Raw genomic sequence first — 57,136 nt, 5'->3', positions numbered from 1 at the left:
CGGGCCGGCCGCCGCCGCACGGCTGCTGCGGGCGGCCGGACTGGACGTCAGCAGCCTGTGCCGGGGCGGGTTCCTGACGGCCCCCGGCCCGGCGGCGCGGACCGAGGCGCTGGCCGACAACAGGGCGGCCGTCGACGAGGCGGCCCTCCTGGGCGCCGGCACCCTCGTGCTGGTCTCCGGCGGCCTGCCGCCCGGCAGCCGGGACCTGGCCGGGGCCCGGGAACGGGTGGCCGACGCCCTCGCCGAACTCGGCCCGTACGCCGCCGCGCACGGCGTACGGCTGGCGATCGAGCCGCTGCACCCGATGTACGCCTCGGACCGCTGTGTGGTCTCCACCCTGCGCCAGGCCCTCGACCTCGCGGAACGCTTCCCGGCCGAGGAGGTGGGGGTGGTGGTGGACACCTACCACCTGTGGTGGGACGACACCGTCGCCGGGCAGCTGGAGCGGGCCGGGCGCGGGGGCCGGATCGCGGCCTTCCAGCTCGCCGACTGGGTCACGCCGCTGCCCGAGGGCGTCCTGCTGGGCCGGGGCCAGCTGGGGGACGGGTGCGTGGACCTGCGCTGGTTCCACGAGCGCGTGCGGGCCGCCGGGTTCACCGGCCCCGCCGAGGTGGAGATCTTCAGCGAGCGGCTGTGGCGGCGGGCGGGCGCGGAGGTCCTGGCCGAGGTGCTGGAGCGGTACCGGGCACACGTCCTGTGAACGCCAGTTCTACCGTCCGTAACGGAACGATAACAGTCGGAAATCGCTGCAACCCCGTGGAGCCGTAGCGAGTCGTAGCCGGCGTCGGGCTTCCTCGGGGGTGATCCGGGGGGATGAGGAGGAAGTCCGCCAGGGGGAGCACGAGGGGCCCGGCCGTCGGACCGGGCCCCTCGCAGCGTCCCCGGGCCGTGCGGCGACCGCGCCGGGCGCCAAGCGGAAGCGGGGATATCCACAGGCCCGAACGGGCTGTCGGGCCCCGGCTGTACCGTCGGGGCATGGTGCAACTGGCAGTGGTCGAAGGGGTCCTCGAACGGATCACCTACGCCAACGAGGAGACGGGATACACCGTCGCCCGTGTGGACACCGGCCGCGGCGGCGGCGACCTCCTCACGGTGGTCGGCTCGCTGCTCGGTGCGCAGCCCGGCGAGTCACTGCGCCTGGAGGGCCGCTGGGGCTCCCACCCGCAGTACGGGCGGCAGTTCACCGTGGAGAACTACACCACCGTCCTGCCCGCCACCATCCAGGGCATCCGCCGCTACCTGGGCTCCGGGCTGATCAAGGGCATCGGCCCGCGCATCGCCGACCGCATCGTCACCCACTTCGGCACCGACACCCTCGACATCATCGAGAAGGAGCCGGCCCGGCTGATCGAGGTCCCCGGGTTGGGCCCCAAGCGCACCCGTTCGATCGGCGCGGCGTGGGAGGAGCAGAAGGCCATCAAGGAGGTCATGGTCTTCCTGCAGGGCGTCGGCGTCTCCACCTCCATCGCCGTGCGCATCTACAAGAAGTACGGCGACGCCTCCATCTCCGTCACCCGCAACCAGCCCTACCGGCTGGCGGCCGACGTGTGGGGCATCGGCTTCCTGACCGCCGACCGCATCGCGCAGGCCGTCGGCATCCCGCACGACAGCCCCGACCGGGTCAAGGCCGGCCTGCAGTACGCCCTGTCCCAGTCCACCGACCAGGGGCACTGCTTCCTGCCGGAGGAGCGGCTGATCGCCGACGCGGTCAAGCTGCTGCAGGTCGACGTGGGCCTGGTCATCGAGTGCCTGGCCGAACTCGCCACGGACGAGGAGGGCGTGGTGCGCGAGCAGGTGCCCGCCCCGGACGGCGGGGAGCCGGTCACCGGCGTCTACCTCGTCCCCTTCCACCGCGCCGAGCTGTCCCTGGCCGGGCAACTGGCACGGCTGCTGCGCACCCCGGAGGACCGGCTGGCCGCCTTCCACGACGTCCGGTGGGACAAGGCCCTGACCTGGCTCGCCGGGCGCACGGGCGCGGAGCTCGCCCCCGAGCAGCAGGAGGCCGTCAAGCTCGCGTTGACCAGCAAGGTGGCCGTCCTGACCGGCGGGCCGGGCTGCGGCAAGTCCTTCACCGTGCGGTCCGTGGTGGAGCTGGCCCGTGCCAAGAAGGCCAAGGTGGTGCTGGCCGCGCCCACCGGGCGGGCCGCCAAGCGGCTGGCCGAGCTCACCGGCGCGGACGCCTCCACCGTGCACCGGCTCCTGGAGCTCAAGCCGGGCGGCGACGCCGCCTACGACAAGGACCGGCCGCTGGACGCCGACCTGGTGGTGGTCGACGAGGCGTCGATGCTCGACCTGCTGCTGGCCAACAAGCTGGTCAAGGCGGTCGCGCCGGGGGCGCACCTGCTGCTCGTCGGGGACGTCGACCAGCTGCCGTCCGTCGGCGCCGGCGAGGTGTTGCGCGACCTGCTGGCCCCGGGCGGCCCCGTCCCGGCCGTGCGGCTCACCCGCATCTTCCGCCAGGCCCAGCAGTCCGGTGTGGTGACCAATGCGCACCGCATCAACTCCGGTGTGCAGCCCATCACCCAGGGCCTGAAGGATTTCTTCCTCTTCGTCGAGGAGGACACCGAGGAGGCGGGCCGCCTCACCGTCGACGTGGCGGCCCGGCGCCTCCCCGCGAAGTTCGGCCTCGACCCCCGCCGGGACGTCCAGGTGCTCGCCCCGATGCACCGCGGCCCGGCGGGCGCGGGCACCCTCAACGGCCTGTTGCAGCAGGCCATCACGCCCGCCCGGCCCGACCTGCCCGAACGCCGCTTCGGCGGCCGGGTCTTCCGCGTCGGGGACAAGGTCACGCAAATCCGCAACAACTACGAAAAAGGGAAGAACGGCGTCTTCAACGGCACGGTGGGGGTGGTCACGGGCTTGGACGTCGTCGAGCAGCGGCTGACCGTCCTCACCGACGAGGACGAGGAGGTCGGCTACGACTTCGACGAGCTGGACGAACTCGCCCACGCGTACGCCGTCACCATCCACCGCTCGCAGGGCAGCGAGTACCCCGCGGTGGTGATCCCGGTCACCACCGGTGCATGGATGATGCTGCAGCGCAATCTGCTCTATACCGCCGTTACCCGGGCAAAACGTCTCGTCGTCCTGGTCGGCTCGCGGCGAGCCCTCGGCCAGGCGGTACGCACCGTCTCGGCGGGCCGGCGCTGCACGGCCCTGGATTTCCGGCTCGCGGCCGCGGGCGGAGGTGGTGTTCGTCTCTGAACGGTTTACCAATCCGGGCGAAGGGGGCAGGATGGGCAGGCTGGACGGCACTGAGTGCCGTCCACGGGCCCTACGGCCGACCCCGAGTGCACGTCCAGCGTCCAAATGGGGGAAGGTAGGGGTAGTCAGGGCACCTCGAAGAAGAGGCACAACGTCGGTGAGGGATGACGTGAGCGACAACTCTGTAGTACTGCGGTACGGGGACGGCGAATACAGCTACCCGGTGGTCGACAGCACCGTGGGCGACAAGGGCTTCGACATCGGCAAGCTGCGTGCCCAGACCGGTCTGGTGACCCTGGACTCCGGCTACGGCAACACCGCCGCCTATAAATCCGCGATCACCTACCTCGACGGCGAGCAGGGCATCCTGCGCTACCGCGGCTACCCGATCGAGCAGCTGGCCGAGCGCAGCACGTTCCTGGAGACCGCCTTCCTGCTGATCAACGGCGAGCTGCCGACGGTCGACGAGCTGGCGTCCTTCCGCAACGAGATCACCCAGCACACCCTGCTGCACGAGGACGTCAAGCGGTTCTACGACGGCTTCCCGCGTGACGCCCACCCCATGGCCATGCTGTCCTCGGTGGTCAGCGCGCTGTCCACCTTCTACCAGGACAGTCACAACCCGTTCGACGACAACCAGCGCCACCTGTCGACGATCCGGCTGCTCGCCAAGCTGCCGACGATCGCGGCCTACGCGTACAAGAAGTCGATCGGCCACCCGGTGGTCTACCCGCGTAACGACCTCGGCTACGTCGAGAACTTCCTGCGCATGACCTTCTCGGTGCCCGCCGCCGAGTACGAGCTGGACCCGGTCGTCGTCAGCGCCCTGGACAAGCTGCTGATCCTGCACGCCGACCACGAGCAGAACTGCTCCACCTCGACCGTGCGCCTGGTGGGCTCCTCGCAGGCCAACCTGTTCGCGTCGATCTCCGCGGGCATCAACGCCCTGTGGGGCCCCCTGCACGGTGGCGCCAACCAGGCCGTCCTGGAGATGCTGGAGTCCATCAAGAACTCCGGCGGCGACGTCGACGCCTTCATCCGCAAGGTGAAGAACAAGGAGGACGGCGTCCGCCTGATGGGCTTCGGGCACCGCGTCTACAAGAGCTTCGACCCCCGGGCGAAGATCATCAAGGCGGCGGCGCACGACGTCCTCTCCTCGCTCGGCAAGAGCGACGAGCTGCTGGACATCGCGCTCAAGCTGGAGGAGCACGCGCTCAGCGACGACTACTTCGTCTCGCGCAACCTCTACCCGAACGTGGACTTCTACACCGGTCTGATCTACCGGGCCATGGGCTTCCCGTCCGAGATGTTCACCGTGCTCTTCGCGCTCGGCCGGCTCCCCGGCTGGATCGCCCAGTGGCACGAGATGATCAAGGAGCCGGGTTCCCGCATCGGTCGCCCGCGCCAGATCTACACGGGCGTCGTCCAGCGCGACTTCGTCCCGGTGGAGCAGCGCTGACGCGAAGGCGTCGAGCCGTAAGGCCGTAAAGCCATAAGGTTGTAAGGCCGCAAGGCTGTAAGACTGCAAGGTCGTAAGCGACAGGGCCCCCGCACCGTGACGGTGCGGGGGCCCTGTCGCTGTGCTGCTGCGAAAAGCGCCCCGCCCCCGATCCCCCCACGGGTCGGAGCGAGGCGCTTTCCTTGCCCCGGTCGGATTCCCCCCACGGGATCCGACCGGGAGCCGACGGACGCGATCTGCCGGGACGCGTACGTACGGGAGGGCCGCTCAAAGCTCCCCGGGTACGTGCCCCGGCCACGCGTTGCGCCGGGCCGTCCCCCAAGACGTCCAGCACTGCACGGTTAGACCCACAACCCCCGGCGATGGTTACCTCCCAATCGCTGTGATCTAGGTCTCCTGCCATATCGGGCACACGAGGGCAAGGGGTCACTTGTGGTGATTCTGTGAGGATCGCGTACCTGATTTCGGTCAGGCGGGGCCGGCGAGCTCGTAGCCGGCCTCGTCCACCGCGGCGCGCACGGCGGCCTCGTCCAGCGGGGCGGCCGAGTCCACGGTGACCAGGCCCGTGGCGGCGACGGCCTGCACCGAGGTGACGCCCTCCAGGGCGGACAGCTCGCTGGTGACCGCGGACTCGCAGTGGCCGCAGGTCATGCCGGTCACCTTGTAGACGGTGGTGGTCATGGGCGTACTCCTCGCACGTGTTCGTCCGGCGTCGGCGACGGCCGGGATAACGATCGACAGCTTACCCCCTGGGGGTATGTCGGGGGTGGGGAATCGGAGGTTTCAACGTTTCTTCGCCGCGCCCGGGCGCTGTGTCACCCAGTGCCGGATGGTGTCGGCGTACCAGTGCGGCCTGCCGCCTTCGCTGGCGTCGGGCGGCGGCAGCAGCCCGTGCTTGCGGTACGAGCGCACGGTGTCGGGCCGCACACCGATGTGTGCGGCGATCTCGCGGTAGGACCAGAGTCGGCGGTCGGTCATCTCTCGCCTTCCCGCCGCGCCGCGGTCACGGAAGGGGGGATCCGTGGGGGAGCCGGGCGCGGCTTCTTCCGCGGCGAGCCTCGCCCCAGGGCACGACGCCGCGTGATCACGCGCGACGGCTGTCGGGGCTCTGTGACGGAAAGACGGCCCGTTCGTGACGGCCGTGACCCCGGGGTGACCTGGTAACAACCCGGCCGGGGTTGCTACCGGCGTCAGCCGACGTCCGCCAGCCGCACCGGGCGGTCCTCCCGGCGCGAGACCTCGCAGGCCTCCGCGACGTGCAGGGCCCGCAGCCCCTCCGCCCCGGGGCACGGGTTGGCGCCGAGCCCCCGGGCGGCGTGGACGAACGCCGCGAGCTCGGCCCGGTAGGCGTCCGCGAAGCGCTCCCGGAAGTCGGCCCAGGGGTGCGGCGGGGCACCGGGGCCGTCCGGCTCGGCCGAGGTCAGCGGGGTCCGTTCGGCGAGCCCGACGACCCACTGGTCGCGTTCGCCGGACAGCTCCGTGCGCACGTCGTAGCCCGCGCCGTTGTACCGGGTGGCGGTCGCCGTGACCAGCGTGCCGTCGTCGAGGGTCAGGACGGCGGCCGCGGTGTCCACGTCGCCGGCCTGCCGGAAGAAGTCGGCGCCGCCGTTCGCGCCGCGCGCGTAGACCTCGGTGACCTCGCGGCCCGTCAGCCAGCGCACCGCGTCGAAGTCGTGCACCAGGCAGTCGCGGAACAGTCCGCCGGACAGCGGCAGGAAGTCCGCCGGCGGTGGCGTCGCGTCGGAGGTCACGCACCGGATCGTGTGCACCCGCCCCAGCAGTCCCGAGCGCAGCGCCTGTCGTGCCGCCAGGTAGCCGGCGTCGAAGCGGCGCTGGAAGCCGATCTGCAGCAGGGTGCCCGCCGCCTCCACCTCGCGCAGCGCGGCTATCGTGCCCGCCAGGTCCAGCGCGATGGGCTTCTCGCAGAAGGCGGGCAGCCCGGCGCGGGCCGCCCGGGTGATCAGGCCCGGGTGGGAGGCGCTGGCGGTGGCGATCACCACGGCGTCCACGCCGGCGGAGGTGAAGATCTCGCCGGTGCTGCGGGCGGGGCGGGCGCCCACGGCCTCGGCGAGGACCGCCGCCCGGCCCGGGTCGGCGTCGGCGATCACCAGCTCGCCGACCCCGTCGGCCGCCGTGAGCGCCGCGGCGTGCAGGGAACCCATGCGTCCAGCGCCGAGCAGTCCGATCCGCATGTCACGTGCTCCGTTCCTGGTGGTGCAGAGGTGGGGGGTGCTTGCGTCAGCCGGTCTCGTCGTACAGCGCGGGCCGCTTCGCCAGGGCGACCTCGACGCGCTCGCCGCTCTCCTGGGCCCGGACGGCCGCCTCGCACACCGCGGCGGCGGCGTAGCCGTCCCAGCTGCTCGGGCCCGTGCACACCCCGCGCCGCGTGGCGTCCACCCACTCCTGCACCTCGCGGTCGTAGGCGGCGCGGAAGCGGGTGAGGAAGTCCTGGGGGACCGGCCCGCCCCATCGCCCGTCCGCGGCGACGAGCGGCCCGCGTTCCTCGCCGATGCGCACGCTGCCGCGTTCGCAGACCGCCTCGCAGCGCACCTGGTAGCCGAAGCCGCAGTTGACGAAGACCTCGACGTCGACGACCGCGCCCGCGGCCGTCTCCAGCAGCACCAGCTGGGGGTCGCCGAGTCCTGCGGGCGCGGTCGGGGAGGGCGCGGGCCGCAGCACGCGCACGGCCGTGATCTCCTGACCGAGCAGCCAGCGGGTCGCGTCGATCTCGTGCACGGCGGAGTCCTCGACGAGCATCCGGTCGGTGAACCCCGGTGGCGTCGAGGCGTTGCGGTGGACGCAGTGCAGCAGGAGCGGCCGCCCGAGCCCGCCGGCGTCCAGCAGCGCCTTCAGCTGCCGGTACTCCTCGTCGTACCGCCGCATGAACCCCACCTGCACCCGGCGCCGGCCCAGGCGCACCTCCGCCTCGACGACCCGCAGCGCGGCGGCCGCGTCCGGCGTCAGCGGCTTCTCGCACAGGACGGGCAGGTCGTGGGCGAGCGCCTGCAGCAGGGCCGCCTCGTGGGCCGGGCCGGGGGAGGCGATGAGGACGGCGTCGACGTCACCGCAGGCCATGGCGGCGGCCGCGTCCGTGAAGGGGGTGCAGCCGGGGGCGAGGGCGGCGGCCGCCCGCGCGCGCCCGGCGTCGACGTCGACGACCGCGGTCACCCGTGCGCCGCGGGTCGCCTCCGCCAGGCGCCGGACGTGGTCCGCGCCCATCCGTCCGGTGCCGATGACGGCCACGCCGAGGGGGGTGTCGTGGGCACGGGTCTGTTGCGTCATGGTGGTCGTTCCTCGGTCGGCGTTGCTCTCGGTCGGCCGTGGGTCAGGCCCCGCAGGTGCGCAGGAAGGCGCGGGTGCGGCGGGCGATGGGCAGCGGCCGGTCGGGCGGGCAGGGGTACATGTCCTGCTCGACGATGGCGAAGAGGTCCACGCCCAGCCCTTGGGCCGCGGCCAGGACGGGCTCCAGGGCCGGTACGCCCCGCGGCGGTTCGCACATCACGCCCTGGCGCACGGCCGGCCCGAAGGGCGTGCCGCGCTCGACCACGTCGGCGAGGACGGCGGGGTCCACCTGCTTGAGGTGCAGGTAGGCGATGCGCTCGCCGTAGGTCTTGATGAGCTCGACGCTGTCGCCGCCGCAGTAGGCGTAGTGTCCGGTGTCCAGGCAGAGGCCGACCCGCGCGGGGTCGGTGGCGTCCAGGAAGCGCGCGACGTTCGCCTCGGTGTCGATGTGGGTGTCGGCGTGCGGGTGCACGGCGATCGTCAATCCGTAGGCGTCGCGCACCCGGTCGGCCAGCCGCTCGGTACCGCGCGCGAGGTGCCGCCACTGCTCGGCCGTCAACTCGGGGCTCTCCAGCTGCTCGGCCGTCTTGTCGTCGCGCCAGAAGGCGGGGATGGCCACCAGGTGCGTGCCGCCGACGGCCCTGGTCAGCTCGGCCACGCGGGCCACCTGCTCCCAGGTCTCCTCCCACACGCCGGGGCCCCGGTGCAGGGCGGTGAAGACCGTGCCGGCGGACACGTGCAGGCCCCGGCTGCCGGTCTCCTCGCGCAGGCGGTCGGGCTCGGTGGGCAGGTAGCCGTAGGGGCCGAGCTCGATCCACTCGTAGCCCGCCTCGGCCACCTCGTCCAGGAACCGCCGCCAGGGCACCTGCGCCGGGTCGTCCGCGAACCACACGCCCCACGAGTCCGGGGCGGAGCCGACGCGGATCCGGTCGAGCGGCGCGGGAGCGGCGGGGGCGGTGGGGTCCATACGGCGGCTCTCCTCTCGCCGGTCCTCGTCGACCGGGCAAGGGCTGGGACGTTCGGTAGCTTCCCGACTGGCCGGAAGGGTGTCAAGGGTACGTCCGGACATACGGACGTAACGTCAATACAAGCCTCCGCACGTCTGCACGTCCGTATGTAAGGACAAATGCTTGACAGGTCCCGGCGCCCCCCGCTAGACCTGAGCCGCAGCCAGAGCGCCTGGCCGGTCAGGGGAGACGAGGGGAAGCGATGCCCGGTCCGTACGACCTCATCACCATGGGCCGGCTGGGGGTGGACCTCTACCCGCTGCAGAGCGGGGTACCGCTCTCCCGCGTCGAGACCTTCGGCAAGTTCCTCGGCGGCTCCGCCGCCAACGTCGCGGTCGCCGCCGCCCGCCTCGGCCGCCGCACCGCACTGATCAGCCGCACCGGCGACGACCCCTTCGGCGCCTACCTCCACGACGCCCTGCACGACTTCGGCGTCGACGACCGCTGGGTCACTCCCGTCGCCGCCTACCCCACCCCCCTGACCTTCTGCGAGATCCACCCGCCGGACGACTTCCCGCTGTACTTCTACCGCCACCCCAAGGCCCCCGACCTGGAGATCCACCCCGCCGAGCTGGACCTGGCCGCCATCGGTGCCGCCCGCATCTTCTGGATGACCGGCACCGGCCTGAGCGAGGAACCCAGCCGCAGCGCCACCCTCGCCGCACTCGAAGCCCGCGCCGCGGGCGCCACCACCGTCTTCGACCTCGACTGGCGCCCGATGTTCTGGAACGGCGGCGCGGACGCCGCCCGCCCCTGGTACGCCCGGGCCCTCGCCCACGCCACCGTCGCCGTCGGCAACACCGCCGAATGCGAGGTCGCCACCGGCGAGTGCGACCCGCACGCCGCCGCCCGCGCCCTGCTGGCCGCCGGCGTCGAACTCGCCGTCGTCAAACAGGGCCCCCGGGGCGTGCTCGCCGTCCACCGCGACGGCACCGTCGCCGAAGTACCGCCCGTCCCCGTCGACGTCGTCAACGGACTCGGCGCCGGCGACGCCTTCGGCGGCGCGCTGTGCCACGGACTCCTCGCCGGATGGGACCTCGACCGCACCGTCCGCTACGCCAATGCCGCCGGCGCCGTCGTCGCCTCCCGGCTCGCCTGCTCCTCCGCCATGCCCACCCGCGACGAGGTCACCGCCCTGCTGGACGGCACCCCATGACCGCCGTGACCATCGCCGACCTGCCCCGGGTGCGCAGCCGGCACCCCGAAGCCGTCGCCGAGGCCGCCGCCCGCCGTGCCCGCCGGCCCCTGCTCGGCGACCGCGGCCGGCTGCTCGTCGTCGCCGCCGACCACACCGCGCGCGGCGCCCTCGACGCCGGCGACCGCACCCTGGCCATGGCCAACCGCGCCGACCTCCTCGAACGCCTGTGCCTCGCACTCTCCCGCCCCGGCGTGGACGGCGTCCTGGCCACCGCCGACATCCTCGACGACCTGCTGCTGCTCGGCGCCCTCGAGAACAAGGTCGTCATGGGCTCCATGAACCGCGGCGGCCTGCACGGCGCCGCCTTCGAAATGGACGACCGCTTCACCGGCCCCCGCGCCGACGACCTCGTCCGCCGCGGCTTCGACGCCGGCAAACTGCTGCTGCGCATCGACTACGACGACCCCGGCTCCCTCGACACCCTCGAATCGGCGGCGCGCACGATCGACGCGATGGCCGAGCGGCGACTGCCGGTCTTCGTCGAGCCGTTCCTCTCCCGGCGCGTCGACGGCACCGTCCGCAACGACCTCGGCGCCGAGGCCGTCACCAAGTCCATCGCCATCGCCTCGGGCCTCGGCGCGACGTCCGCGTACACGTGGTTGAAGGTGCCGGTGACGGACGATGCGGCCGACATGGCGCGGGTGATGCAGACCTCCACGCTGCCGGCCGTCGTCCTGGGCGGGGACGTGGGACCCGACCAGGACGCGACGTACGACCGCTGGCGCACGGCACTGCGCCTGCCGACCGTCCACGGCCTGGTGGTGGGCCGCACCTTGCTGTACCCACCGGACGACGACGTGACGACGGCCGTCGACACGGCGGTGAGCCTGCTGTGACACACCGGTCGTCGGCAGGCGTCCCGCCGGGGGAGGAACTCCTGCCCACAAACCCGCTGGAGGGAACCGTATGACCACGCGCCACCACCTCCCCGCCGGCAGCGCCGGCAGCGGCCCGTACGCGCTGGACGTCAGTCCGAAGAGCGCCGGCTGGGGCTACTCCGCCCTGCGCGTGCTCACCCTCGCCGCCGGCGGCAGCCACGCCTTCGACACCGGCGACAGCGAGTGGATCGTGCTGCCGCTCGCCGCCACCGGCGTCACCGTCGCAACGGACGCGGGCGCGGCGTTCGAGCTGCAGGGCCGCACCGGCGTCTTCGCCGCCGTCACCGACTTCGCGTACGTCCCCCGCGACGCGCACGTCACCGTCACCGCCCCCACCGGCGGGCGGATCGCCTTGGCGGGCGCGCGGTGCGGGCGGGCGCTGCCCGCCCGTTACGGGCCGGCCCCATCCGTCCCCGTCGAGGTGCGCGGCGCGGGCACGTGTTCCCGGCAGGTCAACAACTTCGCCGCCGCCGGGGTCTTCGACTGCGACCGGCTCATCGCCGTCGAGGTCCTCACCCCCGGCGGCAACTGGTCCTCCTATCCGCCCCACAAGCACGACGAGCACCACCCCGGCGCCGAGTCCGAGCTGGAGGAGATCTACTACTTCGAGATCGCCGGCGGCCCCGCCGGCACCCCGGGCCACGGCTACCACCGCGTCTCGCCCTCGCGCCCCGGGGGTACGGAGGTGCTCGCCGAGGTCCGTACGGGGGACGTCGTCCTGATTCCCGACGGCTGGCACGGCCCGTCCATCGCCGCGCCCGGCCACGACATGTACTACCTGAACGTCATGGCGGGACCCGGCGCGGAGCGCGAGTGGCTCATCCGGGACCACCCCGACGTCGCGTGGATCCGCGACACCTGGCCGGGCCTCGACCCCGACCCGCGCCTGCCGTTCCCGCAGCACCCGGGAGGAGACCGATGACCCGACGGCTGACCGTCGCCCAGGCCCTGGTGGAGTTCCTGGCCCACCAGTACACCGAGCGGGACGGGCGCCGGCAGCGCCTGATCGCCGCCTGCTGGGGCATCTTCGGCCACGGCAACGTGGCCGGTGTGGGGCAGGCGTTGCTGGAGACCGGCGACGCGCTGCCCTATCTCCAGGGCCGCAACGAACAGGCCATGGTGCACGCCGCCGTCGGCTACGCCCGCCACCGCGACCGGCTCTCCGCCCACGCGGTGACCACCTCCATCGGCCCCGGCGCCACCAACCTCGTCACCGGGGCCGCCCTCGCCACGATCAACCGCATCCCCGTCCTCCTGCTCCCCGGGGACGTCTTCGCCACCCGCCCCGCCGACCCCGTGCTGCAGCAGCTGGAGCATCCGGGCGCCGGCGACGTCTCGGTCAACGACTGCCTGCGCCCGGTCTCGCGCTACTTCGACCGGATCGTGCGCTCCGAGATGCTGATCCCCGCCGCCCTGCAGGCGATGCGCGTGCTGGCCGACCCCGCCGAGACCGGCGCCGTCACCCTCGCCCTGCCCCAGGACGTGCAGGCCGAGTCGTGCGACTGGCCGGAGGAGTTCTTCGCCGACCGCGTCTGGCACGTACGCCGCCCGGCCCCCGACCCGGCCGAACTGGACGCGGCCGTACGGACCGTGCGCGCCGCCCGCCGGCCGCTGCTGATCGCGGGCGGCGGCGTGCACCACAGCGAGGCCGAGGACGCGCTGCGCGCCCTCGTGGACGCCACCGGCATCCCCGTTGCCTCCACCCAGGCCGGCAAGGGGTCGCTGCGGTACGACCATCCGGCGGACGTGGGCGGCATCGGGCACACCGGGACGGCCGTGGCCGACGCCCTCGCCCGCACCGCCGACGTCGTCATCGGCGTGGGCACCCGCTACAGCGACTTCACCACCGCCTCCTCGACGCTGTTCACCGCGCCCGACGTGCGGTTCGTCAACCTCAACATCACCGGTCACGACGCCCACAAGATGGCCGGCCTGCCGCTGGTCGCCGACGCCCGCGCCGGGCTGGAGGCGCTGGCGCGGGAACTGCGCGGCTACCGCGTGCCGGACGCGTACGTGAGTGTGTACACGGCCGGCAAGACCGAGTGGGAGGGCGTCGTCGACCGCGCGTACCGGCCCACCGACGGGTGGGAGGACGGTGCCCGGCCCACCCAGGCGCAGGTGCTGGGCGCCCTGGACGCCGTCGTCGGCGACGAGGACGTCATCGTCAACGCGGCCGGCTCCCTGCCCGGCGACCTGCACAAGCTCTGGCGCGCCCGCTCCCGCCGCCAGTACCACCTGGAGTACGGCTACTCCTGCATGGGCTACGAGATCCCCGCCGCCATCGGCGTCGCCCTGGCCGACCCCGGCCGCCCCGTGTGGGCGCTGGTCGGCGACGGCACCTATCTGATGATGCCCACCGAGATCGTCACCGCCGTGCAGGAGGGCGTCCCCCTCAAGATGGTGCTCGTGCAGAACCACGGCTACGCCTCCATCGGCGGCCTGTCCGAGGCCGTCGGCGGCGAGCGCTTCGGCACGGCCTACCGCTTCCGGGCACCCGACGGCACCTTCACCGGCGAGCCGCTGCCGGTGGATCTCGCGGCCAATGCGGCCTCTTTGGGCATGGGAGTGCTGCGGGTGCGCACGACCGCGGAACTGCGCCCGGCGCTCGCCGAGGCGCGCGCCGCCGACCGGCCCACATGTGTCTACGTGGAGACCGAAACGGCCGACACAGTGCCGGGCGCGCCCCCCGCGCAGGCGTGGTGGGATGTGCCTGTCGCCGAGACGGCCACCCGCCCTGCCGCGGTGACGGCGCGGGAGGAGTACGACCGCGGCGCCGCCGCCCGCCGCCGCCACCTGTGAAGCCGCCATCCGTGAAAACCGGCGACGTGACGAGAGAGGTCGAGCAGATGAAGACCGTCCACCACTGGATCGACGGCAAGTCCGTCGAGGGCACCTCCGGCACGTACGGCCCGGTGACCGACCCGGCGACCGGCGCCGTCACCACGCGCGTCGCCTTCGCCTGCGCCGAGGAGGTCGACGCGGCGGTCGCGGCGGCCAAGGCCGCGTACGCCACGTGGCGCACGTCCTCGCTGGCCACCCGCACCGGCGTACTCTTCCGCTACCGCGCCCTGCTGGACGCCCACCGTGAGGAGCTGGCCCGCCTGATCACCGCCGAGCACGGCAAGGTCCATTCCGACGCGCTGGGCGAAGTGGCCCGCGGCCTGGAGATCGTGGAGCTGGCCTGCGGCATCACCACGCAGCTCAAGGGCGAGCTGTCGACGCAGGTGGCCAGCCGGGTGGACGTGGCGGCGATCCGGCAGCCGCTGGGCGTGGTCGCCGGCATCACACCGTTCAACTTCCCGGCGATGGTGCCGATGTGGATGTTCCCGCTGGCGGTCGCCTGCGGCAACACCTTCGTCCTCAAGCCGAGCGAGAAGGACCCCTCGGCCGCGATCCGGCTGGCCGAGCTCGCCGCCGAGGCCGGGCTGCCGGACGGCGTGCTCAACGTCGTCAACGGCGACCGCACCGCCGTCGACCGCCTCCTGGAGCACCCCGACGTCGCCGCCGTCTCCTTCGTCGGCTCGACGCCGATCGCCCGCCACATCCACACCACGGCCTCCGCGCACGGCAAGCGCGTCCAGGCGCTGGGCGGCGCCAAGAACCACATGCTCGTCCTGCCCGACGCCGACCTCGACGCCGCCGCCGACGCCGCCGTCTCCGCCGCCTACGGCTCGGCGGGGGAGCGCTGCATGGCCATCTCGGCGGTCGTGGCGGTCGGCGGCACCGGCGACGAACTGGTGGCGAAGATCCGCGAACGGGCCGAGAAGGTCAGGATCGGCCCCGGCGACGACCCGGCCTCCGAAATGGGCCCGCTCATCACCCGCGCGCACCGCGACAAGGTCGCCTCCTACGTGCGCGGCGCCGCCGCCCAGGGCGCGGACGTCGTCCTCGACGGCACGGGCCTCACCCCGCCGGCCGGGTACGAGGAGGGCCACTGGATCGGGCTGTCCCTGCTGGACCACGTGCCCACCGACGCCGACGCCTACCGCGACGAGATCTTCGGCCCGGTGCTGTGCGTGCTGCGCGCCGCGACGTACGAGGAGGGCGTGGCCCTCATCAACGCCTCCCCCTGGGGCAACGGCGCCGCCGTCTTCACCCGCGACGGCGGCGCGGCACGGCGCTTCCAGCTGGAGGTCGAGGCGGGCATGGTGGGCGTGAACGTGCCCATCCCGGTGCCGGTGGGCTACCACTCGTTCGGCGGCTGGAAGCACTCGCTCTTCGGCGACCTGCACGTCTACGGCAACGACGGCGTGCACTTCTACACCCGCGGCAAGGTCGTCACCACCCGCTGGCCCGACCCGGCGGACGCGGGCGTGGACCTGGGCTTCCCGAGCCACAAGTAGGCGGCCCCGCGGCACGCCCCGCGCACCCGGCCCCGTACGAAGCGGAACCGTAAGCTCCACTCATGGGCTGGGCGACCGCACTGAAGAACACCGCCCGCGCCGGGCTCACCGTCGAGCGAGCCCGGCTCGAGCCGCTCCTGGCCCTGCGCGGGGCCTGCGGCGTGGCCGTCGTCATCGGCCTCCTGCTCGCCCTGGCCACCCCCGCCCTCGCCGTCTCCTCCGCCTTCGGCGCCTTCGCCTCCGGCATCGTCACCTTCCAGCGCAGCTGGCGCCCCCGCCCCCTGCTGGCCCTCGGCGTCGCCGCCGGGCTCGGTGTCAGCACCTTCATCGGCTATCTGGCCGCCGCCCACCACGCCCTCTTCGTCGTCCTCCTGGCCGCATGGACGCTGCTGTCGGGCTTCGCCTGGGCCCTCGGCCCGGTCTCCGGCTTCGTCGCCACCCAGACGATCGCCGTCATGCTCGTCACCGTCACCCTGCCCTCCTCCGTCGCCGGTGCGGCCGAGCACGCGGCGCTCATCGTCTTCGGCGGCGTGGTGCAGGCTGCGCTGATCCTGCTGTTCCCCATCCGCCCCTGGGGCCGCCAGCGCGACGTGCTCGCGGACGCGCTCGCCGCGGAGGCGGACTACGCGCGGCGGCTGCGCCACGACCCCGTGGCGCCCTTCGACCCGCACCCTTTGATGGAGGCCCGCGAGGCCGCCGCGCTGACGCCGCGCCAGGCCCGCAGGCGCCCGCGCCAGCTGGGCGGTCCGCGCGGGGTGGCCGAGCGCATCCGGCCCGTGCTGGCCTCGCTCGCCGACCCCGTCCTCGGCGCACCCGCCGAGGGGCCCGAGCGCGACCAGGTCCGCGACCTGCTGGCCGCGGCCGCGACCGTCCTGGACGCGGTGGCGCGCGCCATCCGCTGGGGCAAGCCGGTGCGGCTGTCGCCGGAGGCCGTGGCCACCCTGCAGGAGGCCGAGTCCGGCTCGCGGCTGACCGGCCCCGCCCGCCGCAGCGCGCTGCGGCTCGCCGCGCTGCTCGGCGACGCGGTGGAGGCCAGCGACGAGCCCGTACGCGCCACGGGCCCGGTCCCCGAGGCCGAGCGCCGGCACCTGCTGCGGCCCACGGGAGCGGGGCTGCTGCCGGTGGGCTGGCGCGCGCTGCGCCGCGAGGCGCGCCGGTCCTCGCCGGTGGGGCGGCACGCGGTGCGCGTGGCGGTCGTCTCGTGCGCGGCGTACGCGCTGGGCAGCGCCCTGCCCCTCGGCCACGGCTACTGGGCGCCGATGACGTCGGTGATGGTGATGCGGCCGGACTTCGCCCAGACCTTCCAGCGCGGAGTCGCCCGCTTCGCGGGCACGCTGGTGGGCGTGTGGGCCGGTGCCGGTCTGATGGCGCTGTTCCACCCGGGGCCGTGGGTCAGCGCGGGCCTGGCCGTGTCGACCGTGGCGCTGCAGTACTTGCTGATGCGCACCGGCTACATCGTCGTCTCCACGTGCGTCGGGGCGTACATCGTCTTCCTGCTGGGCATCGCCGGCGAGGGCTGGTCCCAGACGCTGCAGGACCGGCTGGCGCTGACCCTGCTGGGCGGGGCGCTGGCCATGGTCGGGTACGCCCTGTGGCCCACCTGGGAGACGCCCCGGCTGCGCGACCGGCTGGCGGACTGGCTGGCGGCCAACGGGCAGTACGCGCTCGCCGTCCTCGACGCGTACGCCCGTCCCGCCGACCGGGCCGCGCGCCGGGTGCGCGAGGTCCTGCTGGACGCGCGGGCCGCGCGCCGGGAGTGGGAGGACGCGGCCGCCCGCGCGCAGCAGGAACCCGTGCGCCACCGGGGCATCTCGCGCAAGGCCGAGCGGGAGGCGGAGGCGGCGCTGACGACGATGGGTCGCGTCACGATGCTCATGGAGGCGCACCTGCCGGACCGCGGCGCCGAGCCGTCGGCCGGCGCGGGGCGGTTCGCCGCGGCGCTGCGCGAGGCCCTGTCCCCGGCGGAGGCGGCCGTGCGCGAGCGCCGGGCCCTGGACTGGTCCGGGCCGCGCGAGGCCCTGGCCGAGTGGCGCGTGCGCGAGGGCGACGAGGGCGTGGCCGTACGGGCCTCGGAGCTGCTGGTCGACGCCCTGCAGGAGCTCGCCCAGGCGCTCGCCCCGGGCGGGCGCGGCCGCAAGCGGAGCCCGCGCCGTCCTTGACCATTTCTGACGGCGTGTAAACGTGAGGCCACTCACACTTCGCACAATGGCCTCGAAAACCTCCGTAAATTCGCCCCCGGCTTTTTGTTATCAGCCGGTCCGCCGCGGGTCTCCCAGGTGTCGGAACGGACGCCAACGTGGCGGTACGACAGAGAGGTGCGGGCGTGGAGAGTGTGAACGTGGCCGTGGTCGAGGCGGCCCGGGCCGGGGACACGGCGGCACAGGACGAGCTCGTCGCCACCCACCTGCCGCTGGTCTACAACATCGTCGGGCGGGCCCTGAACGGCCATGCGGACGTCGACGACGTCGTCCAGGAGACCATGCTGCGCGTGATCAACGGCCTGGACGGACTGCGCGACGCCGCCAGCTTCCGCTCCTGGGTCGTGGCCATAGCCATGAACCAGATACGCAGCCACTGCCGGGAGCCGCGCCCCGAGGCACCCGTCAGTGGCCTGCACGACGTGGTGGGCGAAGTCGCCGACCCCAAGGCCGACTTCGTCGACCTGACCATCGTCCGGCTGGGACTGCAGGGGCAGCGCAGGGAGGCCGCCGAGGCCACGCGCTGGCTGGACGAGGGCGAACAGGACGTGCTGTCGCTGTGGTGGCTGGAGGCGGCGGGCGAGCTCACCCGCGCCGAGGTCGCCGCCGCACTGGAGCTGACCCCGCAGCACGCGGCCGTGCGCATCCAGCGCACCAAGGCCCAGCTCGACATCGCACGGGGCGTGGTCCAGGCCCTCGCGGCGCAGCCGCGCTGCGCGCAGCTGTCGGAGGTCGTCGCGCACTGGGACGGCATCCCCTCCGCCCTGTGGCGCAAGCGCATCGCCCGGCACGTGCGCGGCTGCGGCCGCTGCACCGGCGCCCTGTCGGCGCTCGTGCCCGCCGAGGGGCTGCTGGCCGGTCTCGGCCTGGTGCCGGTGGGCGGTGCGCTGCTCGGCTGGTGGGGCAGGGGCACGACGGTGCACGCGGCTTCGGCGGGCTCGGCGGGCTCGGTGGCCCCGGTGGGTCACACCACCGCCTTCCCCGCCCCGGCCGGGGCCGGAGCGGCCCCGGCCCCGGCCCGGGCCCGCGGGCACCGGGCGGCCGGCCGTCGGGGCGGCGGCGGGCACCGCGCGGGCGGTGGACGCGGCGGGCGGCGCGTCGCCGTCGGGGCGGGCGTGCTGGCGCTCCTCGCGGGCGGCGTGCTGGGCGGCACCTACTTCTTCCAGGACTCCCCGGACGGCGCCGACCGCACCCAGGCCGTCGACGCCCCGGGCAGCCTCAAGCAGCTGAGCGCGCAGGAGCCGTCGCCGCTGCGTTCGGGCCCCTCGCAGTCGGCCTCGCCGAGCGCCTCGGCCTCCGCGTCCGCCTCGGCCTCCGCCTCGCCGAGCGGTTCGGCGTCGCCGTCCGCGTCGAAGCCGGCGAGCGAGTCCCCGGCCGCGAAGTCCGACTCGGCGCCGGCGCCCTCCCGCAAGCCCGCGACCCGGGCGCCCGCGCCCAACCCGGGCGGCGGCTCGGCGGCCCAGCAGGTGGTGGCGCTGGTCAATGCCGAGCGCGCCAAGGTGGGGTGCTCGCCGGTGACCTCCAACAGCCTTCTGGACGCCGCGGCCCAGGGCCACTCCGACGACATGGCGGCCCGCAACTTCTTCAACCACACCAACCCGGACGGCAAGGGCCCGGGCGACCGCATCACGGCGGCCGGCTACCAGTGGAGCACCTACGGCGAGAACATCGCCTACGGGCAGGCGGACGCGGCGGCGGTCATGGACTCGTGGATGCACAGCGACGGCCACCGCAAGAACATCCTCAACTGCTCCTTCAAGGAGATCGGCATCGGCATCAACCGCGCCCCGGGCGGCCCGCGCTGGACCCAGGTCTTCGGGGCGCGCTGAGTCGTCCACCGCCTGGTTCACTCCCCCGTTCACCCGCCCGGGCGGCGAGGTTTTCCACAGCGGAAACTCTTCGGTTGCCATGATGGAAAGTGCATGCTTCACTTTCCATCATGGCAACCGACGCTGATGTGTTCCCGCGTTCCGGCCGGCCCTCGGCCGAGAGCGCCGCGCAGGCCCTCGCCCTGGCCGAGCAGGCCCAGGAGGCGGTCTGCTCGATCAGGCCCGCCCGCTGGTACGAGTGGACGATGTCCTCGCTCGTGGCCGCGGTCTTCTTCTCCAACCTGCTGCCCGATCCGTTCGACCTCATCGCCTTCATCGCGGTGTACGCGGCGATCGTGACGGTCATCTGGCTGCAGTTCCGCAGCAGCGGGGTCCGGCAGCGGGCCACCCCCGCCCTCAAGCGCGGCGCGGCCGTGTGCGCCGTCCTGGCCATGGCGAGCTACGCCGGTGCGCTGCTCCTGGAAGACTGGGCGGGCACGTCGTGGATATGGGCGCCGGCGGGGCTGCTGGTCGGAGGGGTCGTCCACGTCCTCGACCGGACCTCGCGCACGAAGGGCATACCCGCACAGTGACCGCTGCCGACGACGGCTTCAACGAGACGATCCACGCGCCCAACCGGCTGCGGATCTGCGCGGTGCTCGACGCCGTCGAGGAGATCGAGTTCTCGACCGTGCGCGAGACGCTGGGCGTGAGCCCGTCCGTGCTGAGCAAGCACGTCACCGTCCTCACCGACGCCGGGTACGTCGAGCAGCGGCGCGCCGTCCGTGACACCCGGCAGCGGGTGTGGCTGAAGTTCACCAAGGCCGGCCGCGCCGCCTACCACGCCCACCTGGCGGCGCTGCGCGCCATCGTCAACGCGGATCTGGGGCAGCCGGGCGACGGCTGAGCCGGGCGGTCCGCGCACCTTCGAGTGAAGGCCGCACCCGCCCCGGCCGCCCGCCCGCGCCGGAGGGAAACATCACGCCGGGCACCGCCCACGCTGACCGAAGGGGGGTCGTTCGAGACGGAGCAGTCCATGGCAAGCTGCGACACCTGCGGCAACGACTACTGGTTGGCCTTCGAGATCAAGACCGTCACCGGGCAGACGTACACCTTCGACAGTTTCGAGTGTGCGATCACCCGGCTGGCCCCGACCTGCGAGCACTGCAACGCCCGCATCATCGGCCACGGGGTCGAGGTCTCCGGCCGCTTCTTCTGCTGCGCCCACTGCGCCCGCGAGGGCGACTCCGGCCTCGGGGCCGAGATCCGCGACACCGTCGGCGCCCACCCGGGCTGACGCGCCGCCGGCCTCCTCACCCCAGGCCCCGGCCCAGGGCCACCCCGGCGTACGCGGCGCCCACTCCGCACACCACGCTCGCGGCGACGTTGAGCACGGCGTACGCGCGGGCACCGTCCTGGGCCAGGCGCAGGGTCTCGTAGGAGAACGTCGAGTACGTCGTCAGGGCACCGCACAGGCCGGTGCCCAGCAGCAGGCGCCACCGCTCGTCGGGCAGCGCGCCCGTCAGCACGCCCAGGATCAGGCAGCCCACCACGTTCACCGTGAACGTGCCCCAAGGGAAGACGGAATCGTGGCGCGACTGCACGAAGCGGTCCGTCAGATAGCGCAGCGGAGCGCCGGCCATGGCGCCGGCGACGACGAGGAGCCAGTTCACCCGGACTGCCCACTCCCGCCGGTCGCGGCCTCGCCACAGGGGAGGACCTCGACCTCCTCCAGGGTGACCAGGCCGGCCACGGACAGCTCCGCGAGCACGGGCAGGAACGCCCGGACCCGCTCCGCGGTGTCCACCACGGTCACCGCCACCGGCAGGTTCTCGCTCAGTGACAGCAGACGGGAGGTGTGGATGCGGGAGGAGGCGCCGAAGCCCTCGATGCCACGGAAGGCGCTCGCACCGGCCAGCCCCGCCGCATGGGCGCGGTGGACGATCTCGGAGTACAGCGGCCGGTGGCCGTGGGTGTCGGACTCGCCGATCACCACGGTCAGGCGCAGTGCAGGGCCCTGCAGGGTCATCGGCGCTCCCGGTGCGGGCCGCGCCGGAGATACGCGCGGGTGGCCGTTGCGGCCGCCCACACCGCTGCGAGCGCGATGAGCAGCGTCGCCGCCAGGTAGGCCAGGGCGCTGCCGGTGCGGCCGTCGGAGGCCAGGTGCCGGATGTCCACCGCGTAGGCGGAGAAGGTGGTGAAGCCGCCCAGCACGCCCGTGCCCAGGAAGGGCCGGGTCAGCCGGTGCGGTGCACCGCGCTCGGTCAGGCTCACCAGCAGGACGCCGATCAGCGCACAGCCCACCGCGTTGATCAGCAGCGTGGTCCAGGGGAAGGCGCCCGGCGCGGTCGGCCACAGCAGCCCCGCGCCGTAGCGGGCCGCGGCGCCCAGGCCGCCGCCCGCCGAGACGGCACACACCACCGCGCCCTGGCCGCCGGGGCGGTCACGGCGTGCGGCGACGCCGCTCGTCCCGGCCGCCGTGCGAGGCGGCGCCGCTCCCGTCGTGCCCATGCGGCCAGGCTAGCCCAGGGGTTGCGGGGCGCTGCCGCCCGCCACCGCCGCCAGGCATGCCTCCGCCCGGTCGGCGTCCATCAGCCACTCCTGGAAGTCCGCGGGGTCGGCGAAGCCGTTGACGTAGCGGTGGGCGAGTGCGGGGTGCGTGGCCGCGGCCGCGATGATCTGCTGCACGTGGGGCGGCAGCGGGGCGTCCAGGAGCATGTTGGTGAAGGCGGTGGTGTGCCGGGCGTGCTCCCACCAGGCCGCGAACGTCTCGTGCATCCACGCGCGGTCGAAGGGCCGCTCGCCCCGCTCCAGGACCGACTGCAGGTAGCGGTCCGCGCAGCGCGCCGCGTTGTTGGAGCCCTGGCCCGTCAGCGGGTCGTTGAGAACGACCGCGTCCGCCATGCCCAGCACATGGCTGCCCGGCGCCACCTCCGCGACCGGGTGCCGCACCACGGGCGTCAGGCTGCCGGCGAGCAGGGCCCCGGCGTCCGTGGGCTCGGCCCCCGCGCACAGCTCGTACTCCCACGGCGCGTACGCGCGCAGCAGGTGCAAGGAGCGCTCCAGCGCCTCGCCCGGCCCCGAAACGTTCCCCCAGCAGTCGAAGGGCCCGCCCGGGTTGCCCTCCCACAGCAGGATCCGGCAGGGCCCGGACCCGGTCAGCGCCGGCAGGACGAAGAACTCGCCCGCGCCCGGGAAGGCGTACATGCGCAGGAACGACGGCGGCAGCCCGGCGTCGGGCCGCACCCCGTGCAGATACAGGCAGGCCAGAACACGCTGGGGCTGCGCATGGGGACTGTGCCGCTCGTCCCGGCCGAACACCTCGCCGAGCGGGCCGTGGCCCGTCGCCAGCACCGTCAGCTCGTGCGCGGCGGCGAGAGCGGCCAGGTCCTCCACGGCCACCTGCCGGTACTCCACCCGGCCGCCGCGCTCGGCGAACAGCTCCAGCCAGCGCGCCGTCTTCACCCGCTGGTCGACGGACTGGGCAGGGCTCTCCAGCCGGGCGGTGACCGACCGGCCGGGGGAGCGGGTGCCGGGCGGGTCGGTGGGGTTGAGCTGGATGCCCTCGATGGGCGGGGCCTGCCCGTCCCACAGGTTCAGGCCGAGCCGCCGCTCCAGGGCGAGCGCCGGCCCGTACATCAGCTGGGTGGAGAGCACCCGTCCACCGCGGATCTGTTCGGGCGTCCGGGCCGCGACCACGGTCACCTCGTACCCGCCGGCCGCCTGCAGCCCCAGCGCCAGCTGGAGCCCCGCCTGGCCCGCGCCGACGATCGCGATCCTGCGCATGGTTGCCTCCGAAAGCAGGTCCTTCCTTGGCCCGCCCCCGATGTAACCGCCCCCGGCGCGCGCTGTACAGAAGGCACGCGGACGCCCCGACGGGTCTTCGGCACGGGCCACCACGGCGCCCCGTAGGGGCGCGGGGCGGTGTCGGATCTGCGGCTGCCGCCGCGTGGGCGCGATCGGCCACCGCGCGCCCGCAGGCAGGGTGCCGTGCTGCGCCCGGGCCTGGCGGTGGTGCGCCGACTGCGGGCTGTCGGTGGCCGATCGCGCAGTTCCCCGCGCCCCTGACGGGGCGCGTGGTGCCCCGCGACGAAGATCAGGCCCTAGGCCGCCGGCACCGCGATTGCCGTCAGTACCAGTCCGTCGCGCACCAGCCAGCGTCCCTCGAAGCCGGCCAGCCGGCCGCCCGTCGCCGCCCGCAGCGGCTCCGGCTTGAGCACCCGGGCCGTGAACGTGCCGGCGTCGGCGTCCACCTCGATGACGGCGTCCTGGAAGTCCAGCCACTGCCGGGTGAGCGGGAACCACGCCTTGTAGACGCTCTCCTTGGCGCTGAAGACCAGCCGGTCCCAGTGCACGGAGGGCCGCTGCGTCTCCAGCCGGGCCAGCCACCCGTGCTCCTCCGGGCGCGTCACCAGGTCCCGTACGCCGCCCTGCGGCAGCGGCAGGTTGGGCTCGGCGTCCACGCCGATCGTCAGGACGTCGCCGGCCAGCGCCACGGCCGCGCCCCGGTAGCCCGCGCAGTGCGTCATGCTGCCGATGACCCCCTGCGGCCACTGCGGCGCGCCGCGCTGCCCGGGGATGATCGCCGCCGGTGCCACGCCCAGGCGGCCCAGGGCGGTGCGGGCGCAGGCCCGCACCGTGGAGAACTCCCGGCGCCGCTTGTCCACGGCGCGGGCGATCAGGGCCTCCTCCTCGGGGAAGAGGGCAGGGGTCTCGGCGGGGTCCTCGAACGCCTCGGCCGTCTGGATCGGTGAGGGCAGCAGCGTGCCAATCATGTGCGCCGGTCATTCCTTTGGTCGAAGCGGCCGGAGTGCATGTACGAAAGGCACCCTGCCAGGTGGGAAGCCAATGGGAAACCCACTCATTCTGTTGATCGGCCCACATCGGGATCACCCGGACGCTTCATGGACGAAACCTTTGTTGTCGCCGCACGTTGATCCGGGCTCCCGGCCCTCACGGGCCGGGTGCCCGTCCCGTACGACCAAGCAAAGGTGTCTCCCCATGTCACGAATCGCCAGGGCAGCAGTTGTCACCGCCGCCGTCGGCGCCACGCTCGCCGGTGTCTCCGGCGGAGCTGTCGCCGACTCCGGAGCGAAGGGTGCCGCCGTCGGCTCCCCGGGTGTCATCTCGGGCAACGTCATCCAGGTCCCGATCCACATCCCGATCAACATCTGCGGCAACTCGATCGACATCGTCGGCCTGCTGAACGCGGCGTCGGGCAACGTCTGCATCGCCGGCTGACGCACGCCCGGCGACGCCGGTCCTGCGGTCGCGGGGCGCTCCCCGGCCCGCGACCGCACACCGAGTGCGCATGGCGTCCCCGGTCCTCGGACCGGTGGGCGTCATGCGCACTCGCCTCCCCGGGGGGAACGCGCGGGCGACAAGAGATGATGCTCTGTCAGGCGCACGCGGGCGCACGTAGGATCGCTTCCCTGAACCGATGGCGGGGCGGGCGGGGAGCATGGGCGGGGACGGCAACACCATCGAGGGCGGCACCTACCACGGCACGGTGATCCAGGCCGGCACCGTCCACTACGGGCGTCCCGAGCGGCGCCCGCCGCGGCTGCTGGCTCCCCCGCCCGACGTCTACGTCGACCGCACCGCGGTCTTCGCCGAGCTCAAGCGCGCCCTCGACGAACGCGGCGAGGCCACCGCGCCCCTGGTCGTCGTCCTGACGGGCCTGCCCGGGATGGGCAAGACGGCCACCGCGCTGCGCTGGCTGCACCGGCTCGGCCCCGCCTTCCCCGGCGGCCACCTCCAGGACGACCTCGCCCCCACGGGCCCGCTCGGCCCCCGCGACCCCCTCGCCGTCCTCGAACGCTTCGTGACCGAGCTGTCCGGTCCGCACGGCGACCGCCCGGCCGACCTCGCGGGCCTCGCCGCCCGCTACCGCTCGCTGACCGCGGACGCCCCCGCCCTCGTCCTCCTCGACAACGCCGTCAACCCCGGCCAGGTGCGCCCGCTGCTGCCGGGCCACCCCGCCAGCGTGGTCGTCGTCACCAGCCGCTTCGCCCTCACCGGCCTGCGCGCCAGCCACCCGCGCACGCTCACCGTCCGCCTGGACGCCCTGGACGACGCCTCCGGCGCCGAGCTCCTGCACGCGGTGGCGGGCGGCGGCGCCCTGGACCGGCCCGCGCTCACCGGCGTTCTGGACGCCTGCGCGGGACTGCCGCTGGCCGTACGGATCGCGGGCGCCCGGGTGGGTGAACTGCTGGAGAACGGGGAGGATCTCCACGCACTCGCCCGCGAACTCGACGACCGCCGTACGCGGCTGGAGGCGCTCGCCGTGCCCGACGACCTCTCCGTGGCCCAGGTCTTCGACGCCGTGTACGCCGCCCTGCCGCCGGGCCCGGCACGGCTCTACCGCGCTCTGGGCCTGCACCCGACGCCGGAGTTCTCCCGCGACCTCGTGCGCCGCATCGCCGCCGCGGACGACGACGTACGCACCCTCCAGCGCGAACGCCTGCTGGAAGGCGGCGCGGAGGGGCGGCTGCGGATGCACGCCCTGGTGCACGACCACGCCCGCACGCAGGCCCCGCACCCGGACGGCCCTGTGGACGTCTATGTCGATTGGTACCTGCGGCGGGCAGCCGCAGTCGAATGGCGGACCTCCGAACGCTGGCGGCACGGCCCGCTGTTCGCCCGCCCGGAGGAGCTCGCCGACGTCTTCGGCAATGCACAGGAGGCGCTGGACGCCTTCGAGGCCGACCGCGCCAACGTCGTGGCCGTCGTCGAACTGGCCTACGAGACGGGGCGGTACGCACAGGTGTGGCAGCTGTGCGAGGCCCTGCGCGGCTTCTTCTTCCGGCGCAAGTACCACACGGACTGGACGGCGGTGTGCGCCCGGGGGCTCGCCGCCGCCCGCCACGGCGACGACCGCCTGGCAGTGGCCCGCATGCACCTGGAACTGGCCTTCGCCCACGCCGACCGCGACGCCGACGGGGACACGGCGATCGCCCGCGAGCACTACGGGCACGCCCTGCACGAGGCGACGGCCACCGGTCACGCCCGGACCGTCTCCTCCGCCCTGGAGGGCCTGGGCCTGCTCGACCTGCGCGCAGGCGACCCGGCGGCCGCCGCCGGCCGCTTCGAGCGGGCGGTGGCGGCACTGGAAGGCGTGGACCACCCGCGCGGCAGGGCACTGCTGACCTTCCACCTCGGCCGGGCCCGCAGCGCCGAGCACCGGCACGAGGAGGCGGCCCGCCTGCTGCTGCGGGCGCGCACCCTCTTCGCGGCGCTGCCCGACCCGTTCAACGAGGCCAAGGCCCTGTGGCAGTACGCCCGCGCCCGGCTGCACGCCGACCGCGCGGACGAAGCCCGCAAGCCGCTGGACAAGGCCGCCGAGCTGATCGCCTCGTGCGGCGCGCCCAAGGAAGAGGCCGACATCCTGCTGCTGCGCGGCGACGTCCTGGCACAAGAGGGCGACCGCGAGGCCGCCGAGACCGACTGGCAGCGGGCGGCACACCTGTACGGGACGCTGGGCAACCCCCTGGCTGCGACTGCACGGGAGCGGCTCGGCGCCGACTAGGCCGTGTCCGGCGGATCTCCGTCGCGGGGCACCACGGCGCCCCATAAGGGGCGCGGGGCGGTGTCGATCTGCGGCTGCCGCCGCGTGGGCGCGACAAGCCACGATGCGCCCGCAGATGTGCCCGGGCCCCAGGGTGGCACGTCGACTGCGGGCCGTCGGTGGCCGATCGCGCAGTTCCCCGCGCCCCTTACGGGGCGCCACGAGGCGCCGGACATGCCCTACTGCTGTCGCACGGTCAGGTGGGCGGGGGGAATGCCGTCGGCGACGTCCACCGGAAGGGTGGCCGGCGAGGGGTTTGAAGCGTTGGCGGCGACAAACAGGGCCGAGGCTGCCACTGCCGCCGTATAGACGGCACTGTGCGGCGCCTCCCACACCGCCGTCGTCCGCTGTCCACCCCGCGCGTAGGCCGTGCAGCCCGTCTCTCCTTCGGTGAAGGCCACCAGGGAGCAGCCCGGGTACTGCCGCAGGAGCCGGGCCGCTGCCGTGCGGCGGGTCTCGCCGGGCGCCGGCGGCCGCGCCAGCAGGACGTCCGCGCTGTGCGCCCACCGGGCGTCCGGTTCGCCCTCGGTGGCGACCACGTGCGGGTCGGTGAGGTGCGCGGCCCCGGCGCCCTGCAGATCGGCCGGGTACCGGCGCAGCGAGAGGGCCCCGCCGCCGGCGGCCGGGGCGCGGTGGTCGACAAGTACTGGTGGTGTGCCCGGGCCGCGCCGCTCGGTGGGCAGGGGCAGCGGAAGGGGCACGGGTCGCGGGACGGCCGGGTCGGCGGGCTCGTCGAGCCCGAGCCGGGCGTAGTACAGGCGGCGTAGCAGCGCTGCCGCGCGCATCGGGCGGGAGGTGACCATCTCGCCGATCCGGGCGAGCCGTTCGTCGCCGGTGCGGGCGGCGACCGCGCGGCGCAGCTGCCGCTCGAGCGGTTCGCGGGCGTCCACCCGCGGCAGCGCCGCTCCCAGGAGCTCCATGGGCGAGCCGGCGGCGACCACGTCGTGGCCGAAGGCGCCGAGCAGCCCGGGTATGCCGAGTGCCGCCGCGTACAGGGTCAGCGAGCCGTGGTCGCCGACGAAGGCGTCCGCGGCCGGCAGGGCGGCCTTCCACACGTCGCTCTCCGGTGCGGGCAGCAGCAGCCCGGCCCGCAGGCAGGGTGCCAGCCAGGCGCGTACCTGCCAGCCGCCGTGCCCGTACCAGACGTTGGGGTGGACGGCGGCCAGCACGCGGTACTCGTCCTGCGGCAGTTCGGCCAGTGCGCGGCGTACGAGGCCGAAGTCCGCGCCGAGGAGGGAGTGCCGGCCCCAGGTGGAGGTCAGGACGAGCAGCTTCTGCCCGGGCAGCAGCCCGAGGGCGGCGCGGTACTCCTCGCGGAAGGGCAGGCCGGCGCGCAGGGTGTCCATGCAGGGGTCGCCGGCGACGACGGAGGCGGGCACGGCCTGCGGGCAGCCGCGGCGCAGGCGTTCACGCTGTTCGTCGTGGGAGAGGACGACGGCGGAGGGGATCAGCTCGCCGTCGTGGGTGAGCCACTCGGCGTCCAGGCCGAAGGCTTCCGGTGTCCGGTGTCCGGTGTCCGGTGTCCGGTGTCCGGTGTCCGGTGTCCGGTGTCCGGTGTCCGGTGCAAGTATTTATTGTATCCGGCGCCGTGCGGCGCGCCGATCAACGGGGCGTCTATCGCGTGCAGTTCGCCGCCCCGGCTGCTGCTCAACGCCAGATCGAACTTGTGCCGCTTCGCCTCCTCCCAGGGGACGTACGGCAGTTGCCGGGCCTCGACGAACTCCCGTATGCCCGCGTCGAACGCCGACGACCCGGTGCAGGTGAAGAGCACCTGCACCCGGCTGTCGCCCTCGAAGGGCGCCAGGAGGTCCAGCAGCCGCGTGGCGGAGGTGACGTTGTGGATGACCGCCAGCACCGTCCGCCGGGGCGGGGCGGTGGCCCATCGGGCGGCGTCGTCCCGCAGCAGGACGTGCGACGGCGACGCCTGTGCGTCCGGCATGACCCCTCCCGTGTCTCCCCTGTCGTGCTGTTCCGTCCCGGCTGCGTGCCCGTCCGGGCGACGATACCTGCTGCCCTGACGGCGACTTCGGGGAGCAGTAGGATCATCACTTTGCGTATATATGCAAGTTCTGGGGGAGGATGCAGGCAAGGGGGGCGGGCGATGGTGGCTGGGGGATCGGCATCGGTCAGGGCCCAGGAGGCCCGGCGGCACGAGCGCGAGCTGCGCGAGCAGCTGCTCGCGGCACAGCGCGAGGCGCGGCGATGGGAGGCGGCCAGCGAGGGCGAGCGCAAGGTCGCGGCCCAGCTGCTGATGCTCACCGGCCGCGGCTGGCGGCTGCTGGTGGACCGGCGCTGGCCGGGGACGCGCTCGGCCAACGTGGACATGCTGCTGGTGGGGCCGGGTGGCGTCTTCGTCATCGACGTCAAGAACTGGCAGGCACCGCCCGGGGCCGCCGAGGGGCATCTGACCGCCGGCCGGCAGCGGCGCGACGGCGAGATCGGCAAGCTGCTGGCCGTCACGCGGCTGGCCGAGGCGGCCGTGGCGGCGCTGGGCATGTCGCCGGTGGCCGTCCGGCCGGTCATGGTCTTCGCCGGCCGTTCCTTCACCGGCGAGCTGGGCCGGGTGCGGCTGCTGGGCGAGCGGGAGGTGGGCCCGGCCCTGCTGGCCGAGCGCGCGCGGCTGACGCCGCCGGGCGTACGGGCGGTCGCCGATCACCTGGCGCAGGTCTTTCCGGCGTACGAGAGCTCGGCGCTGCCGGAGGAGCACCCCGGCGCGCAGGGGGCTGCGTCGGGCGCCCCCGCCGAGACCCTGTTCGACCTCGACGGCCTGTGCGAGGCGGCCGTGGCGGCCGCCCGCGGCGGCCCGATCGAGCAGTGGATGACCTTCCTGCACCCCGCCCAGCTCGCCCTGGTGCGGCGCAACTGGTCCGGCCCGGCCCGGGTGAGCGGCCCCGCCGGCACCGGCAAGACCGTCGTCGCCCTGCACCGCGCCGCGCACCTCGCGCAGCGCACGACGGGCCGGATCCTGTACGTGACCTTCGCCAGCAACCTGCCGCGCGTGCAGCGCACGTTCCTGCGCACGATGTCGCCGGCCGTCGCCGACCGGGTGGAGTTCCGCAGCCTGCACGCGTGGGCCCAGCGCTTCCTCGACGAGCGCGGCATCCCGCACAACCTGCACGGCGGCAAGGCCGAGGACGCCTTCAGCCGTGCCTGGCTGCACCTGGGCCGGCGCAGCGTCCTGGCCTCCCTCGACCCCTCGCCCGGCTACTGGCACGAGGAGATCGACCGCGTCATAAAGGGCCGCGGCATCACCCGCTTCGAGGAGTACGCGACGTTGCGCCGGCACCGCCGCCGCACCAACCTGCGCCGCCCGCACCGCGAGGCGGTCTGGGCGCTGTACGAGGAGTACGAGCGGGTGCGCATCCGGCGCGGCGTGCACGACTTCAACGACATCCTCGCGCTCGCCCTGGCCGAGGCCCGCGCCCGCCCGGGCCGTTCCCCGTACGCCGCCGTCATCGCCGACGAGGTCCAGGACTTGACCCTGGTCGGCGTGCGCCTGCTGCACGCCCTGGTCGGCGACGCGCCCAACGGGCTGCTCCTGGTCGGCGACGGCCAGCAGGCCGTCTACCCCGGCGGCTTCCGCCTGTCGGACGCCGGCATCGACGTGCGCGGCGACCGCGGCCAGATCCTGCGCACCAACTACCGCAACGCCAAGGAGATCCTCGGCGCCGCGCTGGCCGTCGTCGCCGACGACGCCTTCGACGACATCGACGGCACCCGTACCGCCGGCCTGCGCGAGGTGGATCTCACCTACCACGGCGGCCAGGTCCTGCGATCCGTCTGCCGCACCCCGGCCGAGCACGACCGGGCCCTGCTGGCGGCCCTGCGCGAGCGGGGCGAGCGTACCTGGCCGGACTCGGCCGTCCTGTGCCGCTCCCGCCGCGAGACCGCCCACTACCAGCACCTGCTGGACCGCGCGGGCATCCCCCAGTGCTCCCTGGACCGCTACGACGGCCGCCCGGTCGCCGCCGTGAAGGTCGGCAGCTACCGCCGAGCCAAGGGGCTCGAGTTCGCACACGTCTACCTCCCCGACCACGCCCCGCCCCCCGGCCCCGGCCCGGCGGACGAGGACATCGCCGGCGAGCGGGCCGAGCTGGAGCGCACCCAGCTCTTCGTGGCCATGACCCGGGCCCGCGACACCCTCTGGCTGGGCGCGGTGCGCCGCACTCCCTGACCACGGCGGCGCTCCTCGGGGAGTCCTTGGGCCGTGCGTCTCAGGAGGCGGCGGCCCGCTGCTTCGCGGCCCGCCAGGAGGACAGCGCCAGCAGGGCGCCGGCGAAGAACGCGGCGGAGGCGATGACGGCCGCGATGTGCAGACCGGGGACGAGGTCGCCGGAGGCCGCGGTGAGGGTGCTGAAGAGGGCCACGCCCACGGCGTTGCCGATCTGGCGCGCCACGTTGAAGACCGCCGACGCCACGCCGGCGCTCTCGTCCGGGGCGGCCTGCACGATGGCGGCCGTTGCGGCCGGCACGGTGGTCGGGGTGGCCAGACCGGTGGCGATCAGGGCGAACAGCAGCATCCAGTAGGGGGTGTCGGGGCCCGCGAGCAGCCAGCCGAGGAAGCCGACGGAACCGAGCAGCAGCGCGGCGGTCATGGGGACGTACGGCCCGTACCGCGCGGTGAGGCGACCGGAGAGGGGGGCGGCGACGACGGCCATGCACACGGTCGGCAGGAGGGCGATACCGGCGCCGAGGGCGTCGTACCCGCGTTCGTTCTGCAGGTACAGCGTGGAGAGGTAGAGCATGCCGTAGTAGCCGAGGTTCAGCAGCACACCGACGGCTGCGGAGGAGGAGAAGCCGGGGGAGCGGAAGAGCGAGGGCGGCAGCAGGGGCGCCCTGCCGTCCTCGGCGCGGGTTTCCAGGCGGCGCTCGACCAGCAGGAACAGGCCCAGCGCGAGCACGCTGACGGCCAGCGCGCCCAGCACGACCGGGGAGGACCAGCCCTTGGTGCCCGCCTCGTTGAGCATGGTGGCCAGCGCGGTCAGGCCGACGATGCCGAGGACCTGGCCGAGCGGGTCCAGACCCCGCCCGCCGGTGCGCGCCTTCGGGGACGGCACGTGCTTGAGGGTCAGCCACATGCCGAGGAAGGCGATCGGCACGTTGATCCAGAAGGCGGTGCGCCAGTTCAGACCGCCCACGAGCAGGCCGCCGACCAGCGGCCCGGCGGCGAAGGCGACACCCGCGACACCGCCCCACACGCCGATGACCTTGGCGCGTGCGGCCCGCTCCGGGTACGCCGCGGCCAGCAGCGCCAAAGAGGTGGGCACCAGCAGCGCGCCGCCGGCACCCTGCAGCAGCCGGGAGGCGATCAGCGTGGCGGCGTTCGTGGCCACGCCGCACCCGATGGAGGCGACGGTGAAGACGCCGAGGCCGGTGAGGAACACCTTGCGGTGGCCCAGTCGGTCGCCGAGCCCGCCGCCGAGGAGCAGCAGGCCGGCGAAGACGGTGCTGTAGCCGTCCACGACCCACGCCATGGCGGAGGTGCTGGCCCCGACGGAGTCCCGGATCGTGGGAACGGCGACGGTGACGACGGTGACGTCCAGCATCACCAGGAAGTAGCCGAGGCTGAGCGCGATGAGAGGGGGCCAGGACAGCCGCCCCTCCGCGGCCGGCGCGCTCTGCGCGACGGAGACCGGGTCTGTCGTAGTACTCATGGCGACGATACTCGGGCCGGAATACTTCGCTTCCTGTCAAAGTGTGGATGTAGGGTCGTGGTCGTGAAGGAAGCGATGCGCGAACCGGATCTGGCCCGGGCCGCCCGGCTGCTCGCCAGTGCCTCCCGGGCCCGGATGCTCAAGGCCCTGTGCGACGGCCGCCCGCTGGCGGCGAGCGTGCTGGCGGCCGAGGCGGGCGTCAGCGTGGCCACCGCGAGCGTCCACCTCGGGCAGCTCGTCGAGGCGGGGTTCGTCCTGGTGGAGAACGCGGGTCGGCACCGTTACTACCGTCTGGCGAGCCCGGAGGTGGCCGTCGCCCTGGAGGCACTCGCCGTCATCGCCCCGGCCGACGCAACTCCCGTCGTCTCCCTGCGCGTCAGCAGCCGGGAGAACGCCCTGCGCCGCTCGCGCACGTGCTACGACCATCTGGCCGGCTCGCTGGGCGTGGCCCTCATGGGCGCCTTCCTCGACCAGGGGCTGCTGACCGGTCGCACGACGCGTACCACCCCGCGCTCCGCTGCGGACCGGCCCGCGTCCTACGGCAAGGACGTCGAGTACCGGCTGACCCCGGACGGCGTGGAGCGCTTCCGGGCCTTCGGAGTGGATGTCGACGGACTGTCCGGCACCCGCCGCCCGGCGGTGCGGTACTGCGTCGACTGGAGCGAGCAGCGCCACCACCTCGCCGGCGCCCTCGGCGCCGAGGTGACCGCGCGGTTCTTCACGCTGGGCTGGCTGCGCTACGGCGTCTCGCCGCGGGTGGTCCACCTCACCGATGAGGGACGCCGCGGACTGGCCGATTCCTTCTCGGTCCTCCTCACCGACTGACCCGCCCGCCGGGTACGCCAAGGGGGCCCCGTCGCCAGGCGACGGGGCCCCCTTGGCGGGAAGCCGGAGGACGCGGGTGTCAGGCGCTCTCGCGGGAGACGGTGGGGCCCTGGCGCACGCCGAGGGCGGTGACACCGGTCTCGGTGCGCACACGGTGGACGCTGCCCGGCTCCTCGATGATCAGGTCACCGGCGCGGTAGCGCTCGCCGTTGTCGTTGATCAGCTCGCCCTCCAGCACGAACATCAGCTCGTGACCGAGGTGTTCGTGCAGGTCGCCATGGGCACCCGGGGCGAAGCGGACGAGGAAGGCGGTTGCGCTCTGCGGAGCGTCCGTGGCGTACAGCGGGAGGATGTCCACGCCGCCGGAACGGCCCGGTTCGCTCCAGGTGTTCCAGGCGAGCGCCGCCCGTCCGCCCTCGGTCAGCAGCGCGCGCAGCACGGTGACGGCACGCTCCTGAACGATGTGGCCCTTGGCGGTGTGTTCCGTGGTCGTCTCGGTCACGCCGGTTGTCCTTCCTTGGCTGTCACTGCGTGCGTGGGGCTCGCCAGGGCGCTGGCGGCCACGGAGTCGGCGTCGCGGGTCCACTCGTTCCAGGAACCGGGGCGCCCGCTGCCGGCGAGGGTGAACCAGCGGGTGTGTTCGGTCGGTACGCCCAGCACGCACACGCCGCCGTCCGCACGGCCGTCGGCGTCCAGCGGATGGAACGGACTGCGGGTGACGGCCACTCCGCCCGTGGGGAACGCCGTCTCGCCCGAGCCGTTGACGAACTCCGTCCACATGCCCCGGCGCAGCAGGTTCCGGGTCAGCGGCGACGGGTCCCGCGTCACGTCGGGGTTGGGGATACGGGCGTCGATGAGGACGTCGGCGGCGACGGCGGAGCCGGTCACGGCAGGGGAGGAGACCACGAACGCATCGGCCTCGGCGTCACCCGAGAACCGCGTTCGGGGGCCCACGACCCGCAGCAGGCCGGCCTCGATCAGCGCAAGGGCGTAGCGCACGCGCACCCGCGGCGGGCCGGCGGCCAGAAACGAGTGGCGCGGGGCGAAGTCGTCGAGGAAGTCGCGGTGCGACCGGGGCTCGAGCCCGCCGAAGTCGATCAGCTCGCGGATGACCCAGCGGGTGTCGCGCAGCACGTCCAGGGACGTCTTGAGGGGATCGCCGACGTTGCCGCGCTCGGCGTGCTCCAGGTCCACCCGCATCGCCTCGGCCAGCGCCTGCTCGAAGCCTTGTGCGTCCGGGAAGTCGCGCCCGCAGAACGGACGGCTGAGCCGGTCCAGGTCGGGCGCCGCGGCGGTGTCGGTGACGCCGTGCCGCGCCGCGACGGCCGCGACGTCGGGCACCCCGTGCCCGGCCAGGGCGATCACCTCGGCCCGGAACGCCTCCACCCGTTCGGGGGCCCCGTCGCGCAGGACGGCACTGAAATAGGCGAGGTGGACCTCCGCCTCCAGCCAGGGACGCACGTGGCGGGTGAACTCCAGCGGGCCTTCCGGGGCGTGCGCCCTGACCATGGCCGGGGTGAACAGCTCGGGCCGGTAACTGTAGGTGGCGGCCTTCTGGTTGCGCCCCCGGGCCGGCAGTGGGACACCGCTGCGCGAGCCGGCGAGCAGGAGCGGCTCCTCGCCGCTGGGCTCGTAGCGGACGCTGCCGTCGATGTCCTCGATGAACTTGCCGCCGCGACCGACGGTCAGTGCGTACATGATGTCGTAGAAGGACAGGCCGATGCCCAGGATGCCCACGGACGAACCGGCGGGTATCTCGTCCAGCGGCATGTCGGCGGCGGAGTCGCCGCGGATGTAGCGCAGGTGCGGGCGGGCGGCCGCGAACTCGGCCAGTTCCCGCTGGGTGCCGGTCAGCGCGGGGGTGGGATGCCCGGTGGCGAGCACGACCTTGTCGGCCTCCAGCCGGGCGCCGCTCGACAGCCGCACCTCGTAGCCGCCCGCGGTGGGCACCACGTCCTCGACGGTGGCGGTCACCTGGTGCAGGGCGGCCCACGGCGGCAGGCTCTTCTCCACGGTCTCCAGCACGTAGCGCATGTACTGCCCGTGCAGGGCGCGCGGCGCGTAGCCGTCCGGGCCGGGGCAGGCCGGGTCGACGGCCGCCCACCACTGGGCGAGCGAGGGGCCGGCACCGGGGCGCACGGGGCCGTCGTCGGGCGGACCGGAGAAGACGGTGACCTCGCCGCAGACGGTGTTCATCAGGAACCAGTCGGGCTGATCGCTGCGCCAGATCCTGCCGCAGCCCACCTCCACGGCGTCGACCAGGAAGACCTCCGTCGGCCGGGAGGGGCCGTCAGCGAGGCGAGCGGCGAGGCGTTCGAGCACCCCCATGCCCCGGGGGCCGCTGCCGACTATGACGATGCGGTGTGAATCCACCACCACGCTGGACCTCTCTCACGCGATTTCTCGATCGAATCGTGCGGCCGTACCCGGCCCGCGAAAATTCCCGCCGGTCATTGCGTTCCGGCTCTTTCGTGAATTTCCCGTCCGCTGTATCGGATTTTCTCCGGACGTCACGATAGGCGGGCCCGGCAGGCGGGATCAACGCCGTTTCGCTCATGCCACCATGAGCGTTATTCATAGCTGTGGCGGACCGCCGAACAGGGCGGTTACGATCGCACCGCTTCTCGAATCATCGGCTCAGTGACAGCGGAGACGTAGCGTGGGACGCCCCGGACTCTTGATCATGGACCTCATCAACGACGTGGTCCACCCCGACGGAACCTATGCGCGGGAGGGCTACGCCGAGCAGGTGGCCCGCCGCGGGGTGCTGGACAACGCCGCCCGGGCCGCGGACCTGGCGCGCGAGGCCGGCATCCCCGTCGTGCACGTGACGGTCGGGTTCTCCGCCGGCTACCCGGAATGGCCCGCCACCTCCCCGGTGTTCGCCCCCTGCCGCGACGAGGGACGGCTGCAGCTGGGTGCATGGGGCACCCGGCAGCACGAGAAGGTGCGCCCCCGGGAGGGCGAGGTGCTGGTGGCCAAGCACCGGCTCAGCCCCTTCCACGGCACCAGCCTCGACCTGCTGCTGCGTGCCCAGGGCATCGACACCGTGCTGCTCGCCGGCGTTTCCACCGACCTGGTGGTGATGTCCGCGGCCCGTGAGGCCCACGACCGCGACTACCGCGTCGAGGTGCTGGAGGACGCCACCGCCTCCCGTACCGACGAACTGCACGACGCCGCCGTCATGCTGCTGGCGCGCACTGCGACGGTCACCACCGTCGACCAGGCCTTCGGCCGCTGACCCGCAGGATCCGATCCCGAGGAGCGCCCATGGGCTCGACCCTGGCCGAGAAGGTATGGAACGAGCACGTCGTGCGCCGCACCGCGAGCGGCGAGGACCTGCTCTACGTCGACCTGCACCTGTTGCACGAGGTCAACACCCCGCAGGCGTTCGACGGCCTGCGGGCCGCCGGGCGCGGGGTGCGCCGCCCCGGCCTGACCCTGGGTACCGAGGACCACAACATCCCCACGGTCTCCGCGGACAAGCTCATCCAGGACCCGGTGGCCCGGCGGCAGTCGGAGCTGATGCGCAAGAACTGCGCCGACTTCGGCGTCCCGCTGTACCGCATCGGCGACCCCCGCCAGGGCATCGTCCACGTGATCAGCCCGGAGCTGGGCCTGACCCGCCCCGGCATGACCATCGTGTGCTGCGATTCGCACACCACGACGCAGGGGGCCTTCGGCGCCCTGGCCTTCGGCATCGGCACCAGTCAGGTGGAGCACGTGCTGGCCACCCAGACCCTGCCGATGCGCCGGCCCCGCGACATGGCCGTGACCATCGACGGCACGCTGCCCGCCGGGGTCGGCGCGAAGGACCTGGTGCTCGCGCTCATCGCGCGGATCGGCACCGCCGGGGGCCAGGGCCACATCGTGGAGTACCGCGGCACCGCCGTCGAGGCGCTGTCGATGGAAGCCCGGATGACCCTGTGCAACATGACCGTCGAGGCCGGCTCGCGCGCCGGCATGGTCGCCCCCGACGCCACGACCCTGCGCTACCTCGCCGAGCGCCCCGGCATGCCGCAGGGTGAGGCGTGGGAGGAGGCGGTGCGGTACTGGACGTCGCTGCGCAGCGACGCGGACGCCGTTTTCGACAAGGAGGTCGTCATCGACGGCTCCGCCCTGTCGCCGTACGTCTCCTGGGGCACCAACCCCGCCCAGAGCGTGCCGCTGGCCGCGGCCGTGCCCTCGCCCGACGACTTCTCCACCGAACGGGAGCGCGCGGCGGCGCGCCGGGCGCTGGAGTACATGGCGCTCACGCCCGGCACGCCCATGCGGGACGTGGGTGTGGACGTGGTCTTCGTCGGCTCGTGCACCAACGGCCGCATCGAGGACCTGCGGGCCGTGGCCGAGGTCCTCGACGGCCGCACGGTGGCCCGGGGCGTCGAGCTGATGATCGTCCCCGGGTCGGCCGGCGTGCGCCGGCAGGCCGTGGAGGAGGGGCTGGCCGACGTCTTCGCCCGCGCGGGCGCGGACTTCCGGGCGGCCGCCGGCTGCTCGATGTGCGCCGCGCTCAACGAGGACCGGCTGCTGCCCGGTCAGCGTGCCGCCTCCACCAACAACCGCAACTTCGAGGGCCGGCAGGGCGCCGGGTCGCGCACGCACATCGTCTCCCCGGCCGTAGCGGCCGCCACTGCCGTCGCCGGCCGGCTGGCCGCCCCGACCGATCTGTGAGGAGTGCTTTTCGTTGGAGAAGTTCACCGTCCACCGCGGCACGGCGGTGCCGCTGCGGCGCAGTGACGTCGACACCGACCAGATCATCCCGGTGCGTTTCGTCAACCACTCCGAGCGCACCGGGCACGCCGATTCCCTGTTCGCCGACTGGCGCAGGGACCCGGAGTTCGTCCTGAACCGGCCGGCCCACCAGGGGGCCAGTGTGCTGATCGCGGGCACGGATTTCGGTACGGGCTCATCGCGGGAGTACGCGGTCTGGGCGCTGCTGAACTACGGCTTCCGGGCGGTGGTCGCACCGCGCTTCGGCGACATCTTCCACGGCAACGCGCTGATGAACGGCCTGCTGCCGGTCACCGTCGCGGAGGAGGTCGTCGAGCAGTTGTGGGAGCTGGTCACCGACGACCCCACCCGCGAGATCGTCGTCGACCTGGAGAGTCGCACCCTGAGCTGCGGGCCCGTCTGTGTCTCCTTCCCGGTGGAGGAGGGGGCACGACAGCGGTTGCTGAACGGGCTCGACCTCATCGGCGACACCCTGCAGTACGAGGAGGAGATCGCCGCCTACGAGCGCACGCGCAGGCCCGCGCTGTCGGTCACCACGACGTCCTGACGGGCCGTCGCCGGCCGGGCCGCGCCGCCCGCCCAGCGCGCGGCCACCCGGCGGGCGGCGGCCACGAACGAGGTCGCCCGGCCGTCCCCGGCCCGGGCCCCGACCACGACGGACAGCCGGCGGGAGACGGCCGGGGCCAGCGGCAGCTTGCGCAGATTGGGCAGCGCGTCGGGCAGCACCAGCTCGGACAGCACGGCCGCGCCCAGACCCTCGCCGACCATGGCCAGCACGGTGGTGAGGTCCTGGATGTGGTGCGGCACGGTGAACTCCATGCCGGCCTCGCGGAAGACGTGCCGGGCCGCCTCCGGGTCCCAGGACGGGATGATCAGCGGCACCCGGGCGAGCTGCTCGCAGCCGACGGCACCGGCACCGGCCAGCGGATGGTCCTCGGCCACCACGGCGCACATCGCCTCACGGACCAAGGGAGCCGCCGTCAACTCGGGCGGGGCGCTGTGGACGATGCCGACGTCCACGCCGCCCTCGCGCAGCCAGCGGGTGATCTGCCGGTCGCTGCCCTCCCGGACGGCGACCTGCAGGCCCGGACGGTGGACGGCGAGGTCGGCCATCAGCCGGGGCAGCAGTCGGGAGGCGAAGCCGGGTCCCGTGCCCACGTGCAGCTTGCCGTCCGTGGCCTGCGGCCCGCGGGCCCGGCTGACCACGAGGTCGGCGTGGTGCACCACGGCCTGGGCGTGGCGGATCACCCGCTGCCCCTCCGTGGTCAGCACCGTGCCGGCGCGCCCACGGTCCATCAGCGTGACCCCGAGCTCCCGTTCCAGCGCGGAGACCGCATGGCTGACGGCGGACTGACTGATGCCCAGCCGCTGCGCGGCGCGGGTGAAGCTCGCCGTCTCGGCAACGGCGACGAACGCGGCACACTGCGTCAGTTTCACGGCACCCTCTCGATAGGAAGCGTCATGCACGGCATTCATGCAGGGGACTCATGCACGTCCTTCATGCATGCCGAGGACGGTAATCGAAGAATGCTGCCCTCCGCTTTCGCCTCATCACAAAGAAGGGGCGCGGTGGATACTCCTTCCACCTTTGCGGGCGGCCGCTCCACCTTTGAATGATCTCCATTGACGATCACTCGCGGACGCTCCAAGAATGCGTTCCGCAATTCTCACTCCGCACGGCGACCAGCCCTGAAAGTGCGGCTGACACGAATCAGGAAAGCGAGCGATGCAACCCATTTACTCCCTGAGTCAGGCGGAGCGCGACGAGCTGTACAACCTGCTCGACGGGATCGGCAAGCACCCTTACCAGGACTACCCTGCCTTCTCCCGTGCCGTGGCGGATGTGATCGACCAGGGCCGCGTGCCGGCCTTCTTCACCGAGGTCTGCTCCCGCATACGCCAGGAGCGGCTCGACGGCACATCCCAGGCTCACGTCCTGCGCAACGTTCCCCTCGACGCGGAGATCCCGCTGCTCGACAACGACGACCCGGTCAGCGACAAGCACGCCAAGAAGACGATCTTCGTCGGCGAGGCCCTGCTGGAGCTGTTCAACCAGCTCATGGGCACGCCGCTGCTCGCCTACGCGCGCAACCGCGGTGACTTCTTCACCGACGTCGTCGCCTACAACCGCTTCGACGGCCTGTTCACGGGCTACAGCGACAGCGAGCTGTACTTCCACAACGACCGCACCGCGCACCCGGTGCGTGCCGACTACATCTCGCTGCTGGGCATGCGGTGCCCGGACGACGTGATCTACACCGGCTACGTGGACGGCACCGCCCTGCTCGAGCACCTCGACGACGAGCAGCAGGCCACGCTGCGCGAGTCGTACTTCGTCACGCCGTTCGACGTCTTCTCCCGCGAGCACAACAACGAGCTCACCGAGTCGGAGAAGCACCCGGTCCTCTACGGCCACCACAGCTTCCGGTACATGGACACCACGACGACCGTCGCTCCGGACGCCCCCGTGGCGGCCCGCGACGCGATCATCGCGCTGAAGGACGCTCTGGCCAAGGCCCACAAGCAGCGCCACCGCATCCTCACCGGTGACCTGTTCGTGCTGGCCAACCAGGACGGCATGCACAGCCGCGAGAAGATCGAGATCCTGGACCCGGTCCGGGCGAAGAGCCGGTGGCTGCTGAAGACCTACGCCTTCCGGGACGACGCGGCGGCCGACGTGCACGCCGACGCATGGCTGAACGGGACCCGCGGCCTCGTCGCCGACTGAGCAACCGTCACCAGCCGCCCGCCCGCGCCCGCGGGCGGGCGGCTCCCCAAAAGGAAGAGCTCATCCATGTCGTCCCGCGTCGCCTCCCGCTTCTCCCTGATCGAGAAGTCACCGACCTATGCGATCCTCGACCTGGCGGCCGAGCTGCGTGCCCAGGGCGAGTCCGTCATCGACCTGGGCGGTGGAGAACCGGACTTCGCCACTCCCGATCACATCACCACCGAGGCCCACGATGCCCTCGGCACCGGATTCACCCATTACACGCCCAGCCGCGGACTGCCCGCCCTGCTGGAGGCGATCGGCGACAAGCTGGCGAAGGACAACGGCCTGCACGTCGACCCGGCCCGGCAGCTGATCGTCACCCCGTCGGCCAAGCACGCCCTGTTCATCTCCGTCATGACCCTGCTCGGCCCCGGCGACGAACTGCTGGTGCCCACCCCGAGCTGGGTCAGCTACTCCGCGATGGCCCATCTCGCCGGTGCCCGGCCGGTGTTCGCCCCGCTGGCGGCGGCCGACGGCTTCCGCATCACCCGTGCGGCCCTTGAGGCGCACATCACGCCGAGCACGCGGGCCATCCTGATCAACAACCCCAACAATCCGACCGGCAACGTCCTGACCCCGGCCGAGGCGCAGACGATCGCCGACTGCGCTGTCGACCACGACCTGTTCGTGATCGCCGACGAGATCTACGAGAAGGTCCGCTTCCGTGGCGAGCACATCAGCCTCGCCACCCTGCCGGGGATGGCCGAGCGCACCGTGACGGTCAACGGCTTCTCCAAGGGCTATGCGATGACCGGCTGGCGGCTGGGGTACGTTGCGGCGCCCGAGGACGTCTCCGCCGAGATGCTCAAGGTGCAGCAGCACACCGTCGGATGCGCCGGATCGTTCGTCCAGCGCGGCGGCCTCGCGGCCCTGACCGGCCCGCAGCACGACATCGAGCGGATGACCGCCGCCTACGCCGAGCGCCGCGACCTGCTGGTGGACGGCCTGAACCAGGTGCCCGGCCTCGTCTGCGCACGACCGGACGCCGCCTTGTACGTCCTGTGCGACGTCACGGGCACCGGCTTCGCGGACGCGGCCTCGTTCACCGCCTGGCTGCTGCGTGAGGCGAAGGTCGCCGTCACTCCCGGCCCCGCGTTCGGCCCCGGCGGCGAGGGCCTGGTGCGGCTGTCCTTCGCCTCGGCACCGCAGGTGCTGCGGGAGGCCGTGGACCGCATCAGTGCCGTGACGGCCCGGCTGTGACCCTTCCCCTTCCGATCGGACCCTTTCTCTGGGAGGACCCGAAGTGACTGCTCCCCCCTCATCCTTGTCGCCCCTGCACGGCCGTCCCACACCGGTCACCGCCGCGACCGTCCGCCAGCGCCCTTCCGGGATGCCGGCCCACCGCTACCGTCCGTACGAGGCGATCGACCTGCCCGACCGCACCTGGCCGGAGCAGCGGATCACGCAGGCGCCGCGCTGGTTCTCCACCGACTTGCGGGACGGCAACCAGTCGCTGATCGACCCCATGTCGCCCGCCCGCAAGCGGGAGATGTTCGACCTGCTGGTGCGCATGGGCTACAAGGAGATCGAGGTCGGCTTCCCCGCGTCGGGGCAGACCGACTTCGACTTCGTGCGCCAGATCATCGAGGAGGACGCGATCCCGGAGGACGTGACGATCACCGTCCTCACCCAGGCCCGTGAAGAGATCATCGAACGGACCCTGGAGTCCCTCGTCGGTGCGCCGCGCGCCACCGTGCACCTGTACAACGCGACGGCTCCCCTCTTCCGCGACGTGGTCTTCCGCGCCGGGAAGGAGGAGATCAAGCGGATCGCGGTGGACGGCACCCGCCTGGTGATGGCCTACGCCGAGAAGCTGCTGGGCGACGAGACCGTCTTCGGCTACCAGTACAGCCCGGAGATGTTCACCGAGACCGAGCCGGACTTCGCCCTGGAGGTGTGCGGGGCGGTGATGGACCTCTGGCAGCCCGAGGAGGGCCGCGAGATCGTCTACGCCCTGCCGGCCACGGTCGAGCGCTCCACCCCTTCGACGTACGCGGACCGCATCGAGTGGATGTCGCGTCACCTGCCGCGGCGCCCGTACGTGTGCCTGTCCGCCCACCCGCACAACGACCGCGGCACCGCCGTCGCCGCCGCGGAACTGGCCGTGATGGCCGGCGTGAACCGGATCGAGGGCTGTCTGTTCGGCCAAGGGGAGCGCACCGGAAACGTCGACCTGGTCACCCTGGGCATGAACCTCTTCTCCCAGGGCGTCGACCCGCAGATCGACTTCTCCCGGATCGACGAGGTGCGCCGCACCGTGGAGCGCCTGACCCGGATGGAGGTCCACGCCCGGCACCCCTACGTCGGCGACCTGGTCTACACCGCCTTCTCCGGCTCTCACCAGGACGCGATCAAGAAGGGCTTCGAGGCCCTGGAGGCCCGGGCCGCGCAACAGGGCACGCCCGTCGCCGAGACCGAGTGGGGCGTGCCGTACCTGCCGATCGACCCCCGGGACGTCGGCCGCTCCTACGAGGCCGTCATCCGCGTCAACTCCCAGTCGGGCAAGGGCGGCGTGGCCTACGTCCTGCGCAACGACCATCACCTCGACGTGCCGCGCCGGATGCAGATCGAGTTCTCCCGCGCCGTGCAGCAGTACACGGACACCCGCGGCGGCGAGGCCACGCCGGAGGACATCTGGTTGCTGTTCTCCGACACCTACCTCGAGCGCTACGACGACCCCTGGGGTCGGGTGGCGGTGCTCGGGCACCGCACCGACACGGCCGACGACGGCACGTGCCGGCTCACGGTCGAGGCGCGCCTCGACGGCGAGCCGGCGGAGCTGACCGGCACCGGGGCCGGGCCCGCGGAGGCGGCCGCCGGCTCCCTGGCGCCCCTCGCCTCGGTGACGGTGCTGCAGACGACGAGCCACCCGGTCGACGACGGTTTGCGCCCGGCCACCGTCGTCTACGCCGAGTGCCTGGTGGACGGCGAGGTGCTGTGGGGAGCCGGCATCGACGCCCACCCCACCCAGGCGTGCGTCAAGGCAGTGGTCTCGGCGGCGAACCGGCGGCTCGGCCGGCGCTCCGCGCAGAGCGCGGTCACGGCTCCGGCCAGTCGCTGAGGCCGCGGTGGGAGGCCGTCTGCTGGAACAGCAGGACGGCCTCCACCCGGTTGCGGACCTTCAGCTTCCCGAGGATGTGGGACACGTGGCTCTTGACGGTCGCGGAGGTGATATCCAGCTCATCGGCGACCTCGGTGGTGGACATGCCGCCCGCGAGCAGGGACAGGACCTCGAACTCCCGGTCGGACAGGCTGCCGATGTGATGCCCGGGCCCGGCCGCCGCCTTCGGCTTGCCGGCCGGGCCCGGCACGGCGGTGGGAATCAGCCCGGAGCTGAAGAGGGTGTACCCGACGGCCGCCGCACCGACGGCGAAGCCGAGCCGGTCGGGCTTGGCGTCCTTGGCGAGCAGGCCCGCGGCGCCTGCCGCGAGGGCGGCGTCGATGTCCCGGCCGGCCCACCGGGCGCTGAGCAGGAGCACCCGTGCCCCCCTGTCCACCAGGGCCCGCACCTGGCGGCCGACGTCGTCACCGGGACTGACGGACCACAGCACCAGATCCACCCGGTCGAGCTGCCACTCGCGTAACGGCCGTCCGGCGTCGATCGCAAAGATCGACCGCACCTGGCCGCTGCCGCGCAGCGTCGTGCCGATGACATGGCGGGAGAGCGGGTCCCGGTCGGCGATGAGCACCCGAGGGGCGGTCGTGCTCCGTGCGGATGCCGGGGGAACCGGTGCGGCCACGGAGGCGTGCATCACTCTCCGTACGGGAAGGATCCGTCTACCGTCACCGGCGCTCCCCGGCGGCCCCGGGAGACGGGTGGCTGGGGCATGGGACATGCGAACCTCCAAGGCGCGCCTCCTGGCGCTGGGCGGGGCGATTCGTGGGGGATGCAAGCATGTGCCGTCGTGTCTTCCGCGGGACGCGGGCGCGCGAACGCTCGCCGACGTCGTCGGGGCGCCGTCGCAACCTCAAGCGGTCGCGGTGCACACGAGGTGAGAAACAGTCGGACCGTGGGGGGCCCGAGGGTGAAGTGTGGTGGCGAATCCTCCGGGCGGTGTCAACCGGCGTGGTGGTTCGCGGGCTCGTGGCGCGGCGTCATGTGCCGCTCGGTACAAGGACACTGGGGACGGCGGACGCCGTGGCGGAAGCCCGTGCTGCTGCGTCCGTAGTGAGCGTTCGACGTGCTGCGGCCTACCGATGACATGGTCTCTCCCCCCGGCGATCGCCAAGATAATGCATCCCTGTACCAGCTGTCGCCGTGTCGTTACCCACGTCCCTGAACAGCAAGAACGCCCCTCCCGGAAGGGAGGGGCGTGAAGTGCGGAGCGCCCCCGGCAGGACTCGAACCTGCGGCCAAGCGCTTAGAAGGCGCCTGCTCTATCCACTGAGCTACGGGGGCCGGTGTGTGCGGCGGTCGCGGACGGCTGAAGCCCCGGGCTCGGTGGTGCCGTGACCTTGCCGGGGACAAGGATAGGGCTCCGCGTACCTCGTCCCGGTTGCTTCACCTCCGTAGCACGATGTGGAGGTTCGGTGAAGCGGTCCTGATAATCGCAGGCAGGTGCGATTTTCGCATCGTTTTTGACGTCCCGGGAAGCGGGTGTTGTCTACTCGTTATGCCTGGGCCCCGTGCGCCACGCAGTGCGCCCGAGGGCCAATATGTTTCAAAATCACCCCAGAATTGGGCATTCTGCACGTGTGGCGACCTTGGACGTACGGCCCCGACTGCTCGACGCGCTGTCCGCACTGCGTGACCGCGTGGACGCCGCACGCTTCCCGCTCTCCCTTCCCGGCGCCGCCCGGGCCCGCCGGAACCGGGCCGAATTGCTGGCGCAGCTCGACGACTACCTGATCCCGCGCCTGTGCGCGCCCGAGGCGCCGCTGCTGGCCGTGGTGGGCGGGTCCACCGGGGCCGGCAAGTCCACGCTGGTGAACTCGCTGGTGGGGCGGCGGGTCACCGAGGCGGGGGTGCTGCGCCCCACCACGCGTACCCCGGTCCTGGTCTGCCATCCCGACGACCACCACTGGTTCGCCGGCCCCCGGGTGCTGCCCCGACTGCGCCGGGTGTGGGTGCCGGCCCAGGACGGCGCCGCCGGCGCCTGCGCCGCCGAGGGCGTCGACGAGGAGGAGGCGACGGCGGCCGTCCCGGAGCCCGAGGAGGACGAGGACACCCCGCTCGCCCTGCGCATCGAGACCGACCGCTCCCTGCCGCGCGGCCTGGCCCTGCTGGACGCCCCCGACATCGACTCCCTGGTCGCCCGCAACCGCGACCTGGCCGCCGCCCTGATCTGCGCCGCCGACATCTGGGTGCTGGTCACCACCGCCACCCGCTACGCCGACGCGGTCCCCTGGCACCTGCTGCGCACGGCCAAGGAGTACGACGTCACGCTCGTGACCGTGCTGGACCGGGTGCCGCACCAGGTGGCCGTCGAGGTCTCCCGGCAGTACGACGCGCTGCTGGAGAACGCCGGCCTCGGCGACGTGCCGCGCTTCACCATCCCGGAGTTGCCCGAATCCGCCGACGGCAGCGGACTGCTGCCCTCCACCGCGGTCGCCGGGCTGCGCGCCTGGCTCGCCCAGCGCGCCGAGGATCCCGCCGCCAGGGCCGTCGCCACCGCCCGCACCGCCCGCGGCGTGCTGTCCTCGCTGGGCTCCCGGCTGCCCGGGCTCGCCGGGGCCTTCGCCGTGCAGCACGCCGCCGCCGTACGGACCCTGCAGCGCGTGGAGGACGCCTACGGGCGGGCGATCGAACGGGTGCGCGGGGAGATCGAGGCGGGCGAGGCACTGGCCGGGGACGCCCTGACGCACTGGCGCGGCTACCCCGACGACAGCACCCCCGACGAATTGCTCACCGCCCTGACCGGCTCCGTCGTCGCACTGCTGAGCTGCGCCGCGGACGCCGCCGACGAGGAGATCGCCGCGTTCTCCGAGACCGACCCGGCCGCCGTGGACGCCCTCGGCCCCCGCGACCCGGACGGGATGCGCGCCCGGGTGGGCGTGGCCGTGCGCCGGTGGCGGCGCTGCCTGGAGGAGATCGCGGAGGAGGAGGTCCGGGCCGCCGAACGCGACAAGGGGGCCGAGAGCGAACGCACTGCCGCACTGCTGGCCGCGGCGCTGCTGGGCGGCCGGCGGGCCGCCGGTGCGGGCGCGACGCTGGCGTCGGCCTACGGCGCCCAGCGCGCGCTGCGACTGCGCGACCGCGGTGGGCAGTTGCTGGCCGACTGCCTGGAGCAGGTCCTCGACGCCGAGCGCGACCGCCGTACGCGCCCGCTCGAAGCACTGGAGATGACCCCGGACCACCAGGTGGAGCTCATCGCGGCGCTGTCCCTGTTGCAGAAGGAGAGGTGACGGCCGTGTCCACAAGGGACGAGGGCCGGGCCGCGGACCCCGGGGACGACACCGGGGCCGGGGCGGGGTGCGGGAACGACACCGACGCCTCCGCGGAACCGGGGGCGTATGAAGGCGACGCAGAGCGCATGGTCTCCGCCGAGCGCCTCGGTCCCACGGCGCGCCCCGACCGCTACTGGAACGACGGCCTCATCGCCCGCCGCTCCCGCCCCGAGCCCGCCCCGCGCCGGGTCGCGCACGCCGGGCCCCTGCCGGAGCCCGCGCCCCCGGCCGTGCCCCGCATCGCCCCCTCGCCCTCGCCGGTCGGGCTCGCGCTGCGGCCGCGCCTGGACGCCCTGCGCGAACTGGTCGGGCTCTCCCGCGCCCGCCTGGACCGGCGCACGCTCGCCGAGGCGGGGCGCGTGCTGGAGGAGGCCGCCGCCCGGCACCGCCATGCGCTGGACCTGACCGTCGTGGCCATCGCGGGGGCGACGGGCAGCGGGAAGTCCACGCTGTTCAACGCCCTCGCCCGGGCGCAGCTCTCGGAGGCCGGCGTACGCCGCCCCACGACCGCCATGCCCGTCGCGTGCGCGTGGAGCGACCGGGCGGACGGCCTGCTGGAGCGCCTGGGCATCCCCGCCCGCGCCCGCCGGCAGCCGGTGCGGCCGTACGACCCGGCGCTCGGCGGCCTGGTGCTGCTCGACCTGCCCGACCACGATTCGGCGGCGCCCGGCCACCGCGAGCAGGTGGACCGGCTGCTCGGCCTGGTGGACGCGGTGATCTGGGTGGTGGACCCGGAGAAGTACGCGGACGCCGTGCTGCACGAGCGCTATCTGCGGCCGCTGGCGGGCTACGCCGAAGTGACGTTCGTCGTGCTCAACCAGGTGGACCGGCTCGCCGCGGACGCCGCCGACCAGGTGCTGGACGACCTGCGGCGGCTGCTGGACGAGGACGGCATCGCCCTCGGCGAGCACGGCGAGCCCGGGGCCGCGGTGCTGGCCCTGTCCGCGCTGACCGGGGCGGGCGTGGGCGAACTGCGCGACGCCCTGGGCGGCTTCGTGGCCCGCCGGAACGCGGCGGAGCTGCGGCTGACGGCCGACGTCGACGGCGTCTCGGCCCGGCTGCGGCCCGCCTACGTCACCGACGTGCGGCCGGGGCTGACCGAGCGGGCGCGGCAGGAGTTCGAGGACCGGCTGGCGGAGGCGGTCGGCGCCCAGGCGGCCGGGCTCGCCGCGGAACGGGCGTGGCGCCGGGACGCCGAGCGGGCCTGCGGTACGGCATGGACGCGACTGCGCTACTGCTACGAGTGGTGCAAGAAATTCGCCGGATTCGCGCCGCGCACCGCGCGGGGCGGCGACGGCGACGGTGACGAGTGCGTCGGCGGTGACACCAGGGGCCCGAGCGGCATCGGTACGGGGCCGGCCCCCCGCCGCACGGCCTCCCGGCCGCTGGTCGAGCAGGCCGTACGGGCCCTGGCGTACGAGGCGTCCGCCGGGCTGCCGGACCCCTGGGCCCAGGCGGTGCGCGAGGCGGCCGCCCGGGGCGCGGAAGGGCTGGCCGAGGCCCTGGACGAGGTGGCCGCCACGGCGTCGGCGGCCGAGGTGCCGGGCGCGCGGCGGCCCGTCGGCGCGGGCGGCGCCGAGCCGCCCACGGGCGTGGGACGCGCCGACGGCGGCCGCACGGGCGTGTGGCCGACGAGCGGCGGCGGCCGGCGCGGCGGCGCCCGCTCCCAGACCGTACGGCCCCGCTGGTGGGCGGCGGTCGCGGCCGGCCAGGGCATGCTGTCGCTGGTGCAACTGCTGGGACTGGCCTGGATGGTGGGGGACGTGACCGGCGACTTCGCGGGCGGCCCCTGGTGGGCGCCGGCGGCCCTCATGGCCGGCGGCGGCCTGGCCGGCCCGGTGCTGGCCTGGTGCGGGCGGCTCGCGGCCCGGGGGCCGGCGCGGGGGTACGGGCTGGAGACCGAGCACCGGCTGCGCAGCGCCGCCGCGTGCTGCGGCCGGGCCCGCGTCCTGGAGCCGGTGGCGGCGGAGCTGCTGCGGTACCGGGAGGTACGGGCCCAGTACGTGATCGCCGCGGGCGAGGCGTGACCTCGGGGGCCTCGGAGGTGTCCCCAGGGGCCTCGGAGGTGACCTCAGGGGCCTCGGAGGTGACCTCAGGGGTGGCCTCAAGGGTGACGGAGTTTTCCCCATGCCGCTGCTTGTCCACAGCCCTCTGCGGGGATCGCGGGACCCGGGCACGATGAAGTCCGGGCCGGTCGTGGCGACCGGTTCCGGCGACGGGGGAGGAGCCTTCCGATGAACGAGACGCTCGTGACGGTCGTGGGGAACGTGGCGACGCAGCCCGACTTCAGGGAGGCGGCCAACGGCGCGGCCCTCTCGCGCTTCCGGCTCGCGGCGACAGTGCGCCGCTGGGACCGGCAGCGCGAGGAGTGGGCCGACGCGTACACCAGCTTCTACACCGTGTGGGCCTGGCGCACCCTGGCGGCGAACGTGGTCGGGTCGTTGTCGGTGGGGGAACCGGTCATCGTGCAGGGCAGGTTGCGCATCCAGGAGCAGGAGCGCGAGGACAGGCGGTGGCTGTCGGCGGACATCGACGCGGTCTCCATCGGCCACGATCTGACGCGCGGCACCTCCGCCTTCCGCAGGGTTGCGCCGGCCCGGCTGCCACTGCCGGTCGAGCCGGTCCGCGTGGCGGCCGCCGTCGGCGCCGGGGAGCCGGGACCGGGGTCCTGACGGGCCCTCGCGGAGCAAGCGGTTCCGGTGATTTATCGATAATCGCCGCCATCAAACGTTGATGTGATAACGATTCCGATTCGGATCGGCCGTCCGAAGAGATGTGCGGCCCGGAGCCCTGCAACTGATCTTTAAGATCCCCTGCATGGCAACGGGGGCACCTGCGTTCCGAGTTGTCCGACGGGGCGCTCGTGCGACGGCCGGGGCCGGTCCGTGCGCGGTCCGCGCCCGCGCGAAAGGAAATCCATGAACTCTGTGAAGGGGCGGGGGATCGTCCGCCGCGCCCTGGTGCTGCTGGTGGCGTGCGGTCTGACGCTCGCCGGCACGGCGGCCTCCGGTGCCGCGGCCACCGAGGAGGGCACGCAGCAGGGCGGCGTGAGCGCCACCCTGGGCCGCATCACCGCCGGCGGCGGCGCCGTGGTGCACGACCGGCGCAGGACCGGCCCCGTCATGGCCGGCCTGTTCGAGATGAAGGTCGACGGCGGCGGCACCCTGCAGACCTACTGCGTCGACATCCTCACCAACACCGTCGACGGCGCCAAGTACAAGGAGACGGGCTGGGGCGAGTCCTCGCTGCACGACAACCCCAACGCCGGGCGGATCCGCTGGATCCTGCAGCACTCCTATCCGCAGGTCAACGATCTTGCCGCGCTCGCCAAGGACTCCGGCGCCGGCACCCTCGACGCCAACAGCGCCGCCGCCGGCACCCAGGTCGCCGTCTGGCGCTACTCCGACTCCGTCAAGGTCGACGCCGTCAGCCCCGAGGCCCAGAAGCTCGCCGACTATCTCTACGGACACGCCGAGGACACCCCCGAGCCGCAGGCGTCCTTGACCCTGACCCCGGCGGCCGTCTCCGGCCGGGCCGGCGGGCGCATAGGCCCCGTCACCGTCCGCACCGACGCGAGCAGCGTCACCGTCACGCCCTCCGCCGCCGCGGTCGCGAAGAACGTCCGGCTCGTCGACAAGGCGGGCAAGCCCGTCACCACCACCGGCAACGGCGGCGAGGTCTACTTCGACGTCCCCGCCGGCACCCCCGACGGCTCCGCCGCGCTGAAGGCCACGGCCGCCACCAAGGTCCCCGTGGGCCGCGCCTTCATCGGCGACCACACCCGGACCCAGACCATGATCCTCGCCGGGTCCAGCGAGAGCACCGTGTCGGCGGCGGCCGGGGCCACCTGGGCCGCCAAGGGCGCGATACCCGCGGTGACCGCCCGGAAGGACTGCGCGGCGGGTGGAGTGCAGGTCGCCGTGGAGAACAAGGGCGACCGCCCGTTCGCCCACGAGCTGCAGGGCCGTGCGCACACCGTCGCCCCCGGCCGCACCGAGACGACGCTGGTCCGGGTCGGCGAGGACCAGGCGTACCGGCTCCAGGTCACCGGCCCCGGCGGCTTCGCCAGAACCTTCTCCGGCATCCTCGACTGCCGCACCGCCGAAACCGGCGCCGCCGAAGGCCCCGGCACCGCCAGGCCCTCCGCCGCGGCGAGCCCCGTCGTCATGCACAAGGCCGGCGCCGGTGGCGGCCCCGCGGCCGGCGGCGACCTCGCCGGGACCGGGGGCAGCGGCGCCACGCCCGAGGTGGCCGGCGTGGCCATCGCCTTGATCGTCGTGGGCGGCGCCGCCGTCTTCCTCCTGCGCCGCACGGAGGCGGCCGGCGACCAGTGACGCGGGGTGCCCGGTGACGCGGCGGCCCGCCGGGCACAACGCGTTTCCGCCGAGGGGTACCGGTACGGCAAGATGGGGTGTATCTGCCCTCACGCGGCGGAGCCGCACATTGGCCCTTCTCGATTGCCGGACGGTTTCTCTTGGCTGAGTACATCTACACCATGCGCAAGACGCGCAAGGCGCACGGCGACAAGGTCATCCTCGATGACGTGACGCTGAGCTTCCTGCCCGGTGCGAAGATCGGTGTGGTCGGCCCCAACGGTGCCGGTAAGTCCACCGTCCTCAAGATCATGGCCGGGCTGGAGCAGCCGTCGAACGGCGACGCGTTCCTCTCGCCCGGGTACAGCGTCGGCATCCTCATGCAGGAGCCGAAGCTCGACGAGTCCAAGACGGTGCTGGAGAACGTCCAGGACGGCGTCGCGGAGATCAAGGGCAAGCTCGACCGGTTCAACGAGATCGCCGAGCTGATGGCCACCGACTACTCCGACGCGCTGCTGGAGGAGATGGGCAAGCTCCAGGAGGAGCTCGACCACGCCAACGCCTGGGACCTCGACGCCCAGCTCGAGCAGGCCATGGACGCCCTCGGCTGCCCGCCCGCCGACTGGCAGGTCACCAACCTCTCCGGTGGTGAGAAGCGCCGCGTGGCCCTGTGCAAGCTGCTGCTGGAGGCCCCCGACCTGCTGCTGCTCGACGAGCCCACCAACCACCTCGACGCCGAGTCGGTGAACTGGCTGGAGCAGCACCTGGCCAAGTACGCCGGCACCGTCGTGGCGATCACCCACGACCGGTACTTCCTCGACAACGTCGCCGAGTGGATCCTGGAGCTCGACCGCGGCCGCGCCCACCCCTACGAGGGCAACTACTCCACCTACCTGGAGAACAAGGCCGCGCGCCTGAAGGTCGAGGGCCAGAAGGACGCCAAGCGCCAGAAGCGCCTGAAGGAAGAGCTGGAGTGGGTCCGCTCCAACGCCAAGGGCCGTCAGGCCAAGTCCAAGGCGCGCCTCGCCCGCTACGAGGAGATGGCCGCCGAGGCCGACAAGATGCGGAAGCTGGACTTCGAGGAGATCCAGATCCCGCCGGGCCCGCGCCTGGGCAACGTCGTCGTCGAGGTCAACAACCTCTCCAAGGCCTTCGGTGACAAGGTCCTCATCGACGACCTGTCCTTCACCCTGCCGCGCAACGGCATCGTCGGCGTCATCGGCCCCAACGGCGCCGGCAAGACCACCCTGTTCAAGATGATCCAGGGCCTGGAGAAGCCGGACTCCGGCGACATCAAGGTCGGCGAGACGGTCAAGATCTCCTACGTCGACCAGAACCGCTCCAACATCGACCCCAAGAAGACGCTGTGGGCCGTCGTCTCCGACGAGCTGGACTACATCAACGTCGGCCAGGTCGAGATGCCCTCGCGCGCCTACGTCTCCGCGTTCGGCTTCAAGGGCCCGGACCAGCAGAAGCCGGCCGGCGTCCTCTCCGGCGGCGAGCGCAACCGCCTGAACCTGGCGCTCACCCTCAAGCAGGGCGGCAACCTGCTGCTCCTCGACGAGCCGACCAACGACCTCGACGTCGAGACGCTCTCCTCGCTGGAGAACGCCCTGCTCGACTTCCCCGGCTGCGCCGTGGTCGTCTCCCACGACCGCTGGTTCCTCGACCGGGTCGCCACGCACATCCTGGCGTACGAGGGCAACTCCAAGTGGTTCTGGTTCGAGGGCAACTTCGAGTCGTACGAGAAGAACAAGATCGAGCGTCTCGGCCCGGACGCGGCCCGTCCGCACCGCGCCACCTACAAGAAGCTCACCCGGGGCTGACCGTGGCGCGCTACCGCTACTCCTGCCCCCTGCGCTGGTCTGACATGGACGCCTACGGCCATGTCAACAACGCGGTCTTCCTGCGTTACCTCGAAGAGGCCCGGATCGACTTCATCCACGCGGTGAAGCAGGGCGCGACGCAGGGCAACTTCGCGGACGGGTCCGTCGTGGCCCGCCACGAGATCGACTACCTGCGTCCGCTGGTCCACCGGCCCGAGCCGGTGACCGTCGAGCTGTGGGTGGCGAAGATCGGCGCGGCGTCCATGACGGTCTCCTACGAGATCAAGGACGCCGAGCAGACCTACGTCCGCGCCTCGACCGTGGTCGTGCCGTTCGACCTCGCCGCGGGCCGCCCGCGCCGGGTCACCCCGGAGGAGCGCGAGCTGCTCCTGGCGTACGAGGACGACGCCGCGGAGGAGGCCGTCGCCGCATGACGCAGCGGCTGCGCTTCGCCGATGCCGGGGAGGCGGCCGACCTGGCCGCCTTCCTGGCCCGGCTGATCCACTTCGACCGGGCCGCGGCCGTCCGGCTGCAGGCCGGCGGCGGGGTCCTCGCGGTCTTCGGCCGGCCGCCGTCCTTCGAGGTGCTGGCCGTGCGCACCGCCCGGCTGGCCGACCCGGTCGAGCTGGACGTCACCGTCTCGGCGGGGCAGCTCCTGGACGCCCTGGACGAGCCGCACGAAGGGGAGCCGGCCCGGCACGGCGCCGCGGCCGGCATCGTCGTCCCGCCCCCGGTCACCGGCCCGCCGTGGGCCGGGGTGCTGCCGCCGCGCGGCGGCTGGCAGCGCGTCGAGGGGCTGCCCGGCGAGCAGGCGGTGCGTGCGGCCGTGGCCGCGGCGGTCGCGGAGTTCCGCGCCCGCGACGAGGCGCTGCCCGAGCAGCACCGCACCCGGGCCGAGCGCGACCGCATCGGCCGGGAGATCTGGTCCCGCACCCTGGGGGAGACGGGGCTGCCGCTGCGGGCGGTGCACGCCGCCCAGGCGCTGGGCTTCCTGCGCCCGGCCCGGGCCCAGGCGCCCGCGGGCGCCCGCAACGGCACGGCCACGGCGCTGGCCCCGGAGCCGCTGGCGCTGTTCGCCGCGCGGGGCTGGCTGCGGCTGCGCACGCCGCACGGCTCGGTGGCCGTGAGCACCGGCGGCGGCCTGCGGGACCTGTCGGTCACCCCCCGGCACTAGGCCCTGCGCGCCAGCCGAGCTCGTCCTGCCGCGCAAGGTCACCGCGGGAATCCGGGCCGCGCGGTCGAGCGGCCGGACGCCCCGCTCCGACGGATCGCCGTTCGAGCTGCGCCATTCCGCCGCCGGCTGACCGGGACGGAGCGCCGGAGGGGCCGAGAAATGGTTTGCCGACCCGGTGGCTGTGTGTCACCGTTCGGCCTGGACGGGCAGTTGATCATCGGCGGCCGGTCGACGTCGACATGTCGGCGGCCTCTCGGGGATCCACCGGAGAGGTGACGAAACGATGGGAACCGGTGCCGTGGGGAACAATTACGAGGACGAGTGTCGCCGGGCGTTGGCCGAGGAGCAGGCGAAGAGCCTTGCCGGGACCAACAACTGGGAACATGTGGACAGGGAGCGGGTCCACCAGGACTGGGACGTCCTGTACCGGGAGATCACGGCTTTCCTGGACGGCGGCTCCCTGCCGGGGGACCAGAAGATCCAGGAGCTCGTCCGCAGGCACTTCGACATCGCCTGCCGGTTCTACACCCCCTCCAGGGAGGCTTACGTCGGCATGTCGCTCTTCTACGCCGAGGACGAGGCCATGAGGGCGTTCCACAATTCCTACCACCCCGGGATGGTGGATTTCCTGGGCGCCGCGATCAAGATGTTCGCCGAGCAGGGGAGCGGGTTCGCCCCCAGCGCAGGGGCCGAGGCTTCGGCGTAGTCGGGCGGCACGCGCCAGGACGTGCATGGACGGGGTAGGCCACAGGGCTGCCGCAGCCCCTGGGGGGAGAAGGCAGAGACCGGGGTCCCGGGCTGGTGCCGAGACGCCATCGCGTGTGAGGACGACTTCTGTGGAGTCGACGCTCAGGTCCCATGTGATCGCACCTTCCGCGTCGGCCAGGGACTGGAGACGGGTGAGGATCCGGTGCCAGGTGCCATTCCGCTGCCATCGGCGGAACAGGTCGTAGATCCGGGCCCATGGTCCGTACTCGACGGGCACGTCCCGCCACGGAACACCGGTTCACGGCCTGGCGCCTGCCCGGCGGGTGCGGTGCGCCCCGTCAGGGGCGCGGGGAACTGCGTGACTAGCCACGACGCACCCGCAGACGGGGCGCCGTGGGTCAGTCGGCTGTGTTGATCATGGTGGCGGCCGCGTACGTCAGGTAGTTCCACAGCTGTCCTTCGAGCCCGGGCTCCAGCCCGAGCTCGTCGACGGCGTCGCGCATGTGCCGCAGCCACGCGTCGTGGGCGGCGCGGTCCACGGTGAACGGTGCGTGGCGCATCCGCAGCCGGGGGTGACCGCGGTTCTCGCTGTAGGTGCGCGGACCGCCCCAGTACTGCATCAGGAACAGGGCCAGGCGTTCCTCGGCCGGGCCGAGGTCCTCCTCGGGGTACATCGGCCGCAGCAGCGGGTCCTCGGCCACACCCTGGTAGAAGCGGTGGGCCAGGCGCCGGAAGGTCTGCTCCCCGCCGACCTGCTCGTAAAAGGTCTGCTCCTGAAGCGTGCCGCGCGGAATCTCCATCACCCCTCCATGGTCTCAGACCACCGGACCGAGGACCTCCGCCTTAAGACTCCTCAGCCCCGCCGCACCGTGATCGTCGTCCAGGCGCCCACGTGCACCCGGTCGCCCTCGCGCAGCGGCACCGGCACGTACGGCTGGATGGGATCCTCCGAACCGTTGATCGTCGTGCCGTTGGTGGAGTCCTGGTCGACCACGGCCCAGCTGCCGTCCGGCTGCTGCACCAGCATGGCGTGCTGGTGGGAGACGCCCGGGTCCTCCGGCGGGCGGGAGAGGTCGATGTCGGGGGACTCGCCGGTGCTGTGCCGCCGGCGGCCGATGGTGACCTGCCCGCCGTCCAGCGGGAAGCGCAGTTCGGGGGAGTAGGCAGGCAGGTTCAGCCCGGCCGCTTCCGGGCCGCTGCGGTTCATCATCGACAGGAAGTACTCGCGGTCCGGGGCGACGACGGCCACCCAGCCGGCGGGCGGCTCGGGCGCGCCCTCCGGCGGCGAGAGCACCCAGTCGTCCTCGTAGCCGGGGGAGTCGTAGCCGGGAGCGTTGTGGCCGGGGGCGGTGCGGCCCGGGGTGGCGTGCTGCCGGGAGCCGTACCCCTGCGCGTCGTAGCCCTGTGCCTCGTAGTCCTGCCCGTCGTAGCCCGGGGCGGCCGTCCCGTAGCCCTGGCCGGGGCCCTGCGGGGTCAGCGGCTCGGCCGGACGGTTGACCCGGGAGGGCCGGGAGCCCTGGTAGTCGAAGCCCTGCGGCGGCTGGGGGTGGGCCGGCGGCGGGGGCGGCGGCGCGGACTGCAGCCCGTGGCCGGGCGGGGGCGGCGGCGAGGCGTACGGGTTGGCCGAGCGGGTGACGAAGTTGTAGCGGCACTCCTCGCAGAACGGCGCCTGCGCCTCGCGCGGTGTGCGGCACTGCGGGCACAGCTCGGCCTGGACGGTGGCGTCGCCGGCGGGCCCCGGGTAGCCGTAGCCGCCCGTGGCGCCGGGGGCGGGCGGGCCGGGCGGGACCGGGGGGGGCGGGGG

50 protein-coding genes, 1 tRNA gene and 1 pseudogene (1 of these 52 cut by a window edge) are annotated in these 57,136 nt (G+C 73.4%); 31 read left to right on the top strand and 21 right to left on the bottom strand.

Translation table 11 applies throughout. The annotated features are described in order from the left end of the window. The 3 genes from AC27L3_RS15905 to AC27L3_RS15895 form a co-directional block, all read left to right on the top strand. A protein-coding gene (locus AC27L3_RS15905; protein ID WP_487234667.1) for a sugar phosphate isomerase/epimerase family protein crosses the window boundary here: on the top strand, positions 1-700 show its 3' portion. Its footprint begins 131 nt before the window's first position; only the last 700 of its 831 coding nucleotides appear in the window; its start codon lies off the left edge, out of view; it ends in the stop codon at positions 698-700. Positions 701-975: 275 nt separating this feature from the next. Continuing rightward, a complete protein-coding gene (gene recD2 / locus AC27L3_RS15900; RefSeq protein ID WP_487234666.1) occupies positions 976-3,204 on the top strand; it encodes an SF1B family DNA helicase RecD2 in 2,229 nt (742 codons plus the stop codon). Between the two features lie 169 nt (positions 3,205-3,373). Beyond that, positions 3,374-4,663 (top strand): citrate synthase, encoded by a 1,290-nt coding sequence (locus AC27L3_RS15895; protein ID WP_365967634.1) that lies wholly within the window; start codon positions 3,374-3,376, stop codon positions 4,661-4,663. A gap of 468 nt (positions 4,664-5,131) precedes the next feature. Here AC27L3_RS15895 and AC27L3_RS15890 read toward each other — a convergent pair whose 3' ends face one another. From AC27L3_RS15890 to AC27L3_RS15870, 5 genes are all read right to left on the bottom strand, one after another. Further along, positions 5,132-5,344, bottom strand: a complete 213-nt coding sequence (locus tag AC27L3_RS15890) for a heavy-metal-associated domain-containing protein (protein ID WP_365967635.1) — start codon at positions 5,342-5,344, stop codon at positions 5,132-5,134. 102 nt (positions 5,345-5,446) lie between these two features. Continuing rightward, entirely contained in the window at positions 5,447-5,641 is a 195-nt protein-coding gene (locus tag AC27L3_RS15885; protein WP_344434433.1) for a MerR family DNA-binding transcriptional regulator, read from the bottom strand. A 212-nt stretch (positions 5,642-5,853) separates the two neighbouring features. After that, a complete protein-coding gene (locus AC27L3_RS15880; protein WP_487234665.1) occupies positions 5,854-6,855 on the bottom strand; it encodes a Gfo/Idh/MocA family protein in 1,002 nt (333 codons plus the stop codon). Positions 6,856-6,901: 46 nt separating this feature from the next. Then, complete coding sequence (locus AC27L3_RS15875) at positions 6,902-7,945, bottom strand: Gfo/Idh/MocA family protein (RefSeq protein ID WP_487234664.1); 1,044 nt, start codon at positions 7,943-7,945, stop codon at positions 6,902-6,904. A gap of 43 nt (positions 7,946-7,988) precedes the next feature. Then, positions 7,989-8,912 carry a sugar phosphate isomerase/epimerase family protein gene (locus AC27L3_RS15870; protein ID WP_487234663.1) on the bottom strand — a complete coding sequence of 308 codons (924 nt, stop codon included), beginning with the start codon at positions 8,910-8,912 and terminating at the stop codon, positions 7,989-7,991. 242 nt (positions 8,913-9,154) lie between these two features. On the opposite strand from AC27L3_RS15870, the gene iolC reads away from it, so the two are divergent. The 10 genes from iolC to AC27L3_RS15820 all read left to right on the top strand — a co-directional run bounded on the left by iolC (position 9,155) and on the right by AC27L3_RS15820 (position 20,674). Next, positions 9,155-10,108 (top strand): 5-dehydro-2-deoxygluconokinase, encoded by a 954-nt coding sequence (iolC, locus tag AC27L3_RS15865; RefSeq protein ID WP_487234662.1) that lies wholly within the window; start codon positions 9,155-9,157, stop codon positions 10,106-10,108. Beyond that, on the top strand, positions 10,105-10,986 hold the full coding sequence (locus tag AC27L3_RS15860) for a Cgl0159 family (beta/alpha)8-fold protein (protein ID WP_487234661.1): 882 nt from the start codon (positions 10,105-10,107) through the stop codon (positions 10,984-10,986). Before iolC ends, AC27L3_RS15860 begins: the two co-directional genes overlap by 4 nt. A gap of 70 nt (positions 10,987-11,056) precedes the next feature. Continuing rightward, entirely contained in the window at positions 11,057-11,950 is an 894-nt protein-coding gene (gene iolB / locus AC27L3_RS15855) for a 5-deoxy-glucuronate isomerase (protein WP_487234660.1), read from the top strand. After that, the gene (iolD, locus tag AC27L3_RS15850; RefSeq protein ID WP_487234659.1) at positions 11,947-13,827 is read left to right on the top strand and encodes a 3D-(3,5/4)-trihydroxycyclohexane-1,2-dione acylhydrolase (decyclizing); all 1,881 of its coding nucleotides are present in this window, start codon (positions 11,947-11,949) and stop codon (positions 13,825-13,827) included. Before iolB ends, iolD begins: the two co-directional genes overlap by 4 nt. A 47-nt stretch (positions 13,828-13,874) precedes the next feature. Beyond that, positions 13,875-15,371 carry a CoA-acylating methylmalonate-semialdehyde dehydrogenase gene (locus AC27L3_RS15845; protein ID WP_487234822.1) on the top strand — a complete coding sequence of 499 codons (1,497 nt, stop codon included), beginning with the start codon at positions 13,875-13,877 and terminating at the stop codon, positions 15,369-15,371. A 62-nt stretch (positions 15,372-15,433) separates the two neighbouring features. Further along, entirely contained in the window at positions 15,434-17,530 is a 2,097-nt protein-coding gene (locus tag AC27L3_RS15840) for an FUSC family protein (RefSeq protein ID WP_487234658.1), read from the top strand. Positions 17,531-17,694: 164 nt separating this feature from the next. Then, positions 17,695-19,398, top strand: coding sequence for a sigma-70 family RNA polymerase sigma factor (locus tag AC27L3_RS15835; RefSeq protein ID WP_487234657.1), 1,704 nt, complete (start codon positions 17,695-17,697; stop codon positions 19,396-19,398). A gap of 110 nt (positions 19,399-19,508) precedes the next feature. Then, positions 19,509-19,970, top strand: a complete 462-nt coding sequence (locus AC27L3_RS15830; RefSeq protein ID WP_487234656.1) for a hypothetical protein — start codon at positions 19,509-19,511, stop codon at positions 19,968-19,970. Further along, the gene (locus tag AC27L3_RS15825) at positions 19,967-20,284 is read left to right on the top strand and encodes a transcriptional regulator (RefSeq protein ID WP_365967648.1); all 318 of its coding nucleotides are present in this window, start codon (positions 19,967-19,969) and stop codon (positions 20,282-20,284) included. The genes AC27L3_RS15830 and AC27L3_RS15825 overlap by 4 nt, the downstream gene beginning before the upstream one ends. A 129-nt stretch (positions 20,285-20,413) precedes the next feature. Beyond that, positions 20,414-20,674 (top strand): Prokaryotic metallothionein, encoded by a 261-nt coding sequence (locus tag AC27L3_RS15820; RefSeq protein WP_487234655.1) that lies wholly within the window; start codon positions 20,414-20,416, stop codon positions 20,672-20,674. Between the two features lie 16 nt (positions 20,675-20,690). Here the strand turns inward: AC27L3_RS15820 and crcB are convergent, their stop codons facing one another. From crcB to AC27L3_RS15795, 5 genes are all read right to left on the bottom strand, one after another. Then, the gene (crcB, locus tag AC27L3_RS15815; RefSeq protein WP_487234654.1) at positions 20,691-21,050 is read right to left on the bottom strand and encodes a fluoride efflux transporter CrcB; all 360 of its coding nucleotides are present in this window, start codon (positions 21,048-21,050) and stop codon (positions 20,691-20,693) included. Then, the gene (locus AC27L3_RS15810; protein ID WP_487234653.1) at positions 21,047-21,406 is read right to left on the bottom strand and encodes a DUF190 domain-containing protein; all 360 of its coding nucleotides are present in this window, start codon (positions 21,404-21,406) and stop codon (positions 21,047-21,049) included. Before AC27L3_RS15810 ends, crcB begins: the two co-directional genes overlap by 4 nt. Beyond that, positions 21,403-21,888, bottom strand: coding sequence for a fluoride efflux transporter FluC (locus AC27L3_RS15805; protein ID WP_487234652.1), 486 nt, complete (start codon positions 21,886-21,888; stop codon positions 21,403-21,405). Before AC27L3_RS15805 ends, AC27L3_RS15810 begins: the two co-directional genes overlap by 4 nt. Positions 21,889-21,897: 9 nt before the next feature. Next, positions 21,898-23,163, bottom strand: coding sequence for a styrene monooxygenase/indole monooxygenase family protein (locus AC27L3_RS15800; protein ID WP_487234651.1), 1,266 nt, complete (start codon positions 23,161-23,163; stop codon positions 21,898-21,900). Between the two features lie 317 nt (positions 23,164-23,480). Then, positions 23,481-24,152 (bottom strand): 4'-phosphopantetheinyl transferase family protein, encoded by a 672-nt coding sequence (locus tag AC27L3_RS15795; protein WP_487234650.1) that lies wholly within the window; start codon positions 24,150-24,152, stop codon positions 23,481-23,483. 226 nt (positions 24,153-24,378) lie between these two features. Here AC27L3_RS15795 and AC27L3_RS15790 point away from each other — a divergent pair, with 226 nt between their 5' ends. After that, the gene (locus AC27L3_RS15790) at positions 24,379-24,618 is read left to right on the top strand and encodes a chaplin (RefSeq protein ID WP_344434415.1); all 240 of its coding nucleotides are present in this window, start codon (positions 24,379-24,381) and stop codon (positions 24,616-24,618) included. A 199-nt stretch (positions 24,619-24,817) separates the two neighbouring features. Then, on the top strand, positions 24,818-26,905 hold the full coding sequence (locus tag AC27L3_RS15785) for a hypothetical protein (RefSeq protein ID WP_487234649.1): 2,088 nt from the start codon (positions 24,818-24,820) through the stop codon (positions 26,903-26,905). Positions 26,906-27,123: 218 nt separating this feature from the next. Here AC27L3_RS15785 and AC27L3_RS15780 read toward each other — a convergent pair whose 3' ends face one another. Together AC27L3_RS15780 and AC27L3_RS15775 are read right to left on the bottom strand one after the other, a co-directional pair. Next, positions 27,124-28,323 carry a hypothetical protein gene (locus AC27L3_RS15780; RefSeq protein WP_487234648.1) on the bottom strand — a complete coding sequence of 400 codons (1,200 nt, stop codon included), beginning with the start codon at positions 28,321-28,323 and terminating at the stop codon, positions 27,124-27,126. Between the two features lie 68 nt (positions 28,324-28,391). After that, positions 28,392-28,883 carry a hypothetical protein gene (locus AC27L3_RS15775; protein WP_487234647.1) on the bottom strand — a complete coding sequence of 164 codons (492 nt, stop codon included), beginning with the start codon at positions 28,881-28,883 and terminating at the stop codon, positions 28,392-28,394. Positions 28,884-29,045: 162 nt separating this feature from the next. On the opposite strand from AC27L3_RS15775, the gene AC27L3_RS15770 reads away from it, so the two are divergent. Further along, positions 29,046-31,118 (top strand): nuclease-related domain-containing DEAD/DEAH box helicase, encoded by a 2,073-nt coding sequence (locus tag AC27L3_RS15770; protein ID WP_487234646.1) that lies wholly within the window; start codon positions 29,046-29,048, stop codon positions 31,116-31,118. A gap of 40 nt (positions 31,119-31,158) precedes the next feature. Here the strand turns inward: AC27L3_RS15770 and AC27L3_RS15765 are convergent, their stop codons facing one another. Then, positions 31,159-32,598 (bottom strand): DHA2 family efflux MFS transporter permease subunit, encoded by a 1,440-nt coding sequence (locus AC27L3_RS15765; protein ID WP_487234645.1) that lies wholly within the window; start codon positions 32,596-32,598, stop codon positions 31,159-31,161. Positions 32,599-32,661: 63 nt separating this feature from the next. On the opposite strand from AC27L3_RS15765, the gene AC27L3_RS15760 reads away from it, so the two are divergent. Beyond that, a complete protein-coding gene (locus AC27L3_RS15760; protein ID WP_487234644.1) occupies positions 32,662-33,423 on the top strand; it encodes an ArsR/SmtB family transcription factor in 762 nt (253 codons plus the stop codon). Between the two features lie 79 nt (positions 33,424-33,502). Here the strand turns inward: AC27L3_RS15760 and AC27L3_RS15755 are convergent, their stop codons facing one another. Beyond that, positions 33,503-33,925 (bottom strand): cupin domain-containing protein, encoded by a 423-nt coding sequence (locus tag AC27L3_RS15755; RefSeq protein WP_487234643.1) that lies wholly within the window; start codon positions 33,923-33,925, stop codon positions 33,503-33,505. Beyond that, a complete protein-coding gene (locus tag AC27L3_RS15750) occupies positions 33,922-35,799 on the bottom strand; it encodes an FAD/NAD(P)-binding protein (RefSeq protein WP_487234642.1) in 1,878 nt (625 codons plus the stop codon). Before AC27L3_RS15750 ends, AC27L3_RS15755 begins: the two co-directional genes overlap by 4 nt. Before the next feature lie 307 nt (positions 35,800-36,106). Between AC27L3_RS15750 and AC27L3_RS15745 the strand changes: the two genes are divergently transcribed. Genes AC27L3_RS15745 through leuD form a run of 3 tightly spaced genes read left to right on the top strand, consistent with a single transcriptional unit; the run spans position 36,107 to position 38,701 of the window. Then, the gene (locus AC27L3_RS15745; protein WP_487234641.1) at positions 36,107-36,664 is read left to right on the top strand and encodes a cysteine hydrolase family protein; all 558 of its coding nucleotides are present in this window, start codon (positions 36,107-36,109) and stop codon (positions 36,662-36,664) included. 29 nt (positions 36,665-36,693) lie between these two features. Then, positions 36,694-38,094 (top strand): 3-isopropylmalate dehydratase large subunit, encoded by a 1,401-nt coding sequence (gene leuC, locus AC27L3_RS15740; RefSeq protein ID WP_487234640.1) that lies wholly within the window; start codon positions 36,694-36,696, stop codon positions 38,092-38,094. 13 nt (positions 38,095-38,107) lie between these two features. After that, complete coding sequence (gene leuD / locus AC27L3_RS15735; protein WP_487234639.1) at positions 38,108-38,701, top strand: 3-isopropylmalate dehydratase small subunit; 594 nt, start codon at positions 38,108-38,110, stop codon at positions 38,699-38,701. Here the strand turns inward: leuD and AC27L3_RS15730 are convergent. Continuing rightward, on the bottom strand, positions 38,653-39,591 hold the full coding sequence (locus AC27L3_RS15730) for a LysR family transcriptional regulator (RefSeq protein ID WP_487234638.1): 939 nt from the start codon (positions 39,589-39,591) through the stop codon (positions 38,653-38,655). The genes leuD and AC27L3_RS15730 overlap by 49 nt on opposite strands. Before the next feature lie 289 nt (positions 39,592-39,880). On the opposite strand from AC27L3_RS15730, the gene AC27L3_RS15725 reads away from it, so the two are divergent. The 3 genes from AC27L3_RS15725 (at position 39,881) to leuA (ending at position 43,985) form a co-directional block, all read left to right on the top strand. After that, positions 39,881-40,882 carry a TauD/TfdA family dioxygenase gene (locus tag AC27L3_RS15725; protein WP_487234637.1) on the top strand — a complete coding sequence of 334 codons (1,002 nt, stop codon included), beginning with the start codon at positions 39,881-39,883 and terminating at the stop codon, positions 40,880-40,882. 66 nt (positions 40,883-40,948) lie between these two features. Then, positions 40,949-42,124 (top strand): pyridoxal phosphate-dependent aminotransferase, encoded by a 1,176-nt coding sequence (locus tag AC27L3_RS15720; RefSeq protein ID WP_487234636.1) that lies wholly within the window; start codon positions 40,949-40,951, stop codon positions 42,122-42,124. A 64-nt stretch (positions 42,125-42,188) separates the two neighbouring features. Further along, positions 42,189-43,985 carry a 2-isopropylmalate synthase gene (gene leuA, locus AC27L3_RS15715; protein WP_487234821.1) on the top strand — a complete coding sequence of 599 codons (1,797 nt, stop codon included), beginning with the start codon at positions 42,189-42,191 and terminating at the stop codon, positions 43,983-43,985. Here the strand turns inward: leuA and AC27L3_RS15710 are convergent. Both AC27L3_RS15710 and AC27L3_RS15705 read right to left on the bottom strand, forming a co-directional pair. Next, positions 43,963-44,676, bottom strand: a complete 714-nt coding sequence (locus AC27L3_RS15710; RefSeq protein ID WP_487234635.1) for a helix-turn-helix transcriptional regulator — start codon at positions 44,674-44,676, stop codon at positions 43,963-43,965. The genes leuA and AC27L3_RS15710 overlap by 23 nt on opposite strands. A 574-nt stretch (positions 44,677-45,250) precedes the next feature. Next, positions 45,251-45,323, bottom strand: a tRNA-Arg gene (locus AC27L3_RS15705). A 305-nt stretch (positions 45,324-45,628) separates the two neighbouring features. On the opposite strand from AC27L3_RS15705, the gene AC27L3_RS15700 reads away from it, so the two are divergent. From AC27L3_RS15700 to AC27L3_RS15665, 8 genes are all read left to right on the top strand, one after another. Continuing rightward, the gene (locus AC27L3_RS15700) at positions 45,629-47,269 is read left to right on the top strand and encodes a dynamin family protein (protein ID WP_487234820.1); all 1,641 of its coding nucleotides are present in this window, start codon (positions 45,629-45,631) and stop codon (positions 47,267-47,269) included. A 128-nt stretch (positions 47,270-47,397) separates the two neighbouring features. Further along, complete coding sequence (locus tag AC27L3_RS15695) at positions 47,398-49,338, top strand: GTPase (protein WP_487234819.1); 1,941 nt, start codon at positions 47,398-47,400, stop codon at positions 49,336-49,338. A gap of 207 nt (positions 49,339-49,545) precedes the next feature. Further along, on the top strand, positions 49,546-49,983 hold the full coding sequence (locus tag AC27L3_RS15690) for a single-stranded DNA-binding protein (RefSeq protein WP_487234634.1): 438 nt from the start codon (positions 49,546-49,548) through the stop codon (positions 49,981-49,983). Positions 49,984-50,229: 246 nt separating this feature from the next. After that, positions 50,230-51,645, top strand: coding sequence for a Cys-Gln thioester bond-forming surface protein (locus AC27L3_RS15685; RefSeq protein WP_487234633.1), 1,416 nt, complete (start codon positions 50,230-50,232; stop codon positions 51,643-51,645). Positions 51,646-51,785: 140 nt separating this feature from the next. After that, on the top strand, positions 51,786-53,450 hold the full coding sequence (ettA, locus tag AC27L3_RS15680) for an energy-dependent translational throttle protein EttA (protein WP_487234632.1): 1,665 nt from the start codon (positions 51,786-51,788) through the stop codon (positions 53,448-53,450). 2 nt (positions 53,451-53,452) lie between these two features. Next, positions 53,453-53,884 (top strand): acyl-CoA thioesterase, encoded by a 432-nt coding sequence (locus tag AC27L3_RS15675; RefSeq protein WP_365967662.1) that lies wholly within the window; start codon positions 53,453-53,455, stop codon positions 53,882-53,884. After that, positions 53,881-54,624, top strand: a complete 744-nt coding sequence (locus AC27L3_RS15670) for a DUF8010 domain-containing protein (RefSeq protein WP_487234631.1) — start codon at positions 53,881-53,883, stop codon at positions 54,622-54,624. Before AC27L3_RS15675 ends, AC27L3_RS15670 begins: the two co-directional genes overlap by 4 nt. Positions 54,625-54,907: 283 nt before the next feature. Further along, on the top strand, positions 54,908-55,330 hold the full coding sequence (locus AC27L3_RS15665) for a TipAS antibiotic-recognition domain-containing protein (RefSeq protein ID WP_487234630.1): 423 nt from the start codon (positions 54,908-54,910) through the stop codon (positions 55,328-55,330). Positions 55,331-55,540: 210 nt separating this feature from the next. Here AC27L3_RS15665 and AC27L3_RS15660 read toward each other — a convergent pair. The 3 genes and pseudogenes from AC27L3_RS15660 to AC27L3_RS15650 all read right to left on the bottom strand — a co-directional run. Continuing rightward, positions 55,541-55,618, bottom strand: a pseudogene (locus AC27L3_RS15660) (hypothetical protein); the annotation flags it as partial. 112 nt (positions 55,619-55,730) lie between these two features. Then, entirely contained in the window at positions 55,731-56,135 is a 405-nt protein-coding gene (locus AC27L3_RS15655; RefSeq protein WP_487234629.1) for a globin, read from the bottom strand. A gap of 50 nt (positions 56,136-56,185) precedes the next feature. Then, a partial coding sequence (locus tag AC27L3_RS15650) for an FHA domain-containing protein (protein ID WP_487234628.1) occupies positions 56,186-57,136 on the bottom strand: 951 nt, incomplete at its 5' end.

Source organism: Streptomyces sp. PKA51 (genome assembly GCF_057552455.1).
This window is presented reverse-complemented; position numbering and strand designations above follow the sequence as displayed.

Coding starts and splice junctions, on each gene's coding strand:
- recD2 (WP_487234666.1), top strand. CDS start 976: ATGGTGCAACTGGCAGTGGTCGAAGGGGTCCTCGAACGGATCACCTAC.
- AC27L3_RS15890 (WP_365967635.1), bottom strand. CDS start 5,344: ATGACCACCACCGTCTACAAGGTGACCGGCATGACCTGCGGCCACTGC.
- AC27L3_RS15885 (WP_344434433.1), bottom strand. CDS start 5,641: ATGACCGACCGCCGACTCTGGTCCTACCGCGAGATCGCCGCACACATC.
- AC27L3_RS15880 (WP_487234665.1), bottom strand. CDS start 6,855: ATGCGGATCGGACTGCTCGGCGCTGGACGCATGGGTTCCCTGCACGCC.
- AC27L3_RS15875 (WP_487234664.1), bottom strand. CDS start 7,945: ATGACGCAACAGACCCGTGCCCACGACACCCCCCTCGGCGTGGCCGTC.
- AC27L3_RS15870 (WP_487234663.1), bottom strand. CDS start 8,912: ATGGACCCCACCGCCCCCGCCGCTCCCGCGCCGCTCGACCGGATCCGC.
- iolC (WP_487234662.1), top strand. CDS start 9,155: ATGCCCGGTCCGTACGACCTCATCACCATGGGCCGGCTGGGGGTGGAC.
- AC27L3_RS15860 (WP_487234661.1), top strand. CDS start 10,105: ATGACCGCCGTGACCATCGCCGACCTGCCCCGGGTGCGCAGCCGGCAC.
- iolB (WP_487234660.1), top strand. CDS start 11,057: ATGACCACGCGCCACCACCTCCCCGCCGGCAGCGCCGGCAGCGGCCCG.
- iolD (WP_487234659.1), top strand. CDS start 11,947: ATGACCCGACGGCTGACCGTCGCCCAGGCCCTGGTGGAGTTCCTGGCC.
- AC27L3_RS15845 (WP_487234822.1), top strand. CDS start 13,875: ATGAAGACCGTCCACCACTGGATCGACGGCAAGTCCGTCGAGGGCACC.
- AC27L3_RS15840 (WP_487234658.1), top strand. CDS start 15,434: ATGGGCTGGGCGACCGCACTGAAGAACACCGCCCGCGCCGGGCTCACC.
- AC27L3_RS15830 (WP_487234656.1), top strand. CDS start 19,509: ATGGCAACCGACGCTGATGTGTTCCCGCGTTCCGGCCGGCCCTCGGCC.
- AC27L3_RS15820 (WP_487234655.1), top strand. CDS start 20,414: ATGGCAAGCTGCGACACCTGCGGCAACGACTACTGGTTGGCCTTCGAG.
- AC27L3_RS15810 (WP_487234653.1), bottom strand. CDS start 21,406: ATGACCCTGCAGGGCCCTGCACTGCGCCTGACCGTGGTGATCGGCGAG.
- AC27L3_RS15805 (WP_487234652.1), bottom strand. CDS start 21,888: ATGGGCACGACGGGAGCGGCGCCGCCTCGCACGGCGGCCGGGACGAGC.
- AC27L3_RS15800 (WP_487234651.1), bottom strand. CDS start 23,163: ATGCGCAGGATCGCGATCGTCGGCGCGGGCCAGGCGGGGCTCCAGCTG.
- AC27L3_RS15795 (WP_487234650.1), bottom strand. CDS start 24,152: ATGATTGGCACGCTGCTGCCCTCACCGATCCAGACGGCCGAGGCGTTC.
- AC27L3_RS15790 (WP_344434415.1), top strand. CDS start 24,379: ATGTCACGAATCGCCAGGGCAGCAGTTGTCACCGCCGCCGTCGGCGCC.
- AC27L3_RS15785 (WP_487234649.1), top strand. CDS start 24,818: ATGGCGGGGCGGGCGGGGAGCATGGGCGGGGACGGCAACACCATCGAG.
- AC27L3_RS15775 (WP_487234647.1), bottom strand. CDS start 28,883: ATGCCGGACGCACAGGCGTCGCCGTCGCACGTCCTGCTGCGGGACGAC.
- AC27L3_RS15770 (WP_487234646.1), top strand. CDS start 29,046: ATGGTGGCTGGGGGATCGGCATCGGTCAGGGCCCAGGAGGCCCGGCGG.
- AC27L3_RS15765 (WP_487234645.1), bottom strand. CDS start 32,598: ATGAGTACTACGACAGACCCGGTCTCCGTCGCGCAGAGCGCGCCGGCC.
- AC27L3_RS15745 (WP_487234641.1), top strand. CDS start 36,107: ATGGACCTCATCAACGACGTGGTCCACCCCGACGGAACCTATGCGCGG.
- leuC (WP_487234640.1), top strand. CDS start 36,694: ATGGGCTCGACCCTGGCCGAGAAGGTATGGAACGAGCACGTCGTGCGC.
- AC27L3_RS15725 (WP_487234637.1), top strand. CDS start 39,881: ATGCAACCCATTTACTCCCTGAGTCAGGCGGAGCGCGACGAGCTGTAC.
- AC27L3_RS15720 (WP_487234636.1), top strand. CDS start 40,949: ATGTCGTCCCGCGTCGCCTCCCGCTTCTCCCTGATCGAGAAGTCACCG.
- AC27L3_RS15710 (WP_487234635.1), bottom strand. CDS start 44,676: ATGCACGCCTCCGTGGCCGCACCGGTTCCCCCGGCATCCGCACGGAGC.
- AC27L3_RS15695 (WP_487234819.1), top strand. CDS start 47,398: ATGGTCTCCGCCGAGCGCCTCGGTCCCACGGCGCGCCCCGACCGCTAC.
- AC27L3_RS15690 (WP_487234634.1), top strand. CDS start 49,546: ATGAACGAGACGCTCGTGACGGTCGTGGGGAACGTGGCGACGCAGCCC.
- AC27L3_RS15685 (WP_487234633.1), top strand. CDS start 50,230: ATGAACTCTGTGAAGGGGCGGGGGATCGTCCGCCGCGCCCTGGTGCTG.
- AC27L3_RS15670 (WP_487234631.1), top strand. CDS start 53,881: ATGACGCAGCGGCTGCGCTTCGCCGATGCCGGGGAGGCGGCCGACCTG.
- AC27L3_RS15665 (WP_487234630.1), top strand. CDS start 54,908: ATGGGAACCGGTGCCGTGGGGAACAATTACGAGGACGAGTGTCGCCGG.